The sequence below is a fragment of the Microcystis sp. M083S1 genome, from assembly GCF_020246405.1.
In the GTDB taxonomy this organism is placed as follows: Bacteria; Cyanobacteriota; Cyanobacteriia; order Cyanobacteriales; family Microcystaceae; genus Microcystis; species Microcystis aeruginosa_C.
Genome location: NZ_JADBTB010000224.1, coordinates 1 through 48,276, shown reverse-complemented (window position 1 = coordinate 48,276; position 48,276 = coordinate 1). Strand labels below are relative to the sequence as shown.

Here is a 48,276-nt window from a genome sequence, read left to right as displayed (position 1 = left end):
CGCTTCCAGAGCGAAAAACTGGCTTGTTCGGGGTTTCCTCCTTGGTAGAGTTCCTGTTTGGCTACAGGATTTTTCCCCACACCCTACCCCCTACACCCTACCCCCTGTCCACACTTCAAGCTGGTTGTCACCCCTTCAGGAATCTGGCATACTGCCCCAAGGGAAAGACCGGGGATTTTTGCCAGAGCTATAGAGAAATGGAATGCTAGAATAAATAGAATTTATCAATTAACTCCTACATGGTCGTTTCCTCGCAACTGCCGAGTTATCAAGATGTTTTAGTGGTGGGATCGGGAGCGGCGGGATTGTATGCCGCACTGTGTTTACCCCCTAACTTAAAGGTGGGTTTAATTACCAAAGAAGATTTAAAAACCGGGGCTAGTGATTGGGCGCAGGGAGGAATTGCGGCGGCCACGTCCCCGGCAGATTCCCCCGTTTTCCATTTAGAAGATACCCTGAAGGCCGGAGCGGGCTTATGTGATCGCTATGCCGTCCAGTTTTTAGTTGAGAAGGCCCCCCAAGCGATCGCTGATTTGCTGCGGTTAGGAGTTAGTTTTGATCGCTCTGGAGACGACTTAGCCCGCACTCTTGAGGCTGCCCATTCCAGGGCCAGGGTGCTACACGCAGCCGATCGCACTGGGAGAGCGATCATCAGTACCCTGATGGAAAAAGTGACCGAGCGCTCCAATATTACCATTATTCCCCAAGCGATTGCGCTGAAACTCTGGCTTGACCCGGAAAGGCAACGCTGTCAAGGTATTTGTTTACTCCATCAAGATCATCTCTGTTGGCTGCGAGCGCAAGCAGTCATTCTGGCTACGGGAGGCGGCGGTCAAGTCTACGCCCAAACTACCAATCCCGCCGTTAGCACCGGGGATGGAGTCGCCCTGGCTTGGCGTGCTGGGGCAGTGATTCGCGACCCAGAATTTTTTCAGTTTCACCCCACCGCCTTGACTGTGCCGGGGGCTCCGCGGTTTTTAATTAGTGAAGCGGTGCGCGGCGAAGGAGCGCATTTAATTGATGCCCAGGGGCGGCGTTTTGCCTTCGATTATCATCCGGCCGGAGAATTGGCCCCCCGGGATGTGGTGAGTCGGGCGATTTTTAGCCATTTGCAAAAAACCTCCGACGATCCCGCCCATGCCAAAGTATATCTAGATTTAAGACCGATCGAACCGGAGCGTCTGCGTTATCGTTTCCCCAATATTATCCGCATCTGTCAAAAATGGGGCATTAATGTGTTTGAAGATGTGATTCCCGTCGCCCCCGCCGCTCACTATTGGATGGGGGGGGTGGCCACCGATTTAAACGCCCGCACTTCTCTACCCGGTTTGTATGCGATCGGCGAAGCCGCTAGTACAGGTGTTCATGGAGCCAATCGTTTAGCCAGTAATTCTCTCTTGGAATGTATTGTCTTTGCGGCAAGTTTAGTTGAAATAGGTCTAGAGCCGGAAAACTTTCGTGGGGAAAGACCAGAAAAACCCTTAGAAATTGCGGAAAACTGGCAGGAAGAACAGGAAGACTGGCAAAAAGTACGGAAAGAATTACCGATTTTAATGTGGGAAAATGCGGGAATTTGCCGATTTCAAAATGAGTTAGAAATTGCTATCCTACGGGTGCAACAGTGGAAACAACAGTTACAATCCTTAAAGATGGGCCAATTTCTCCAGAATCTTCTCCCCGACAAAGGACAATTATTTTTGTGTCCTTCGGTGCAGTTAGAAATAAGAATAGCGATCGAGACATTAAATCTTCTAGATATCGCCGACTTAATTCTGGAAAGTGCCTTATTACGAGCAGAAAGCCGAGGCGGTCACTATCGGGGCGATTATCCAGAAACTGTAGCTAATTGGCAATTCCACACGACTATTCAGGGTCGAACATGGCGCAAAACTCCTGTGCAAGCTTAATTAAGCCAGTTTTTCACAGATAATCCCTGAGCGCTAAACAGCCCTACTATTCGCCCCACGCTCACCGGAGGGTTTTCCCCAATCACCAGCGTCCATGACTTATATCTGGAGTTGAGTGCTTTTGATTTATGGCTTTTAGGCTATCATACTTTTACCCTCCCCCCCCTAAACTATCACATCAACTCTATGATAAAACCCAATTTCCTATTGTTGTTAGCTATCAGTGTCAGCAGTTGGGGTCATGATTTTCAGGCTGTACCCAAGGCTAACGCTCAAACTCCACCTAGGTTAGAGCAACCCCAGACTGTCGCCACTTACGATCAGTTGATGAAAGCTGGTTACGAAGCCACAGCCCAAAAAAATTACCAACTCGCCCTGGAAAAATTTCAACAAGCTCTGGCACAACGTCCGAACGATACCTCTGCTCAAAATGCGATTGCTGATACGCAGAAGTATCTAGGTCAAACCGGCACGGTTGCCAACACTGCCGCCAAAAATGAGAATTTGTCAATACCATTAATTGCTGGCTCGGCCCTGTTATCCATCGCTTTATTGGCAGCTTTACTATCGCTTTTCTTTCAATACCGTCCCAAGAACAAAGCCTCAAAACGCCGCAAAAAAACCACTTACGTCAATCCTAAAAACCCACTCAACAAATTTTTTGAGGGCAATGGCAATTCCTTCGGTGCGGACACCAAAACCAGCAGTGAGATTAATGACAATTGGGAGGATGATTTCGCGTCTTCTTTGCCCGTACAAGCTACCTCCCGCATCCCGAACGCAGACTTAATCCTGAGTTTAATTGAAAGTCTCCGCGATGACGATCCCCGTACCCGTAGAAGGGCGGTTTGGAAACTGGCACAGATGTCCGATTCTAGGGCAATGCAGCCTTTAGTCGATAGCATGGTGGATGGGGATTCCTACGAACGCAGTTTAACCCTAGAAGCCCTCGCCCAAATCTGTACCCGCTCCCTGCGTCCGATGAACCAAGCTTTGGCTATCTCTCTCCAGGATAAAAATCCCCAGGTGCGGAAAAATGCTATTCGGGATTTAACCAGACTCTACGATGTCATGTCTCAGATCAGTCAATTAATTTGTCATGCCCTCGATGATCCCGATGAGGAAGTGCAAGAAACAGCACGCTGGGCAATTAGACAGTTAAATCTGCAATTAGCTCCCCGTTTAGATATTGCTCCCCTAGAAACTACTGGTGAACCAGAAGATGACGATGTACAGGATACTTCCTTCACCGACACCACACCGACCTTCACCGAAACTACACCCAACTGAGGTGCAAAATTGAGTCGAAAACTGTTATTTATCTCCACCCCCGTGGGATTTTTGGGATCGGGGGGCGGCGGTGGCGTAGAATTAACTATTTATAATCTCGCTCGCACTCTGACTAAGCAAGGCTATCTGGTGCGGGTAGTGGCTCCAGAGGCCTCGCAATTGCAGGATATACCCTTGATCACGATAGCGGGCAATGCCCAGATTTCCGCCCAAAGTCAGGGCCGGGAAGCCCCGATTTTAATGCCGGAAAATGCCGTTTTGGCCAATATGTGGCACTACGCTCAACAAGTACAAAGTCAGTACGATTTAATTGTCAATTTTGCCTACGATTGGCTCCCTTTTTATCTCACTCCTTTTTTTGCCACTCCCGTCGCCCATTTAGTCAGCATGGCTTCCGTTTCTTTGGCGATGGATCATATTATTGAAAAAACCTACAGCAATTTTCCCCATTTACTCGCTTTTCACACCGTCACCCAAGCAGCAACTTTCTCAATATCTCCCCCCTATCGCTGTTTGGCTAATGGTTTAGACGTATCTTTGTATCAGTTTCGGGCCGCTCCCTCCCCCTGTCTAGCCTGGGTGGGACGGATTGCCCCGGAAAAAGCTTTAGAAGATGCGATCGCCGCTTGTCAACGGTTGGGTGTGCCTTTACGCGTTTTCGGTCATATTTCCGATCCTCTCTACTGGCAAAATTTACAGGATACCTATAGTTTCGATTTAGTCGATTATCGCGGGTTTTTGCCCACTGGGAGCCTACAAAAAGAGCTAGGCGACTGTTTTGGCCTGTTGATGACCCCGCGCTGGGTTGAGGCTTTTGGTAACGTGGCTATTGAAGCTTTAGCCTGTGGTGTTCCCGTAGTTGCCTATCGTCGCGGTGGTCCGGTAGAAATTATTGAAGATGGAAAAACTGGTTTTTTAGTTGAACCCGATAGTATCGAGGGATTAGTTACAGGAATTAAAAATTTAGACCGGATCGATCGATATTCTTGTCGTGCAGTAGTCGAGCAAAAATATTCCCTAGAAGCTTTAGGAAATCGAGCTATTAATTGGTTTGAAGAAATTTTTGCTCGCAGTCAAAAATAAATAGGCTCTCTTGGTTTAGTCCGGTTAAATCTTTATCCCAGAAGGGTTCGGGATCAACCACAGAGCCACAAAGAACACAAAGATTGATCGATCCTATGATAAGTTATACCATTTCTCTAAATGAAAACTACACATCGAATTTAAGTCACCCTTTTTAAGGGGGATTTAGGGGGATTAAACTTCTGTAGTCAGACTTTGGAGAATTGGTATTAAACTTATCACACAGAACCTAGAAGAGCCAAAAACGCCTACCTCAAACTAATGGGTAGGCGTAGTTTATCGATTACTCTACCTAAACTTTCTGTAAAACTTTGGCATAGACAAAATCAGCCAACTGTGTACCCGACCAGAAACCGTGGTCACCGTCCCATTGAAAGTGAACCCCCAGATAAACACGGCTGCGTCCATTTTCCAAAGCCGCCGAACTAAAACTATTATAGGTGCGTTTAATCCCCTCGGCGTTAGGATCGTCCGTGTCGGCGGTAAAAGTGACGTTATCAGTACCAAAGAAATTACGCATAATCCCAGCGTGGGCCGCCCCAAAAGTGGCATGACCAGAAACATAGGCAGGGAAAGCGGGACTAAAACGCTGACCGGCGGTATTAATTGATAGGGGTTGCCAATTGGGATCAGCTTCGGTTAAAAAATTACCATCTTGATCGGCCAGACGGATCGCTGTTTCCGGTCGCCAGAGATTAATCGGCAGCCGGTACTTAGCATCCCACGCCACAATAGCGGCATCACCCATGACTAAACCCACTAGAGCAAATAAACGCGCTGTTTCCAGTAGAGATAAATTTCTTTGTTGGGCAACAATTTGGGTAATGCGGAACAGATGGCCGGGGGGTTTATAGGTTCCATCCACATCATTCGCCCAGAAAAAGGCAATTCTAGTCTGTGCAGCAGTACGCGCAGAGGAATTGGCCGCCCCTAACAGTTTGACTTCGTTAAACTGGGCCGCATATTCAGGACTACGGAGAAGGTCGATTTTATTAGCATAGTTACCCGGAAAGGGCGCCCGAAATTGACGACCAGAAGTCATGACAAAGGGAGTCACGTCCGGCCATTGGGGGGCAACCGCATCCCCAGATCCTGTCGGTCGCCAATCCCCCGGCTGATTACCCGGTTTATACAGGGGAGGTTGGTCAGAACCGTCATTCTGACGCAGGGTGAGAATGGAATCGGCCACGGCCTGCCCAAAGGTTTTACCTTTGGTATCGGCATCGGACATCTTAACCACGTTTAATCTTTGCAGGGATGTATCCAAAGCAGTATTAAAAGTCATGGTCAGATTGACATAAATTCGGCTAAGAATACGATGGGCCGCATAAACCGCCGCTATTTCAGGAGAAGTACCGGGATCAGGCTTTAACTTTAAATTGCTAGGATAGGGACTGTATAAATTCCCCGAAAGGGCATTAATGGCGTTAAACATCGCCACCTGTAACATCGCCCCCGCCCGGGCAATCGGTGTCGGACCGCCACCAATTTTCCGAATAGTTTCTAAAAAAACGTCATTCCACTCGATAATTACGTTCATATCGTTACCTCCTTTAATATCGCAACTTTGACTTAACAGCCCCAGTCTATTGGATAAGTTCAACAGTAACCATAGAAGTTTAGGCTGTTAACAAGAAGTTAAGTGACGTAAATCCCACTTTAAAGCACTGGCAATTTGTCAACTACTTTTTACAAAAATTAACTATTGCAGTTATTACTTATCAGATTTGACTGTTCAGTTCACTGATGACTGTTGACTGATAACCGAAAAACCTACCACTTGCCACTTTTCTAGAGCGATTTAGTCTGATTGACGATTCGATCGTAAAATAGCAACAGATCAAGAGAGTACAGGTCAAATATGCCGAAATTTGTTGTCTGGGGTAGTTATTGTGAAAACGTGCTGGAAAAACGCGCACCCTATCGTCAAGCGCATCTAGAGGGATTAAATCAACAGAAAGAACGGGGAATTCTCGTTACTATCGGACCAACGGCAGATTTAAGCCAAGTTTTCGCAATTTATCAGGCAGCCAGCGAGTCAGAAGTGCGAGAATTAATCGAAGCGGATACCTACTGGCAAAATGGCATCTGGACAGAGTACCAAGTCAAGGAATGGATTCAAGCCATTTAAGGGGACTATCAGCTATATTTTTCTATAAGGGTGTTGTCATAAAATTTTCCAACTACGCAACTAATCAAACTCATCTCCGGTCAAGTCTGAGGATATTGTCAAGGATAAACCGGAGTTATCCCTTATCGATTCAAGCTGACAGCTGATAGCTTGCCTACTTTTTGCTTATCGCCATGGTTTACATCAAAAAGGTCGAACTCTCACACTTCAAATCCTTCGGGGGAACGACTCCCATCCCCTTTTTACCGGGGTTTACGGTGGTTTCTGGTCCAAATGGTTCGGGAAAGTCGAATATCCTCGACGCATTGCTATTTTGCTTGGGATTAGCTACTTCCAAGGGAATGCGGGCCGAAAGATTACCGGATTTAGTCAATCATAGCTATAACAGTCAACGTCATAGCACCGAAGCGAGCGTTTCGGTGACTTTTGATGTTAGCGATATTCCCGACGCAACCGATAGGGATTGGACGGTTTCCCGACGCTTAAAAGTGGCTAAGGGTGGCAGCTATACTTCTACCTACTATATCAATGGGGAAACCTGTACGGTTAGCGAACTTCACGACCAATTAAACCGTTTACGCATCTATCCCGAAGGGTATAACGTGGTGTTACAGGGGGACGTAACCCGAATTATCAGCATGAATGCCAAGGAAAGACGGGAAATTATCGACGAATTGGCAGGAGTAGCCGAATTTGACCGCAAAATTGAGAAAACTAAGGAGAATATCGATTCGGTTAAAGAAAGGGAAGAACGCTGCCAAATTATTGCCACAGAATTGCAAAAATCTCTGGAGAAATTAGCACTCGATCGCATTAAAGCCGAAAAATACCAAAAACTCAAGGCCCAAGTCCAAGAAAAACAACAATGGGAAATTGTCCTGCATTGGCAAAATCTCCAGCAGCGCTGCCAGCAAGTACAAGGACAAATTCAAGCTGGGGAAAGGGAAAAACAGGTTTTAACCGAGAATATCGCCAATTTATCCGAACAAATCGCCCAAAATAGTCAAGAATTAGAGAAACTCAATCAACAGGTTAAAGCTTTTGGGGAAGATGAACACCTGTCCCTAACTTCCCGATTAGCGAGTCAACAGGCCAAACGACAACAACAGCAACAACGACAAAAAGAGTTAGAAAACCTTGAAAAAGAGTCTCAGGCACAGAAAACCAGACTTTTAGAGGAAATTAATCGCTATAATCTCGAATTAAATCAGATTACTGCCCAAAAAAGCCGTTTAGAAACTGAAATTTTACCCAATCTCCTACTGACAACCCAAACCGCAAGGGAAACCCTAGAAAACCATCGTCTGCAAGCAAGTAGTCTCGCAGAAGCGTCAGAAGCTTGGGTAAAAGAACAAAGTGACCTTTCCCGCAATATTACCCGTCTTCAGGAACAATTAAACCCCTACCGTAGCCAACGGGCCCAATTGACCGAAAGATGCGATCGATTGCAAACTAATATAGTAGAAGCTGGTCAACGTCTGCAAGAATTAGAGCAAGTCATTAGCACAAAAACAGAAGAAAGTCAAGAAATATTACAAAAAATTAATCAATCGGAACCCGATATCCAAAATTTAGCCCAAAAACTCACCATTGCCGAACAAAATCGCGTTATCAGTCAGGACACCCAAAAACGTCTGCTAAAAGAACAACGGGACAAACAGAGGGAATTAGATAAACTGGAAGCGACCAAGCAAGCGCAACAGGAGGCCCAGGGAACCTATGCCACTCAAATATTATTACAGTCAGATTTGCCCGGAATCTGCGGATTAGTGGCACAATTGGGGGAAGTAGAGGAACGTTATCAAATTGCTCTGGAAATCGCCGCCGGAGGTCGTTTAGGTCATGTAGTCGTCCAAGATGATAGCGTCGCGGCTGCCGGAATTGCCTTACTAAAACAGCGTCGCATCGGTAGGGCCACTTTTTTACCCCTGAATAAAATTCGTCCTCCCCGTCCCCAGGATATTTCCTCTCTGCGTCATGCGCGGGGTTATCTGGATTTAGCGGTGAATTTAGTTAAGTTTCAACCCCAGTATCGGGAGGTTTTTAACTATATTTTTGGCAGTACCGTGGTTTTCGAGGATATAGATTCTGCCCGTTATTATATCAATCAATATCGCATCGTTACTTTGGATGGCGAGTTATTAGAGATGACTGGCGCTATGACCGGAGGCAGCCAACCGACGCGATCGGGGCTGCGTTTTGGTAAAATTTCTGCCAAGGAGTCTAGTGAAGCGGAATCTCTACGGGAAAGATTAGCAGAAATCGATCGCATTCTTACCCGCAACGAAGAAAAAATTACTCAAGTTAATAATCTTATCAGTCAGTTAACCCAACAGTTAACCGAAACCCGTCAAAGTCATCGGGAAAATCAATTATCTCTACAACAATTAAGCAAGGATTTACAACGTTTAACCACAGAAAAAGAGGATTTAAACCGTCAATTATCGGGCCAGCAAGAGGAAATTACTATTTCTCGTCAACGGTTAGAAGTATTAACCAGAGAAATTCCTGATTTAGAGTTATCTTTACAGGAAGAACAGGAGAAATTAACTGCTTTAGAGGCCAATCATACCCATAGCGAATGGCAACAGGTACAGGGAATAATTCGCGCTCAAGAATTGGAGTTAAAAACCCAAGAAAATCACCTCGCTACAGTCCGCGAACAGTTGAAAGATTTACAAAGTCAACAGATCAGACTAGAGGAAAAAAGTCAAGAGTATGGGGATAGAATTATTGAGATTGAGAAAATAATCACCGATGCAGTTAATCAGAGAAATATCGGTAATCTGGAGATAGAAAAACTTGATCGCCATATTTTAGAAATCAATCAAGCTTTACAGCAATTATCGCAACAACTAGGGGAAACCAAGCAAAAAAGAGACCAGTTAGAGACAGTTTTGCGACAACAACAAAACCAACAACAACAGGCTATCTGGCAATCGGAAAAGTTAGTCAACAATCAAGAAGAAAGACAAGCATTACTAACCACTTTACAGACAGAAATTAGTCAACTAGAAAGCGACTTACCCAATCCCTTGCCCGCAATTCCCGAAAGTGAGCGGGATTTCGAGAAAATTCAAAGCGATATTCGGCAGCTACAAAAGAAATTAGAAGCTTTAGAACCTGTGAATATGTTAGCTTTAGAAGAATACCAAAAAACCAAAGAGAGATTAGATGAACTATCAGAAAAACTGCAAACTCTAGAAGGAGAAAGAACCGAACTACTTTTACGCATAGAAAACTTTACCACCCTCAGATTTAATGCTTTTCAGGAAGCATTTACTGCTGTTAACGAAAACTTTAAGAATATATTTGCTACCCTGTCCGATGGTGATGGTTACTTGCAATTAGAAGACGAAAATGACCCCTTTAATGGTGGCTTAAATCTGGTGGCACATCCCAAAGGAAAACCCGTACAGCGATTAAGTTCCATGTCTGGAGGTGAAAAATCTTTAACCGCTTTAAGCTTTATTTTTTCCCTACAAAGATATCGTCCTTCTCCCTTTTATGCGTTTGATGAAGTGGATATGTTTTTAGATGGGGCCAATGTGGAGAAATTGGCCAAAATGATTCAAAAACAAGCACAACAAGCGCAGTTTATTGTCGTTAGTTTGCGTCGTCCCATGATTGAAGCATCGGAAAGAACCATCGGTGTCACCCAAGCGCGGGGAACCCATACACAGGTACTAGGAATTAAAGTTTAACCTTAGACGCAAGTGGGGTGTGGGAATTATGAATTATGAATTATGAATTATGAATTGGGGTGTGGGGTGTGGGGTGTGGGGTGTGGGGTGTGGGGTGTAGGGTGTGGGGTGTGGGGTGTGGGGTGTGGGGTGTGGGGTGTGGGGTGTAGGGTGTGGGGTGTGGGGAGTTTTCTCAGTGAACTGATAACTGATAACTGATAACTGATAACTGCCAGAAAAGCCCAGCAAAGTTAAGTTATATTAAGATTACTCAGAATGCGTCCTCGTCCCATTCAGAAATCTCATGACTCAACCGCAAGCGCAACGCATCCTCTACGTTAGACTCCCCTGTAACCCCATTTTCCCCATCGGTGTGGTTTATCTTTCCGACCACGTCCATAAACTATTCCCCGACATCGAACAAAGGATTTTTGACCTTGGTGCAGTCCCCCCCTTAGACTTTAACCAGTCCCTCGATCGCTGTGTTGACGAATTTCGGCCCACCCTGCTAGTATTCTCCTGGCGGGATATTCAAATATATGCCCCCGTCGGTGGTCGCGGTGGTAATCCCCTGCAAAACGCCTTTGAATTTTACTACGCTAAAAACCCCCTAATCAAGCTGCGAGGTGCTTTAGGCGGTTTAAAGGTGACAACCGCCTACTACGGTGAATTATGGCGCAATCAGGGACTAATTCGCCGCGGGTTGCAGCGGGCCAAAAAATACCATCCCGAAGCGCGAGTTATCGTCGGGGGTGGTGCCGTCAGTGTTTTCTACGAACAACTAAAAACCAAACTGCCCACAGGAACAATTGTATCAGTGGGAGAAGGGGAAACCCTGCTAGAAAAATTCCTCTCCGGCCGGGACTTTAGCGATGAACGTTGTTATGTCGTCGGAGAAACCACACCCCGGCCGCGTTTAATCCACGAATCCCCCACCCCCTTAGAGAAATCCGCTTGTAACTACGACTACATCGCCAGTATTTGGCCGGAATTTTCCTACTATTTCCAAGAAAACGACTTTTATATCGGGGTACAAACCAAGCGCGGCTGTCCCCATAACTGCTGCTACTGCATCTATACCGTCGTCGAAGGGAAACAAGTACGCATTAATCCCGCCGATGAAGTAGTTAAGGAAATACGCCAATTATACGACCGCGGCATTCGCAATTTCTGGTTTACCGATGCCCAATTTATCCCCGCCAGAAAATTTATCGACGATGTAGAAGAACTATTAGAAAAAATCCTCGCCGATGGGATGAAAGATATCCATTGGGCTGCCTATATTCGTGCCGATAATCTCACCCCGAAACTGTGCGATTTAATGGTAAAAACAGGCATGAACTACTTTGAAATTGGCATCACCAGTGGTTCTCAGGAATTAGTCCGCAAAATGCGGATGGGCTATAATTTGCGGACAGTTCTACAAAATTGTCGAGACTTAAAAGCGGCGGGTTTTAATGATCTGGTTTCGGTAAATTATTCCTTTAATGTTATTGATGAAACCCTAGAAACTATTCGTCAAACTATCGCCTATCATCGGGAATTAGAAAACATTTTTGGAGTCGATAAAGTGGAACCAGCCATCTTTTTTATCGGACTACAACCCCACACCCATCTAGAAGAATACGCCTTGAAAAAAGAGATTCTTAAACCCGACTACGATCCCATGAGTTTAATGCCCTGGACAGCCAAAAAACTGCTCTGGAATCCTGAACCTTTGGGGTCATTCTTTGGCGAAGTTTGTCTGCAAGCATGGCGACAAAATCCCGATGATTTTGGACGGGAAGTGCTGAAAATTTTGGAAGCAAGACTAGGGAAAGCCGATTTAGAATCCGCTTTAACCGCACCGATAGAAACTAAGGAAAAAGTCTTAATTACCGCTTAAAAATTAATTTTAGTCAATCCGAAGGCGGCAATTAGCGTTACCATGAGTCTGAAATCAGGAGATCATCAAAATCCCTTTACCGGTAACTGCAAAATGACCGACCATCGCCCCCATGGGCTAGAATTAGCGGAATATATCGCCCTAGGATTAACCCTGCTTACCCTTATCGCCATGGGTGCGGGGTTTTTGCCTTTGTTCCTCCTAGTCGTGACTTTCGGGTTAAATATTCTCAATCGTCTCCGAGAGAGAAACAGGCAACGTCAACGCTTAACCGAGATGGCCGGTCATTTACAGGAGCAGTGGGAAGAAGAAAAAGAAGCTTTATCGGCACAAATACAGTCCCTCGATCCCGCAGCAGCCAAGGATAACGCCCTTGCGGTCGCAGAATTAGAGGAGAATATTCTCGCCCTCGAACAGTCCTACAATCAAATTATTCAATATATCAACCGTAACGCGCTGCTGGAACGCATCGAACATCTGGAAAAATCCTACGGTCGCTTACAAAGAGAGATTTTACCGATTAACGAAGAATCGGCGGATATTACCGCCACAAAAGCGGAAAATGAGCCACAAATCACCCTACCCACCCTTAATTTAACTCCCACTTCCCCCCCTGTCCCCCATTGGCACTATTATCGCCGTCTGAGCGCCCATCGGGAAATGATTACAGCGATCGCAATTACCGAGGATCAACGGTTTTTAATTAGCGTTAGTTGGGATCGTACCCTAAAAATCTGGGATTTTGCGAGGGGAACCCTGATTAATACGTTGGAAGCTCACGATCAGGGCATTTTAGCCCTAGCAGTTACCGGAAACGGCGATTATCATCTAGCGACGGGAGGATTCGATCAAACCGTTAAATTATGGACTTTAGCCAGCGATGGCAGTAATCTGGAATTAGATCAAATTTTCCTCGGTCATCTCGGTTCGATTCACGGCCTAGATTTTGCCTCTCGGTGGCATTTTTTGGTTAGTGGTAGTTACGATCAAACCCTAAAACAGTGGAATTTAGAGCAGGAAACCGAAGAATTTAGCTCCTATGACAGTCTGGGGGCAATTTATGCCCTAGCGGTGGCTCCTAATCAAGATTTTATCGCTGCAGCTGGAGGTGATGGCACTGTCTCCCTCTGGCAATTGGGATCGGGAGAAAAAATCGCCGTCCTATCCGGTAACGTTTCTTCGGTGCAGAGTCTGGCGATCGCTGCTGATAGTCAGATTATTGCCGCCGGTTGTGTGGATGGGACGGTGAAAATCTGGCAATACGACCCCGAGAAAAGCGGTTATTTTGCGCCAATTCGGGTGATAAATGCCCATAATGGTCAGGTGACAAGCTTGGTATTCGCAGAGGAGGGTCAATGGTTATTTACTGGGGGAACCGACGGAGAGATTAAAATCTGGTTAGCCAATTCTCAACAGGCGATCGCAACTCTCACCGCTGCCGATGGGCGATCATCGCCGATCTCCAGTTTAGTTCTCAGCCCCGATTATTGTCACCTAGCGGCGGCCGCGGCCGACGGCAGCATCACCATCTGGGAAAATATCACTTAATGGTCGATCGAACTAGAAAAATTGTATAATGTAATGTCCCGGACTCGGTCGGGCCAGTTTGACCCCAAGAAAAAGTGACTGAGTTAATTGTCGTTTCTGCCTAATAGTTGTCATCGGGGCATCGAGAACGCGAGAGCGATCGCTTATCCCAGAATCATTACCCATAGTAAAAAATTCAGAATGAAGACTCCAACAGATCAAAGATTTGATTACGTCAAAATCGGTTTAGCGTCCCCCGAGAGAATTCGGCAATGGGGAGAAAGAACTCTACCTAACGGTCAAGTCGTCGGAGAAGTAACCAAACCAGAAACGATCAACTATCGGACTCTCAAACCGGAAATGGATGGGTTATTCTGCGAGAAAATTTTTGGCCCCTCCAAAGACTGGGAATGTTGGTGCGGTAAATACAAACGCGTCCGTCACCGGGGGATTGTCTGTGAACGTTGCGGGGTAGAAGTCACCGAGTCCCGGGTACGTCGTCATCGCATGGGTTTTATCAAATTAGCTGCCCCTGTCACCCACGTTTGGTATCTCAAAGGTATTCCCAGTTATCTCAGTATCCTGCTCGATATGCCCCTGCGGGACGTGGAGCAGATCGTCTATTTTAATGCCTATGTGGTTCTCGATCCGGGTAATGCCGGCAATCTTAGTTATAAACAACTCCTCAGCGAAGATCAATGGTTAGAGATCGAAGAAGAAATCTACGCGGAGGATTCGGAATTAGTTGGCATTGAAGTGGGTATCGGGGCCGAGGCTATCCAAAGACTCTTACAGGAAATTAACCTGGAAGAAGAAGCGGAAAGACTGCGGACGGAAATTGTCGAAAGTAAAGGGCAAAAACGGGCAAAATTAATTAAACGTCTCCGGGTAATCGATAACTTTATCGCCACGGGTTCTCAGGCAGAATGGATGGTTTTAAGCGTAATTCCCGTGATTCCTCCCGATTTACGCCCGATGGTGCAGTTGGACGGCGGCCGTTTTGCCACCTCTGACCTGAACGATCTCTACCGTCGGGTGATTAACCGCAATAACCGTTTATCCCGTCTGCAAGAAATTCTCGCCCCGGAAATTATCGTCCGTAACGAAAAACGGATGTTACAGGAGGCCGTCGATGCTTTAATTGATAACGGTCGTCGCGGTCGCACGGTGGTGGGGGCCAATAATCGCGCCCTGAAGTCTTTATCGGATATTATCGAGGGTAAACAGGGGCGTTTCCGTCAAAATCTCCTCGGTAAACGGGTTGACTATTCGGGACGTTCGGTTATCGTTGTCGGTCCGAAGTTGAAGATCTATCAATGCGGTTTACCCCGGGAAATGGCGATCGAATTGTTCCAGCCCTTCGTTATCCATCGTTTAATTAAATTAGGCATCGTCAATAATATCAAGGCAGCCAAGAAAATGATCCAACGGGGGGATGCCAATGTTTGGCACGTCTTGGATGAAGTAATCACGGGACACCCGGTGATGTTAAACCGCGCCCCCACCCTGCACCGTTTGGGCATTCAAGCGTTTGAACCGATCCTGGTGGAGGGCCGGGCGATTCAGTTACATCCCCTCGTCTGTCCCGCTTTTAACGCTGACTTTGACGGGGACCAAATGGCCGTACATATTCCCCTCTCCCTGGAAGCACAATCGGAAGCGCGCTTGTTGATGTTGGCCTGTCATAATATTCTCTCACCGGCGACCGGTCGCCCGATTGTTGCCCCTTCTCAGGATATGGTTTTGGGTTGTTATTATCTCACGGCCGAAAATCCCAAGGCCCAAAAGGGTGGAGGTCGTTATTTCGCCAGCATGGATGACGCTATTCGCTCTTTCGATCAGGGATTGGTGGATCTGCACGCTTCTGTGTGGTTGCGTTTACCAGTCGGAGAAAAGGTGAAAACCAATAAACCCGATGAGGAAGTCCTGGAAACGGAAACTCTCCCCGATGGCAGCATCTGGAAATATTATCGGGAGCGCAAAACCCGGGAGAAGGATGGTGAGATAATTTCTCAGTATGTGCGTACTACTGTAGGGCGAATTATCTACAATAAGACGATTCTAGAAGCTTTGGTGGTCTAGAGAGAGATTAGGTTAGGGTGGGCAATGCCCACCTTAATTTTTAGGCTAAAGCGGCAATACATTCTATTTCCACTAGCACATCTTTGGGAAGACGGGCCACTTCCACACAGGCCCGGGCCGGGGCAGTTTCCGGGGGGAAATAACGGGCATAAACTTGATTCATCGCCCCGAAATTGGCTAAATCCGAGAGAAAGACGGTAGTTTTCACCACATTTGACCAATTAGCCCCAGCAGCGGTTAAAATGCCCTCTAGATTGGCCATAACTTGTTCGGTTTGGGCGCTAATTTCCCCGGAGACGATTTCACCCGTGACGGGATCTAGGGGAATTTGTCCCGCAACAAAGAGAAAAGGACCAGGAGCGGCGATCGCTTGATTATAGGGACCCACAGGGGCCGGAGCTTTATCAGTACGGATGACCTGATTATTCATGGGCAGGATAGTTAAAAAAGATGACATTGAATCAATTGAATATTTTCCCAGTTTTTCGATCGCTTGTAGTTAATTTTCGCCGGTTAGGGGATTTAATTTTGACTGATTGTCTTTGTCGAAGGTGCGCTAAAAGCGATTGTACGAGAAATAAGTCAACACTTATGACGCTGCAATTCTGCATCTAACTCTGTTAACAAAGCATATATTCTATCAAAATCATGTTTAGTTTTAGAAGGAGCGTCATAGGTTCTCAAAGTACCTTTAGTATGAGTATGAGCCGCTCGATTGCGACTTTTCTTTAGATTAACAAGATCACTTTTTAAAGCACTGATTTTACCAGTGTTTTCTAACTTTTCTTCGATTTTTTCTAATGTTGCTAAACCAATAACCATCATCAACATTTTTCTAAAAGGTTCATATTCAAAACTATGAGTACCACTAATAGTCTTATCGATGAATTTTTTGTTAGCTTCGGACTTTAAGCATCGTTTAGCACATCTTAAAACTATATCATCCATAGTTTCCTCGATCCAGCCACATAATTCTATAAGAGCTAGTTTAGAATAAAAAATCTTTTGATCATCACTTGTAGAGTCATTATAGAGTTTATCAAGCCTGTTTAGCGTCTTGAATAAATAACTTTTAGTAATCATTACCAGTAGATGAAAAAATTTTGATAGATGTATTAATTCTCTCTAAAGCCTTATCTTTTTGATAAATACCACTAGCTAAATTTTTAGTCAAAAATGGTTCAGATTTCATTAATCTAGAATACTTGTCTTGTAATTCATCATTGGAGAGATTGACTAAAGTATCTAAATTTTTGGCAACTCCTAACAGAATTCCCTCAGCAATAACTTTACTGGTTTTGAGAGGTTCCTCTTTGAAGATTCTATCATAAATCAAGTCAACAGTTTGCTTAAATAATTCATCTTTATCTTGAATAAAATCTTCATGAGCCAATCTATGTTTATACATATAATCATTTAAAAATCCGGTCAATTTCCCCTTGTAGTTCTGGTATCCATCATAAAAAGCAAAGAAACGAAGAACTAATTCTTCATCTTCAAATCGAGATGCTTTTTTCTGCTTTCGATCCATCAGCAAAAGCCAGTTTTCATATTGAGCGCATTCTTTTAAAAAAGTATTAAACTCGCCATTATAGATACAATTTCTGATCTCCTGATTATTAAGTTTTACTCCACCGGTATTTAAGCGATGGAAAATGTTAAAAATATAATTATTATGAGTTTTTTTGCTGGAGTCGTAGCGAATCATGGTGATGGGAATAGTCATATTTTCTACGCGTTCATATAATTCTTCATGCTGAGTTTTTATTTCCTCAACTGTTTTTCCAGAAATAGACGAATCTACATCAGCTAATTTTGATAGCTTCCAATTTTCAGTAGTTAAAAATTTGACGATGGTACTAATTCGTTGTAATCCATCGATGATATAGCGTTTATCTGTCTTATAGTCAAGACTAATACACATACTAGGAATCGGTAACTGTTTCATTAAACTATCAATAAAACGAGTTTGTTGTGCCTCACTCCATACCACATCTCTTTGAAAATCTGGATCGATAACCAATTGTTTTTTTTGATACATTCTAACTAGATCAGAGCAGGATCGCTGCTCATTGTAAGCAATAATATCTACAGGAGGAAAATCCACATCATCTTCTTCCTCTAGATACTTTTCTTCTTCGGCTGCTAGTAATTTCTCTTCTTGACTGAGATAATTAACCATAATTTTTATCCCTCCTAATATCTATAAAATTTTCACAGTTAAAAGGGTACTTTATTAGACAACAAAGCACCCTTTTAATTTAGCTTAGAACTCTCCTTTTAAAGCGGCATTACAGCGCTCGCAAATAGTGGGATCATCGGCAAATTTTCCCACTTGAGTGGAATAATTCCAACAGCGATCGCATTTTTCGCCGTCTGCTTTGACAATTCCCACCGAAACAAAGTCTGATTCTCCCTTATATTCTGCGGTTTGAATTGCGCTAATATCACTAACTAATTCCACTTGAGAAGAGAGAAATAGATAACGCAATTCATCGACTTTATTTCCCGTTAAACTATCACAATTGTTGAATAATTCTAACTCCTGTTGTAAGGTTTCATCGGGAACATAAAGTAAAACTTTTGCCTCTAAAGAAGCACCGATCGCCTTATCATTTCTGGCAGTTTCCATCACCTTATTAACTTCGGTGCGTAGCTGCCGGAATTTGGCCCATTTATCGGCCAATTCGCGATTATTCCAAGCAGGATCGATGTTTAGCCATCCTGACTCAAATACCGATAAATAAGGAGTTTTGTAGGGGAGAAATTGCCAGATATCTTCCGCTAGATGAGACAGGACAGGAGCGATCGCTTTAGCAAGATTTTCTAAAGCAATAGCATAGACTGTTTGACAACTGCGACGACGGAAAGAATTAGGATCAGAAATGTATAAACGATCCTTAGCGATGTCGATATAAAAGTTAGATAAATCGACAACACAAAAATTCTGTACCGTCTGGAAAAAGCGGAAGAATTGGAAACTTTCAAAAGCTGCCGTTACTTCCGTAAACACTTCCGAGATACGATGTAACATATAGCGATCAATCTCCGGTAGATCTTCATAAGCTACTGCATCTTTAACGGGATCAAAATCATTTAAACTCCCCAGTAAAAACCTGGCAGTATTACGGATTTTATTACGGATATCTACCAACTGTTTAAGAATATTTTGACCGATATTCACATCATTGGTATAGTCCACCGAGGACACCCATAACCGAATCACATCCACCCCATAAGCGGGTTCTTTTTTCTGGTCTTTACCCCCATTAATGATCACATTGGGATCGATGACATTACCCAGAGATTTACTCATTTTTCGTCCCTGTTCATCCAAAACAAAACCGTGAGTTAACACCGTTTTATAGGGAGCAATACCATTAGCAGCGACACTGGTTAATAAACTCGATTGAAACCATCCCCGATGCTGATCCGATCCTTCTAGATACATATCCGCAGGATAACTTAATTCTGGTCGAGCATTAGCCACCGCATTCCAACTAGAACCAGAATCAAACCACACATCCATAGTATCCATTCCCTTGCGATAACTGCGACCATTATCGCGATAACTAGGAGGCAATAATTCCTCTACGGATAACTCCCACCAAGCATTAGAACCCTTGACTGCGAAGATAGCTTGAACGTGATTAATCGTCTCCTCGGTTAACAGAGGTTCATTCGTTTCTTCGTCATAAAAAACAGGAATAGGAACCCCCCAACTGCGCTGACGAGAGATACACCAATCGCTTCTTTCACTAACCATAGAAGTGATGCGATTCTTACCCGTTGCAGGAATCCAACGCACCGAATCAATTGCTTCTAAAGCTAATTCCCGGAATCCTTCCACGGAAGCAAACCATTGTTCTGTTGCGCGGAAAATTGTCGGTTTTTTGGTTCTCCAATCGTAGGGATATTTATGCTGGTATGCTTCTTCTTTGAGTAAGGCACCCTTTTCTGTCAGTGCTAAAATAATTGCTTCATTAGCATCTTTCAAGACATTTAAACCCGCAAATTGTCCCGCTTCTGCGGTGAAATTTCCCTTATCATCCACGGGAGAAAGTATCGGTAAACCGTAACGTTGGCCGACGATATAATCCTCCTGACCATGGCCGGGGGCCGTGTGAACTAATCCGGTGCCGGAATCAGTGGTGACATAATCCCCACCGATGAGAATCGCACTTTCTCTGTCAAACAAAGGATGACGGTATTTAGTATGTTCTAATTCCAGACCTTTAACCGTTGCTTTAATCGTCAAAGTCCTGTTAAAAGTGTCGGCTAATTTTTCGACTAAATCCGTCGCTACAATTAGATAATTAGACTCGCTAGTTTCCACCACTGAATAGTTTAATTCTGGGTTTAATGCGACGGCCAAATTCCCGGGTAAAGTCCAGGGGGTAGTCGTCCAGATAGCCACGGATAAATTAGGCAAAAATGGCGTTAAAACTGGGGTTGAAACTGACGTAATTGGGAAAGCAACATAGACACTGCGGGAAGTGTGACCTTCGGGATATTCTAATTCTGCCTCAGCTAAAGCGGTTTGAGAACTAGGACTCCAGTGAACCGGTTTTAGTCCCCGATAAATATAACCTTTTAGGGCCATTTTTCCGAATACGGCAATTTGAGCGGCCTCGTATTCAGGTTGTAGGGTTAAATAGGGATTTTCCCAGTCTCCCCAGACTCCATACCTTTTGAAACCTTCACACTGTTCTTTTTGCGTTTGAAGGGCAAAATCGTGGGCTTTCTGACGTAATTTCAAAGGGGTTAGACCCTCTTTTTCCGAGCTTTTGAGACTTTGTAAAACCTTCAGTTCAATCGGCAACCCGTGACAATCCCAACCAGGCACATAGCGCACTTTGTAGCCTTGCAGCAGTTTATATTTATTGATAATGTCTTTGAGAATTTTATTTAAAGCATGACCGATATGCAGGGACCCGTTAGCGTAGGGGGGGCCATCGTGGAGAATAAATAATTCTTTGGGGTTATTTTGCGCTAATTTCTCGTATATTTGCTCATCTTGCCAGAATTTCTGGATTTCTGGCTCACGTTTACTGGCATTTGCTCGCATATCAAAGTCAGTTTGAGGCAAATTAACGGTATCTTTGTAACTTTTAGCGTTGGACATTCTAGCAAACCTATGGATATCAATCGTTTTCGGGATTCATTCCTAAATAACGTCCCTTTGAGAGTCGTTATCTCTAGTCTGTCACATAACTGTAATATAAATATTACAAGTGACAATCATTGATCTATAAGTCTAGCGAGATTGTGTCCAAGAGCGATGATTCCCAAAGGCTATAATTTAGTTATTCGAGAATAGGGAGCATGAGGACGATGGTGACGAATCCTAATTTTTTTTATGTCTCTCCAGAAGTGTATCTAGAAGGGGAAAGAGTCAGTCCGATCAAGCACGAGTACCGAAAAGGACGGATTTATGCGATGGTAGGCGCAAAAAAGCCGCATATCGTTTTATCGGCCAATTTAGCCAAGGTTTTAGGTAATCATCTCGATGATAGTCCCTGTCTTGTTCTCACTTCCGATATCAAAGTCCGGTTAGAGGAGGCAAATTGTTATTATTATCCCGATATTGCGGTGGTTTGTGACGAGAGAGAGATTAACAATACCGATGATTTTATTCTCTATCCCGTTCTGATTATTGAAGTATTATCGAAATCTACGGAATCCTTTGATAGGGGTGATAAATTCAGCGATTATCAAACCTGTCCCACCCTAAAAGAATATATTCTTATTCATCAAAACCAGATGAAAATTGAATGTCACCGTCGCGAGGATTCGGGAATCTGGAAAGAACAGATCTATGAAGCCGGGGATGAGGTAGAATTCACCAGTGTAGGATTCCGGGGATCGATCGCTTCTATCTATCGCAAAGTCCCCGGTTTGGCATGATTACAATTCTTTTTTGACATCGCACTTTTATGTCCCTAATTCTCTAAAGCTTCAAATTGACGTAAAGCAAGACTAGAACCTTGATTCCAGCCTAATTCAACATAATAGGGGAAAAGTTTCTTGATATTTATATCGGGAAAGAGACGACTATTTTCACTTTCTTGATAACCGTCTTCTCTGAACAGATATATTTTTAATTCTTCCCGACGATAAACCCACAATTCGGGGATTTTTAGCAATTGATAAGCCTCTACATCAGTCAGAGAAGTAAAATCCACTTCTATAGCTAAATCGGGAGGAGGATCGACAGTTAAATCAATTCTCTCTTTGCCTAAAATTGCCTGTCTATTATCAATATAAAAACAGGTATCTGGTTCTACTCCCGCTTCTCCCGGAATTTTCAAGGTAATTGGATCAAAACATTCCCAGTCTTTGCCTTGACGACGAAGGATAATTTTTACTAAATCACTTAAAAGATTGATACGTTTGCCATGACTTGGTAGGGGAGACATAAGCCGAATTTCTTGCGTTTTGCGATTAAAATAGAGTTTGGGATAGGTTTTTTGGAGACGTAAACTCAGCAATCTTTGGTAATCTTCCCAAGTCTGATGGGGAAAAATAACTTGACTGCCCGGAGATAAAGATAAAGTATTTTCGTTGAGAGTAATTAGGAGCATTTTGGTAATTATCCTTGATTTTTTGCTGTTATCTCTTATTTTTTTTCGGCTGAGGAGACTTCTAAAACTGCTTTCGGGTAGGCAATGCGTTGATGGTGGAATTGTTGCCAAACTTGCACAAAAATCTCGGCAATAATTGGTAATTCCTCCTGACGAATACCACTATCTACTAATTGTTGCTCGCGCCATCGGGCCTGAAAAATCTTTTTGATCATATCCATGGCTTGTTCTGGGGAGGCCTCCTTCAGCGATCGCAACGCGGCCTCGCTACTATCGGCTAACATAACGATCGCCGTTTCTCGCGATTGGGGAATCGGACCATCGTAGCGAAAGACCGCCTCATCGACGAATTCTTGACCATTTTGGGCGGATTTTTGCAAAGCTTGCTGATAAAAATAGGAAATTAAGAGATTACCTTGGTGTTCGGGAATAAAATCGCGGACGACTCGCGGTAAACCGTGTCTGCGGGCCATGACTAACCCTTCGCTAACGTGCTTTTTAATAATCTCGGCACTGACGTAGGGATCATTAATTTCATCGTGTTTATTCGGGCCACCCATTTGATTTTCAATAAAACCGAGAGGATCGTGCATTTTCCCGATATCGTGATAGAGGGTCCCCGTGCGAATTAATTCCACATTACAGTGCAGTTTTCGGGCGGCCGCTTCAGCTAAACAGGCGACAAAAAGGGTATGTTGAAAAGTACCCGGTGCTTCCGTGGCCAAACGTTTGAGCAAACTACAATTAGGATTGGACAACTCCACCAGACGAATGGGAGTGACCACATCGAAACAGCGTTCCAAATAGGGGGATAATCCTAGGGCGATTACCGTCCAAGCTATCCCCGATAGACCATAGACGAGGGCCGTGGGTAGTAGAGTATAGATGATCGTGCTGGCCGTGGCACTAACGATTAGGTAAGTGAGCAGATAAACACCGCCTTGGCTGACTCCGATTCCCATCCCTAGCAGCGATAATTCATCCCTAGAACGCAATTTTGCCGCTATCATAGCCGCTAATAGTCCCCCTATCGTCCCGGCGATTAAATCGGCGCTGATACCTTGGATGCTGAATAGGGAAAGACCGGCAGTTAAGAGGACCTGGGTGACGGCCAGAGTCGGGCCGTAGAAACTGCTGACTAATAAACCCACGGCTGCCAGATTGGTAAAGGGAATATTGGCGATCGCTAGGATCGGTGTGGTAAAACTTAGCAAACCCAAGAGAATAAAATCCCGGTGACGCAGAGGCCGATGGAGACGCTGAGCAACGAGACAAAAAGTCCCGATCGCGCTGGTGACAAGGATTGCCGTTGACCCTAAACCCATCCAGTTAATGCCCCGTTCGCTCAAACCAAAGCCATCAATGAGAACAAACTGAGCTTGAGTAATTTTTTCGCCTGCTTTAACGATAATTTGACCGGTTTGAGCGCTAGACATGACCATATCTACCGCTTCCACCGCTTTAGCGGCTTGTTCTTTGGTTGCCTCCCGATCTTCTATCAGGTTCGCTTCTCCCTCCAGGGCCGCTAGAAGGATATTTTCGGCTAAAGACTGCTGGCGACCGGTTAGGCGATCGCTGCTAATCTGCACGGCGATGGTATCCTGTAGATGACTGGTGGAAATCCCCGGGGGAATGCCTTGTATCAAAATCCGGCGCCCCGCTTGCAGGATGGCTTTTTCTAGGTTTTGCCACTCTCGATCGCCCATTTGGGCCACTGCGATCAGATCGGCGTATTTGAGTTTATTTAAGCTGGAATGCCGATAATTTTGGCTGGTTTGCTCCTTTATTTGCCGTAATTGCCCCAATCGATCAATAAATTGCTCAAAGTTCCCCTTGGCCAGGCGCTGACGATAGGCTTGGATTTCGTCTATAGCATATTCCTGCTCTTTTGTCAAGGGTTTCGTAAAAGATTCTTCATATTTGAGGCGGCTTTGTAGAGTTGACCATTGAGCGGCAGAAAAGGTGAGCAGCGTTTCCATTGTGGCGTTGGAAATATTTCTGCCCATTAAAATGGAATTTTTTCGCAGAATTGGGCTAATTTGACTTAATTGCCCTAAAGTGTCTCGCAGCGATCGCTCGATCTGGGCGGTGGTTTGGGGATCTCTTTTCAGCCGGGGAAGCAGTCCAGCCCGAATTTTTTGGCGTTTGAGGGCGGTGGTTTCTTGGTCTTGAAAACGGGCATCTTCGGGGGCGATAATCGTAACCGGGGAAATAGTCCCGACGGCCAATTTCGGCTGATTATAGAAACGATAACCGACCACGCTAGTCAGACAACCGACGGTAAACAGGAAGATTAAGGGTCGTCGCAGTTTACCCAGGGAGTAAGAGCGAGATTTTCGGGCAGAATCAGGAAAAACAGTGAAAGAATGCAGAAAATGATTCATAAATTCCAGCTAAATTCTATAAACTGCGCCACCATGCCCAGAGGAAAAATACCAGCAATTTGGTTTTGTGTTTCCCTTTCTATTTTAAGGACTCCCTGTACAAAAAAATTTTTTCTCGAAAGGTATCTAGGGGCTGCGGAAAAAGTTTGTTGGTGGGGTTAGGAGTCGGTCGCCGGTCGGGGAAGAGAGAGGCAAAAGGCAAGGGTTTGGAACTACACAAGGGAGGGTCTTTCTCCGTTTCCTGATGGGTTAAGCAAGAGGTAGAACCTCTAGAAATGCGTTGCAAGGGAGACCCTTTGCGTTCGCTATTGTATAAACTCTTTGAAGTCTTGGTTCAGCATTATATTTATATTGATGATATTCTTGACGAATTTCTTCTAAGGCCGATAGTCTCGTTTGGTACGATTGACTACGCCAATAGGCTGTCTCCGTTTTGGGAGCTTTTAAGTTAACTTTTTGATAAGTGATTTTCATAGAGAGATTAAGTAGGTAGGCGTTAAAAACTATCAGACACCCCCGTTATCAAGGGTAGGGTTGATTCATGAATCAACCCTACCTTATCAAGGGTAGATCCCCCCGCCTATCGGCACCCCCCTTATCAAGGGGGGCAGGGGGGATCGAACTTAAAATCCATTTTTAATTTAATTATAACCCAGCTACTTAAGTGTTATTTTTCGCCTTTATTGTTTAAAGAGGGATGGCAGTTTCTAGGGAAATTTTAAGATTCCTGTTCTCAGAAATCCTATAGTTAAGTTTTTCAAAACCAATAACTTCGCCTTTTTGATTTTTCATTAAAATAACTTCGTCGCCGGTTTCTTCGCAGAGATATTCTGAAGAGCGATCGCCAAACCACACGGTTAAGGTATTGCCCATCGGATCATAATAAACGTTTACTTCTGCCATAAAATTTCCCCTTCTTTAATTGCATCGGTGGGATAAGTGGTAATTAGGAAGCCATCACCATTGAGTTTTCGGATAATGGCACAGAGCCAACGTTTTGGTCGTTGAAGTTTATAAAAAAGATAAACATTAGGGTCACTGCGGCTACGTCGAATTTCATCAGGTTGGCTAAGGGTTTCTTGGACTAATTTTTCTTGTCCTTTCATTATAGGATGTTTTATCTGGGTGATAATTTCCCAATAGGTAACAGTGACGCAGATCGTACAATTAAGAGGGGTTAAAATCTCAAAAAATGGATCATTTTTGCTCATGTTTTGTCCTCATCGGCAAATTCTTAGTCAAGATGAAAACGGGCATCTTCGGGGGCGATAATCGTAACCGGGGAAATAGTCCCGACGGCCAATTTCGGCTGATTATAGAAACGATAACCGACCACGCTAGTCAGACAACCGACGGTAAACAGGAAGATTAAGGGTCTTCGCAGTTTACCCAGGGAGTAAGAGCGAGATTTTCGGGCAGAATCAGGAAAAACAGTGAAAGAATGCAGAAAATGATTCATAAATTCCAGCTAAATTCTATAAACTGCGCCACCATGCCCAGAGGAAAAATACCAGCAACTTGGTTTTGGGTTCCCTCTTCTATTTTAAGGACTCCCTGTACAAAAAAATTTTTTCTCGAAAGGTATCTAGATTAACTTGATGCGGGGGTTTTTCGCCTTCCGCTGCGTCCAAAACCCGTAGGGGCGCATCGCGTGCGCCCAAATAACCCAAATTCCCCCAAAACCCGTAGGGGCGCATCGCGTGCGCCCAAATAACCCAAATTCCCCCAAAAACCCGTAGGGGCGCATTGCGTGCGCCCAAATAACCCCAAAAAACCCCAAAACCCCGTAGGGGCGCATTGCGTGCGCCCAAATAACCCAAATTCCCCCAAAAACCCGTAGGGGCGCATCGCGTGCGCCCAAATAACCCCAAAAACCCGTAGGGGCGCATCGCGTGCGCCCAACCCCCCAAAAACCCGTAGGGGCGCATCGCGTGCGCCCAAATAACCCAAAAATCGCCCCAAATCCCCAAAAAACGGGTGGGCCGATAATTGCCGGTGGGACGATTATTGCCGGTGGGCGAACGCAGTTCGCCCCTACAAAATCGACCGGCCTTTGGACGGGAAAAAAAGAGAAAAAGGGTTACAGGGTCCTCCCAGCACCGCACACCACCCGAAAACCGTAGCCGAAGTAGTGGTAGTAGACGCGGCGGGCGTTGTTGTCGCGGGAAGCGGAACGGCAGTAATTCGGATCGTCGTACCAAGAACCGCCCCGCAACGGAGAACGATTATCAGCCCCATATATTATCCAGACACTGCCATCCGTTGGCGCACCCTCATAATTATCGTGCCAGGTATCGGCGCACCACTCCCAGACATTGCCGTGCATATCGTACAGTCCAAAAGCGTTTGGGGGAAACTGTCCCACGGGAGTCGTTTGTTGTCGATATTCTCCCTTCGCTTCCCCGGCGTAGGTATAGCCAGCATTGTAGTTAGCCAATTCCCCGGTAATGGTTTCCCCAAAGTAGAATGGGGTGGTGGTTCCAGCACGACAAGCATACTCCCATTCTGCCTCACTCGGTAGCCGATATTCCGGTTTTGTTTCCCTTGATAGTCGTTTACAGAATTCCCTTGCTTCATACCAGTTGACTCTTTCTACAGGTAGCTCATCCCCTATGAAGCGAGAAGGGTTTGTCTTCAGGTCGATGTCTATTTTAGCAGTTGCGGCAATCGCTCTCCACTGGCCCTGGGTAATCGGGGTTTGACTCATGTAGAAAGCGGGGACTTTGACTAGGTGTTGTGGTCTTTCCCTTTTATGTGCGTCCCAACCAAATTTTTTAACCAGTCTTTCGATTTCCTCATCTTCCGTTCCCATCCAGAATTCTCCTTGGGGAATATACATCATGCGGATATAGTTTTGAGCTTTTTTCCAGTTGCCAACTTCCGCAAGGTTTTCATCGTAAAAATAGGCTTTAACAGGTTTTCTCTCGATAACTTGGCCTGTTTTATTAACCAATACCGTTTCTGCGGTAAAAAGGTTTTCATCGCGGGTAACAATAGCGGCTACTTCGTCTATTAAACGTTTTTGTAGGGTTCCTTCGTCTTCTGGGGAAAGTTGAAGGACATTGCCAACGGGGTTTAAATCCCCTCTAGAATAGGCGGCAATCGTTTTATTAAGCAATAATAAGGGTTCATAATCGGCTAAAGCAGCCGATATATTTTCTAATAAAGCTGTCAATCTCACAAGACGCACTCGGTTATTATTTTTGATAGCTTCTGCTAGTACCTGTTTGATTTCATTGACTGCTTGACTGGGTTTTAGGTAGGCAAGAGCTAACCATTGTTGATTTTGCCAATAAACCGATTTTGAGCAATGATCACCGATTTGTTCCTGAATATAGGTTTGTAACTGATAGGCCAGAGATTTGAGTTCCTCTGGGGTTAATTTTTCTAATAGTAGTTTACGAACATCGGGAGACATTTCATAAAGTTCTCGATCTATTTTGCGGACTAAACTGGACAGTAAAATATCAGCGATCGCATACCAGGGAGCTTGATTATCTTTATCTTGATGTTGACGCAGATAATAAAGTAAATTAGGGGATAAACTAAGGGGAAATGCCGCTCTTTTCGCTAGTTCTCTGGTGTTTGGTTCGTTTTCTTCTTCAAATAATCTTAAACGGCTTTTTGCGCTAAAAAAATCTTCATCCTCATCCCAATTATCCCCTTGTTGAAACTGATTAGGATTAAATGGAAAATGACGGGGTGGGATAGCTTCTTCTTTTAGCCATGTTATCAAGTTTTCCCAGTCCTCTGTGGTTAGTTCAAACATGGAAAAATTGGGTATATCTTCAGCTAAATCAGCAATATCGATCGCAGTTGTCCCATACCATCGATGATAGGGTAAGGGGTTTAACCATGCGACTCGGCTAAATCTTCGGCTAAATCGTCGGATAAGGGTTTCTGTTGCGCTCAAGCGCTCTTCTACATAACGTTTTCTAGCGGCACCCGCATCACTAAGAATTAGACAACTGGTTACTTCCGGAGAATAGTTAGAGAGAACTTTGGTTAAAGATTGACTTTCCCAACCGTTTTCTTGTTGTAAAACCTCGTCTCTAATCAGATTATCAAAGTAAAAATGGGGAACATTTGCCCAAGTTTGCTTCATTATCCTACCAAATCCTGCAAAGGGAATCATCGAGTCAGAACAATCAATAAAAATAATAATTTCTCGGCGATAAAGTTGTTTCTTTTGGTAAATTATTTGATCAAAAAAACCTCGTTTAGCCGTTGCCATCACCGTGGCTTTTAGATCCCAAGTTTGTCGAGGACTTTCTAGGGGTAATGGACGCAGTTGCTGCCAACTTTCTTGTAACTTAGCGATGCCAATAGGATAATAATCAGGATTATCTAGGGATGTGATTTTTTTTCGCTTTTCAATAGCTGTGGCAATTTGTGGAAATGAATTCTCTGGTGCTATTTGTGTATCCCCAGAAGGGGTAATTTCTAATGAGGGAGATTCCCTATCATCCATCGGGTTTATGATTTTGCTAATCGATTCTTCTGGATGGCGAATAGGTGTTTTTTTGGCTATTTCTATATTTATTTCTGGTTGTAATTGTAGCATCTCTGTCCAGGCCTGATCAAACTTTTGTTTTTCTTTCGGGGATTTAACCCATAAAGCTTGACAAAGAAGTTTAATTTTAGGATTCTCTAAGTTGGGATTTTCTTGAATAGCAATATCAGAATCATTGGCGAGTTTTTGAATTAGGTAATTTTCCACCCGATAATATTGTTCAATAGACAGCAGAAATCCTTCTTCGTCTCTGAGTTGATAAAATAGGTCAAGTAGGGGGGATGTCATTGGCTTTTTTAACCTCTTGTTCCATAATCTTGTACATCGGTACGGCTTTTTAGTAAAACACTAGCGTGGGGTAATTTGTCCTCTTTTAATTTGGCGATAATTTCTTCAGGTTTGTACTTGAGCAACGATTTAAACCAGGCTATTAATTCACTGGTGCTAACTTTTTTTTCTCCTTCAGATTTAGTCTCGTCTTGTGATGTTCTCACTTCCAGAAAACGGTCCACTGCTTTGATGATAACCTCTTGTTCAGCGTCGGTAAACCGTTCGGTTAATATTTTTCTTAATCTTTCTTGGTTGGGTAGCTCAATATAGTGATAAATGCAACGTCTCAGAAAAGCATTGGGTAAGTTTTTTTCTTGATTACTGGTAATTATAATCAGAGGAAAAGCTTGATCATTTGCTTGAATTAATTCTCCTGTTTCTTTAATGAAAAAACGACGAGATTCAATGGCTAAAAGTAAATCATTAGGAAAATCTCGATCCGCTTTATCTATTTCATCAATTAATACTACCGATTGTTCTTGCTTATCTTTACTTTGTTCAAATGCTTTACCCAAGGCTTGTAAATCAACCCAATCTTTTGAAGTAGCTGGATTTTTTTGCTTTGAAGTAGCTGGATTTTTTTGCTCAGAAGAAGATTCTTCTATTTCTTTTTGGCTTAAAATTCCTCTAATTTGAGCAGCTTGTAAACGGCCAATATAATCATATTGATAGAGACTATCTTCCGCTTTACTTGTAGATTGAACTATCCACTCATAATATTTTATAGGATTATTTTCACGGTGATAATTAAATTCATAAACTAAGGCATGAGCTAGACGACTTTTGCCACATCCCGGTTCACCTTCTAGTAACAAAGGCATTCCCAATTCAATAGCCAAGTTAACAACTTCTATTAACTCATCACCTGCGTCATAGGGATAAATTTTCTGTTGAATCGGTTCATAATAAAGATCCGATTTGGGTTGAATTTTTCCCCTGTAGGTTAAGGATAGTTTAGCCATCTATTTTCCCTCGATAATTGTCCTTGAAATTGTTGATAAAAAGCTTTCAGTGTGTCTTCTATGTTGCCGTGCTTGCTATTTTCCCATAATTGCTGCAAGGTAGATTTAAATAAGTCTGTGGTTTCATCCTGTAAGTCACAACCTAACTGAAGTTGTTGAGCAAAAGTAGGAATAATTTCCTGAAAAGACCGTTGTTCAAAGCAAGAGTCAATCTGTAAGCGGTGAATAGAACTTAATTTTGATAATTTGTCCTCATCTCTCCAATCATTACTTTTTCCATAATCTAACCAAATCATTAATAAAAAGCCCGGAATGGGACTATTTTGTATTTTACTAGCTTTTTTGGTTAAATTTTGCCAAAACGAATCAATGTCTTTTAAACGGGAGAAGTCTGCACAATCAATTCCTTCAAAAATCAAACAAAAATTATTAGCTTTTAAATTTTTAATTCCTCCAGAATTATTGAAAAAATGTTCATGAAGACCATAGCTATCCCATTCCTCTTGACCATCTCCTTGAAAATTAAAAACAATGGTTTTAACGGGCAAATTATTAGTGATAAAGAGTTGTTTGTGTAAACGATGTAAACACCAAAAACGATATGTATGAGGACAAGGGGGAATATAAATACTGCCTTCTCGTAAAGGTTTAGCAGCTATTGAACTGGTAAATTTTACTAGATTAGTGTAATTAAATTTTGTCAAAACACGATAAATCTTTTCATTATTTGTTCGTTGATCTTTTGGGTTTTGATGATGAATTTGACAACATTCTAAGCTTTCAAAATCTAGGCCTAATACTTCGCAATAAGCTTGAACAATATAAGACTGTTTAGAGGTTCTTTGCCCTTTTTTTCCTAGTCCATATTTTTTTTCAGTACAAAACCGCAAACTATCTCCAGATATGCCAATTACCTTTAAAATAGACGAATCTAATAAACCATTAATATCTTCTAAGGTTAAATGAATTGAATTATCATTAATATCTTCAATTCTGTACTCGCTTTTCTTCTCATTTTCAAATCCTTTAAAATCAGATTTATTTTGTAAGTACAATTTCTTACCCTTTGGTTCTAAAACCTCTTTAGTTGCTCTAGATTGTGGCTGAGATTCTGTCATCCAAGCTTTCAAGACATTTAATGGAATGGTATAACTGGAAGTTTTTGTTTGACTACGGTATTCTTCGAGAAATGCCTCAAGTAACCATCGACTTGCTTCTATTAATATTTGCTCCGAAGCACAAGAATAGTTTCCCTTATAAGCATCTTTAGCCTTACGAAGGGTTTCTACATCTTCATCCGATAATCTGATTTCGCCAGACCTTAACATAAATCTCGTCAAACGTCAACCTACGATCTGATCCACTTTTTGATCCCCTTTTGCCAGCATTTGCTTAAAGCATTTTAATCAACTTGTCCTCAAAAAACAAGCTATAGGGGGACAGGAGTAAATATGAAAAAGGAAAATTTTTGGAACAAACATAAAGCGGACATTGACGTGATTTGCCGCATCATCACCACTTTAACTGCCTTGGCTAGTTTGGGTGTTCAGGTGGGGGAGTTAAAGATTCCCGAAAGCGAGATTCTTCCCCCTATGACTGAGGTTCAATTGGAAGCGGGGAAAAAGACTCACACCCACTAAGGAAGATAAATACTAGGGATTGAAGCACATTAGCTGAAATAAAGGCCGATGTGCTTTTTTCATAAGACTAGGCCAAAACGAGGGTGAGTTAATAAGATAACCCACCCTGAAAGAGATTTAGCGATCAACTGACCCCATAATAATATCAATACTGCCTAAAATCGCCATAATATCGGCAACTTTTACCCCTTTGAGGATATGGGGCAGAATTTGAAGATTATTAAAATCGGCGGCCCGAATTTTCCAACGCCAAGGGAAAACATCATCATTACCGACGATAAAGATACCTAATTCCCCTTTACCGCTTTCCAAGCGCACATAATGTTCACCTTTAGGAATCTTAAAAGTGGGGGCGACTTTTTTGGCGATATATTGATAGTCAAAATCATTCCAAGCTGATTTTTTCCCTTCTGCCATCCGTTTTGCTTCCAGATTTTCGTAGGGACCACCGGGTAAACCTTTCAGTGCTTGCCGGATAATTTTCACCGATTCGCGCATTTCCCGAATCCGCACCAGATAACGAGCAAAACAATCGCCGGCGGTTTCCCAATGCACTTCCCAGTCAAAATCGTCGTAACACTCGTAATGGTCAACTTTTCTTAAATCCCATTTCACCCCGGAAGCGCGCAACATCGGACCGGATAAACCCCAGTTAATCGCTTCGTCTCTGGTAATGCAGCCTATCCCTTCAATACGACGGCGGAAAATCGGGTTATTAGTGATTAATTTCTCGTATTCGTCCACTTTGGGGTCAAAATAGTCACAGAAATCCTCGCACTTATCCACCCATCCGTAGGGTAAATCCACCGCCACACCACCAATACGGAAATAATTATTATTAATTAACCGCATTCCCGTGGCAGCTTCCCAGAGGTCATAAATCATCTCCCGTTCCCGGAAAATGTAGAAAAAGGGAGTTTGTGCGCCTACATCCGCCATAAAGGGGCCTAACCAGAGTAAATGGTTAGCGATGCGGTTGAGTTCCAACATAATCACCCGGATATATTGCGCTCGTTTGGGAACGGCGATATCGGCTAATTTTTCGGGAGCATTGACTGTAATCGCCTCGTTAAACATCCCTGCGGCGTAATCCCAACGACTAACGTAGGGAACGTACATGACATTGGTGCGATTTTCGGCAATTTTTTCCATGCCCCGATGAAGATAACCGATTACGGGTTCACAGTCAATCACGTCTTCCCCGTCAAGGGTGACGATTAAGCGCAAAACTCCGTGCATCGAAGGGTGATGGGGTCCCATGTTTAAAACCATGGGTTCTGTTCTCGTTTCAATTTTTGCCATAGGGCTACCGATGATCCCGAAAATCTTTTTAAAGTTATTATAGGTAAACGCTTCGACAATACACAAGGACTATCGGGTATCAGTAATCAGTAATCAGTAATCAGTAGTCAGTAGTCAGGAGATTATTTTTATTTATTCTCCCCACTTCCCCACACCCCACACCCCACACCCTACACCCCACACCCCACACCCCACACCCCACACCCTCTTTGAAGTCAGGAGATTATTTTTATTTATTCTCCCCATTTCCTAATTCATAATTCATAATTCATAATTCATAATTCCCACTCGATCGAGTACAATAGAGTGTTCAGCAAAAGCGATCAGCTATTAGCTTTGATTAGTCCTTCGGTAAGAATATAAACCAGAGAAAAGAGCCATTAAGAGCGGCAATCAGCTGAAAAAGCTCAAAAACTGAATTTTAGGCTGAAGGCTGACGGTAGCTTGCTGAAAGCTGAATCCCGTTGATAATTTTTTTACTTGAATCGCCGTGGTTATCCAAATCGAATCAACTCAAAACTACGAAACCAAAACCCAAGAGATCGCTAGACAACTTTTAGCCGAAACTCGCGAAAAAAAAGGTCTTTGGTCTGCTTTACAGGATCAAATGCGTTGGGATGATAAATTACTCGATTGGGCAATGTCTAACCCCAATTTACGAGTACAATTATTCCGTTTTATTGACTGTTTACCCGCTTTACGCAGTAATGCCGAGATCGCTAATCATCTCCAACAATACCTCGGTGATGCTTCCGTAGAACTGCCCAGTGCGCTGAAAAGTATCCTCAACTTTAGTGATCCTAACTCCCTACCGGCTCAAACGGCCGCCAGTCTGATCAGTAAATCCGTAGAAACCTTAGCTCGTAAGTATATCGCCGGGGAAGACCTAGAGCAAATTACTCGCACTGTCACCCGTCTGCGCAAGGAAAAAATGGCTTTTACCATAGATCTCCTCGGTGAAGCGGTAATTACTGAAGCGGAAACCCAAGTTTATCTACAAAGTTATCTGGATTTAATGACCCATTTGGCTCAAGAAGCGACCAAATGGAATAAAGTTAGCCAAATTGATGAAGCAGATGGCGAGTTACTACCACAAGTGCAGGTTTCTGTCAAGCTAACTGCCTTTTATTCTCAGTTTGATCCCATGGATCCCATTGGCAGTAAGGAGAAAGTTTGCGATCGCATTCGCCTACTATTGCGACGCGCTCAGGAGTTAGGGGTGGCAGTCCATTTTGATATGGAACAGTACGTTTATAAAAACCTCACCCTGGCTATCCTGAAAGAATTACTCCTAGAAGAAGAATTTCGCAGTCGTACCGATATTGGCATCACCCTACAGGCATATTTAAGAGATTCTGCCCAAGATTTACAAGATTTAATTAATTGGGCCAAAAAGCGCGGTTATCCCCTGACTATCCGGCTAGTCAAAGGCGCTTACTGGGATCAGGAAACGATTAAATCTAGGCAAAATCATTGGCCACAGCCGGTATATAACGAAAAATCGGCCACCGATGCCAATTATGAGCGGATGACGCGGTTATTATTGGAAAATCATCAATATTTATACGCCGCCATCGGTAGTCATAACGTGCGATCGCAAGCTTTGGCCTGTGCGATCGCAGAAAGTTTAGAAATTCCCCGTCGTCGCTTTGAAATGCAGGTATTGTACGGCATGGGCGACCAATTAGCCAAAGCGTTAGTGAAGCGGGGTCATCGGGTGCGGGTTTATTCCCCCTACGGACAACTCTTACCCGGTATGGCCTACCTAATCCGCCGTTTATTAGAAAATACCGCTAATAGTTCCTTCCTAAGGCAAAATTTGGAGGATCGTCCCGTGGAAGATTTAATCGCAGCCCCCCGGGTTTTAGGCAAGGATAACCCGATTATCGCCGGTTTTCCTAATGCCCCCGATACAGATTATGCTAACGAGCAATTACGAAATAAAGCGAGTCAAGCCCTTACTTTTGTCAAAAATTCCCTCGGTAAAACCTATTTACCCCTAATTAACGGCGAATACGTCGCCACCAATGTTCAAATTAATTCCGTTAATCCCTGTAACCCACAGGAAATAGTGGGGAAAGTAGGCTTAATTGAGGTGGAACAGGCAGAAAAAGCGATCATAGCGGCGAAACAGGCTTTTCCCGCTTGGAAACGCACTCCAGTGGCAAAAAGAGCCGAAATACTGCGAAAAGCGGCGGATTTGATGGAAGCGCGACGACACGAGTTATCGGCCTGGATTTGTTTGGAAGTGGGCAAAGTTATCCAACAGGCGGATCCGGAAGTGTCAGAAGCGATCGATTTTTGCCGTTATTACGCCTCCGAGATGGAAAGACTGGATTTAGGGCATAATTTCGACGTAGCAGGTGAGAATAATCGTTATTCCTACCAACCCCGGGGTATTGCTTTAGTGATTTCTCCCTGGAATTTCCCCCTAGCCATTGCGGTGGGGATGACAGTAGCGGCTTTAGTAGCAGGTAACTGTACGCTATTGAAACCCGCCGAGACTTCCTCGGTGATTACGGCGAAATTTGCCGAGATTCTCCTAGAAGCGGGTATTCCTGCCGGAGTCTTCCAATATATCCCGGGTAAAGGTTCCCAGGTGGGGGCGCATCTAGTCAGCCATCCCGATGTTCACCTAATCGCCTTCACCGGTTCACGAGAAGTGGGCTGTCGCATCTATACAGATGCCTCTATCGTGCAAAAGGGTCAAAAACACCTAAAACGAGTTATCGCCGAAATGGGCGGCAAAAATGCCCTAATTGTCGATGAGAGTGCCGATTTAGATCAGGCCGTTGTCGGTGCGGTTAAGTCCGCTTTTGGCTACACCGGCCAGAAATGTTCGGCCTGTTCGCGGATAATCGTTCTGGAAAGCGTCTATGATAGCTTTGTTGATCGCTTTGTCGAGGCTACCAAGTCCCTCAATATCGGGCCGACGGATTTACCGAGTACGGAAGTAGGACCGGTTATCGACGAGAAAGCTCAAGCAAGAATTCGGGAATATATCGAAACTGGTAAAAAAGAGGCAGAATTGGCTCTAGAAATGCCGATTCCAGAAGTGGGTTACTTCGTCAGTCCCACCGTCTTTAAGAATGTTCCCCCCGATGCGGTAATAGCGATGGAGGAAATTTTTGGTCCGGTGGTGGCGATTATCAAAGTGAGCAATTTTGAGCAAGCTTTAGCCGTAGCTAACGGAACCGACTATGCTCTAACCGGTGGCTTATATTCTCGCACTCCTGCCCATATTAACCGAGCTACGCAGGAATTTGAAGTGGGAAACCTCTATATTAACCGGGGAATCACCGGTGCGATTGTCTCCCGTCAACCCTTCGGGGGTTTCAAGATGTCGGGGGTAGGTTCCAAAGCAGGGGGGCCCGATTATCTGCTGCAATTCCTCGAACCTCGTCACATCAGCGAGAATATTCAACGTCAGGGATTTGCACCGATTGAAGGGGCCGATTAAGCGATATAGCTAAAATTGGTTATTATTGGGGGTTTATACCCCCAAACCTGGTTAATTTATCGGCTAAGACCCATCTTAACCCCCTATCCTTAGATTAGCTCTCTTATTCTTTGTGTGATCTCGCGTAGCGAGCGCGTTGCGACCAGTTTAAATTATATAGGAGCGATCGATCTCTGTGTCCTTTGTGTCTGGAGTGGTTCCTTCCACTCACTCACCAAACCCAATAGAACCGTTGTCTTTCTTACCCGATTTCTTGGCTGTCAACCTACTGCTATATACTTAAGTTTACAATTGCGTCAGCCCATCGAGAAAAGACTATGACGATTGAAACCGTTGCCACAAAACCCTTTAGTGACCAGAAACCGGGGACTTCTGGATTGCGAAAATCCGTTCCCGTTTTTCAACAACCCCATTATCTGGAAAATTTTATTCAAGCTATCTTCAATACTTTAGACGGTATCGAGGGTCAAACCCTAGTCGTCGGTGGAGATGGTCGTTATTATAACCGTCAAGCTATTCAAACTATCCTGAAAATCGCCGCCGCTAACGGTATCGGTAGAATCCTCGTGGGAACCGATGGTATTGTCTCCACTCCCGCTATTTCTGGGTTAATTCGCGAAAATAACGCTTTTGGCGGTATTGTTCTCTCCGCTAGTCATAACCCCGGCGGTCCAGAGGGGGATTTTGGCATTAAGTACAATATTACTAACGGCGGACCGGCACCGGAAAATATCACCGATGCAATTTATGCTGAGACGAAGGTGATTAGCAGTTATAAAATCCTCTTAGGGGCCGATATTAATCTTGATCGCCCCGGTTCCTTTAAACTGGGAACTATGGATGTGGAAGTGATCGATGCGGTTACTCCCTACGTCAAAATGATGGAAAAGATTTTTGATTTCGATCGCATTCAGGCCCTACTCACTTCTGGTAAGTTTAAAATGTGCATGGATTCTCTCCATGCGGTAACCGGTCCCTACGCTTATGCTCTATTTGAACAGCGTTTAGGTGCACCCAAGGGTACAGTGTTAAATGGTATTCCCCTAGAGGATTTTGGTGGTGGTCATCCCGATCCTAACCTAGTCTATGCCCATGATCTGGTAGAAATTCTCTTCGGTCAAGAGGCCCCGGATTTTGGGGCTGCTTCCGATGGAGATGGCGATCGCAATATGATCCTCGGTCAGAATTTTTTTGTCACCCCCAGTGATAGTTTAGCTGTACTAACTGCCAATGCTCATCTAGTACCGGGCTATCAAAATGGTATCACGGGAGTGGCGCGATCGATGCCCACCAGTGCGGCGGCCGATCGCGTAGCGGCTAAACTGGGAATTGACTGTTATGAAACTCCCACCGGTTGGAAATTCTTCGGTAATTTGTTAGATGCGGGGAAAGCAACCCTTTGCGGTGAGGAAAGTTTCGGCACGGGTTCCAATCATATTCGCGAAAAAGATGGTTTATGGGCGGTTCTTTTCTGGTTAAATATTTTGGCAGTTAAAGGGGAATCTGTAGAGGAAATTGTCCGCAGTCATTGGCAAGAATTTGGCCGCAATTTCTATTCTCGTCATGATTATGAAGAAGTCGCCTTAGAACCGGCAAAAGAGATGATGGCACGTCTCCAGAAGCTGGTTTTAGACCTTAAGGGTAAACAATTTGGTAACTATGAAGTGGAATATGCCGATGATTTTAGCTATACGGATCCGGTGGATGGTAGTATCAGTAAAAATCAAGGCATTCGCATTGGTTTTACCGATGGTTCTCGGATTATTTATCGTCTATCGGGTACGGGAACTAAAGGAGCAACTCTCCGGGTTTATCTAGAAAGTTATGAACCGGACGCAAGTAAACACGATATCGACACCCAAAAGGCCCTACAACCCTTAATTGATTTAGCCGAAAAAATCGGTCAAATTCGTCAATCTACTGGACGGGAACAACCCACAGTTATTACCTAAAATCTAGGGATCAGCTATCAGTTTTTATCGGGGAATTTTTTGACCTGCTCATCACTGATAGCCCCTCCTTAATTAGGGTTTGCTGAATAAATCTAAAAACCTTGTGTATAAGACTTTTAGACTTTTTGGTTTCCAAAAAGTACCAGATATGGGAGTGATCGGGGGGAAAATTCAGGTACTTTTTCCCTGAAAATTGGGTAATTGAACCCCTCAAAATCAGTAAAACCCTACACCCTACACCCTACACCCTACACCCTGCCCCCAGGAAAAACTTTTTCAGCAGACCCTAATTACTTTCAGTAATTGCCCTGTGGTACAATTTCTGAATTCCCGTCACTAATTTATCTAAAATAGATCGATGGCTATCGTGAGTCGGATCAAGACTCTGCACTTTGGTTAATAATTTCGCTTCCTGTATATCCACGTCGTCATCGCTATAGATTAAAGTGCTAATCGATGTTATTAGATCTTGATAGGTTTCCGGACTAGGATTATCGCCTAAATAAGACTCTAACCATCGATAACATTCACTGGTTTTAATCGGTTTTAGTTCCGATAATAGTGGTTTAATCTCCGGATCATCATCAAGTTTTTCCCTCACAGCTACCTGTCGTAAATAATTTCTTTCTGATGGTTGAATGACACCATCAATCCAGGCAACACCGATGAGAATTTTCAGTAATTGTTTATTTTTCATCTCACACTTCCTTGACTAACTTAGCCATAAAAAAACCGTCTTGATTATGCCGATGGGGTAACACTTCGATCGCTCCCGTTTCTGTATAGTATTCTGAGAAAGATGAATTAGAGTCAGGAGGGGCCATTTTCCAATCGGGATGAGCGGCTAAAAACTGCTCGATCACTCTTTCATTTTCTAACGGATTTAAGGTACAGGTGGCATAAACTAAGATTCCCTTCGGTTTTACCCAAGTGGCAGCCGAGGCTAAAAGTTCCCCCTGTCGTTTGGCTAGTACAGGTAAATTTTCGGGTGTTTGTCGCCAACGTATATCAGGACGCTTGTGCAGGGTTCCCAATCCTGAACAGGGAGCATCGATTAGTACACGATCGGCGATGCCGCACCACTGGGGACGATCGCGACTATCTCCTAGATGTATTTCGATCGCTTTTAAGTCTAATCTTTTAATATTGGCTTCTAACTGTCGTAAACGGGATGCCGTTTGATCACAGGCCAATATTCTACCCCGATCGCCCATTAATTCGGCAATATGAGTGGTTTTTCCCCCCGGTGCCGCGCAAGCGTCGATAATTGTCTCTCCGGGCTGGGGATCGAGGAGATAAGTGACTAATTGGGCGCTAATATCCTGTAGAGTGTAATTTCCAGCTCGAAATCCCTCTAAACGCTCAATATTGCCTAAACCAGAGGTTAAACGGCAAGCTAGAGGTAATTTAAGATGATTAAAAGTTATATTGGCTGATTCTAACTCATTTTCTAGGGCTTCTCGGCTAGTTTTCAGGGGATTAATCCGAATATCGAGGTCAGGAGATCGATTAAACCATTGACAAAGTTGTTCCGTTTCCGTAACACTAAAGCGATCTAACCACAATTGCACCAACCAATCGGGGAAACTGTGGAGAATACCCAATCTAGAAGCGGTATTTTCTGGCAAAATTAAAGGATCATCGCCATTAGCAGTTAAACGGAGATATTGCCGCAGCATTCCGTTAACCACCGCCGCTAATTTGCCTAAATGACTGATTTTAGTTAATTCTACCGCCGTATTCACCGCCGCTGATGGGGGAATCTGGGAGAGATAACGCAGTTGATAAAGACCAATATGGAGAATTCGCCGTAAATCCGGGGGTTGCTGGGCCGCAGTTTTTTTCCCCAAGCGATCGAGCAGCGCATCCAAAGTTCTTTGGCGGCGTATTATACCATAAACAATCTCCGTTGTCAAGGCTTTGTCAAGACAATTTAAGGAACTAGCGGACAAATGGCGATCAAGAGCGCGATCGGGATAGGCGGAAGAGCGATCGATATCGCGTAAAATCAGCAAAGCCAGCTGACGAGCATTATTCATGCAGTTTCCAGACGATTGCGGAGGAATTGGCGTAAAATAGTCAGCGCCGGAATCGGGATTTCGTGACCCATATTTAACTCGTGATATTCGACGTTAACCCCCAAACCAAGCAGTAAATCTCTGGCCTGACGAGCAGCAGCGATAGGAACGACGGGATCCTGCTTACCATGAACAATTAAGACATTTTGTGGACCTTGGGGATGGGGTTCACCGTGCAGATAACCACTCAGGGAACCCAATCCCGCCAAGGGTAAGGATAAACCCACATCCAGCGTCATCGCTCCCCCTTGGGAAAAACCGGTCAAAAAAGTCCGCTCTAGGGGAATACCGGTAGTTGCTTCTAGGGAAATAATCCAATCCTGCAACTGTTGACGACTAGCGGCTAAACCTTGATAATCGGAGGTTTCTAACGCATACCAGGCACGTCCCCCCGGCACTTGGGGATGATCAAAGGGAGCATTAGGAAACAAAAATTGACAATCAGCCAGATCCAGCATCGATGCTAGGGGGGCCAGATCCATGGCATCCGCACCCCAACCGTGCAGCATGATCACTAGATAGCGAGCGGGATTTTCTGGGGAAGGGGGAATGACAATCGGGTTAAAAGACAGGGTTTTTTCCTCGCAATTCTCTTTTTTATCTATTCTATAGCGGTTTTCCCCGGGGTGAGATGGCTGTGGGGGAGTCTTTTCAGTGATCAGCTTCAAATAATATCTGTAGGGGCGAATTGCATTCGCCCTCTTGGAATAACTTCTGCTTCTGGGAGAAGGTTTGGGGGTGAGGACATTGTGGGCGCACGCAGTGCGCCCCTACCATTGGCGCAATGATATTATTGTAGGGGCGAATCACCGTCAAGCTAAAACTAGACAGAATGATCTGGCTATTATCACCCAACCCAGCCTTGAGCCGGTGAAAATTGGGGCTAATTGGCAATTTTCGGCAAAAAAGTTATCTACACCTGTTAACAGGCAATTTATCCCCCGAATGAGCTACAATTATCGGTCAAACGTGGTTAATAGTGAGCAGATGCGTCGCATTGAAGGGGCGATTTTTGCCTCTGGTATGCCTGTGGCCGCTTTGATGGAAAAGGCAGCCCTGTTAACGGCACAACAGCTTAAAAAGTCCTATTCTTTGGCTAATTTCCCCAAAATTGGCGTTATCGTCGGCCCCGGCCACAATGGCGGCGACGCTCTCGTGATTGCTAGAGAATTACATCTCGCCGGTTATCAAGTATCTCTTTTTTGTCCGATCGCCAAACTCAAGGATTTAACAGCACAACAGGCTAATTATGTCAAGCATTTAGGCTTAATTTTTCAGAAAACTTTAGAATGTTTGCGGGATTGTCAGTTAATTATCGATGGTCTTTTCGGTTTTGGTTTAGAAAGGACTTTATCGGGAGAGATTGCCGAATTAGTCGATAAAATTAATAGTTGGCAAAAACCGGTAATTAGTATCGATATTGCTTCGGGAATTCACACCGACACCGGAGAGGTTTTAGGCACGGCAATTAAAGCCACTCATACCTTTTGTTTGGGACTCTGGAAGCGAGCTTTTTTCCAAGATTTGGCCTTACCCTATCTGGGTAAAGTGGAGTTAATTGATATCGGAATTAGTCCCCTTGACCTAGAAACAATTTTACAAGATTCACCGCCAATTCTGAGAGTTAATCCCGCTCTAATTCGCCCTTATTTACCCTTACCCCGTCCTCTCCTTACCCATAAATATCAGCAGGGACATTTATTAATTATCTGTGGTTCTCGTCGTTATGCAGGGGGGGCAATTCTTGCCGGATTAGGAGCGCGAGGTAGTGGTGTAGGAATGCTTTCTATTGCTGTTCCTGCTGCCCTCAAATCTTTATTAATTAGTCATTTACCAGAAGCATTAATTATCGATTGTCCCGAAACTGCCACGGGAGCTATTGCCGAACTTCCCCTCGAATTAAATAATTATCATGTCCTCGCCTGTGGTCCTGGATTAACCACAGAAAATCCTGCTATTATCGAACAGGTTTTAGACAGTGATAAGGCGATTATACTCGATGCCGATGCTTTAAATATTTTGGCTCAATTGGGTATAGAAAAATTATCATCTCGCCAGAATAAGACAATTTTAACGCCTCATTGGGGAGAATTTAAACGCTTATTTCCTAACTTATCAGGTTCTCAAGATAGGATTAATATCACTCAAGAAGCATCTCAACAAAGTGGTGCAATTGTCTTATTAAAAGGAGCCAGAACTATAATCGCCTCCCCGGAAGGTAAAATGTATATAATCCCCGAAAGTACCTCCGCTTTAGCGCGAGGTGGTAGTGGTGATGTTTTAACGGGATTAATCGGCGGATTCTTAACCCAAATGCCCGATAATGCCCCAGAAGCAACCGCATTAGCGGCTTATTTACACGCTCAAGCTGGCATTTTAGCAGCCAAAGAAAGGACAGAATTAGGAGTAGATGGAGTAACTTTAGCTAATTATTTATTTGCCGCCCTTAAAGATTTGATCCCCCCTGCCCCCCTTGATAAGGGGGGTGCCGATAGGCGGGGGGATCAGAATTGATAATTTTTACTGTATCTAAATAGCTGGTTATAATTAAATTAAAAATGGATTTTAGATTCGATCCCCCCTGCCCCCCTTGATAAGGGGGGTGCCGATAGGCGGGGGGATCAGAATTGATAATTATTACTGTATCTAACATTCAAATATCTTTCATAATACCCACCTAAGAAACGCAGAAATAAGTAGCGTTCTATCTTTGTGTCCTCTGTGTCTTTGTGGTTCGTTCCATTCACTCGCCAGCAGGACTATATCTTAGAATACATAATACCCACCAAACCTAAGAGAGCCAAAATATTATTAATAGCATAAATGTACTGTATTTAAACTGCCTATTGACATTTTAGTACAAATGCTCGGACTGCCTCCTTAAAGATTAATTCAGATAGTCGGCATTTGATAAAACATAAGGAATGTTAACCAAAACCACTTATCGTTAGGAATTTTGATAAGTTGGAGATTGAACAAAGATAGAAAGTCTCTAGCGCTGACAACTATGGCTGTAATTGTCCAAAAATACGGTGGTACATCGGTAGGTTCCGTGGAACGCATTCAATCGGTAGCTCAACGGGTCAAAAATACGGTAATAGCAGGAAACACCGTGGTGGTGGTCGTTTCTGCCATGGGTAAAACCACCGATGGATTGGTCAATTTAGCCAAACAGATCGCCGCTGAACCCTCGCGCCGGGAGATGGATATGTTATTATCCACGGGGGAACAGGTAACAATCGCCTTGATGAGTATGGCCCTAGAGGAAATCGGACAACCGGCCATCTCCCTAACCGGCGCTCAAGTGGGAATTGTCACGGAATCCGAACATAGTCGGGCCCGTATTTTAGAAATTAAAACCGATCGCCTTTCCCGACATCTATCGGAGGGTAAAGTAGTTGTTGTCGCCGGTTTTCAAGGTGTCAGCGATAGTGATCAACTAGAGATTACCACCCTAGGACGCGGTGGGTCCGATACCTCGGCCGTGGCCCTAGCAGCCGCCTTAAAAGCCGATTTTTGCGAAATTTACACCGATGTACCCGGTATTCTCACCACTGACCCCCGTTTAGTCCCCGAAGCGCGTCTTTTAGACCAAATCACCTGCGATGAGATGCTCGAATTAGCCAGTTTAGGGGCGAAAGTTCTCCACCCGCGAGCGGTGGAAATCGCTAAAAATTTCGGGGTTCCCCTGGTTGTCCGCTCCAGTTGGACAGAGGATCCGGGTACTTGGGTGACATCCCCGGCACCGAAACCGCGCACCCTGCAAGGATTGGAATTGACAAAAGCAGTGGATGCGGTGGAATTTGACGGTAATCAGGCGAAAATCTCCCTTTTACGGGTTCCTGACCGTCCCGGTATCGCTGCCCGTTTATTCGGGGAAATCGCTCATCAACAGGTGGACGTGGATTTAATTATTCAATCGATTCACGAGGGGGACAGCAACGATATCGCCTTTACGGTGATGGGAAATGCCTTAAAAAAAGCCCAATCCGTGGCCGAAGCGATCGCGCCGGTTTTACGTTCCCATCCCACTAATACAGAGGAAGCGGAAGTGATCATCGAATCTGGGGCCGCTAAAATCGCCATTACCGGCGCTGGTATGATCGGCCGGCCTGGAATTGCTGCCCAAATATTTAGCACTTTGGCCGCAGCGGCAATTAATATCGAAATGATCTCCACTTCTGAAGTAAAAGTCAGTTGTGTCATCGATGAAGCGGACGGAGAAAAAGCAATTAAAGTCCTTTGTGATGCTTTTCAAGTGGAGTATTCTGCTAAAGTTGCTAATCGCGAAATCCCTAAAAATTTAGTCCCAGTCAGGGGAGTGGCCCTAGATAATAATCAGGCACAAATGGCCATTCGTAACGTCCCCGATCGCCCCGGGATGGCGGCGAGAATTTTCTCGGTTTTAGCGGCAAAAAATGTCAGTGTTGATATGATTATTCAATCCCAACGCTGCCGCATTGTCGATGGTATTCCCCGACGGGATATCGCTTTTACTTTACCCCAAGCTGATGCTAATTTAGCCCAAAAAATCCTCTTAGAACTATCGGAAAGTTTGGGTTTACAGGAAGTGGTGGTTAATAATGATGTAGCCAAAGTGAGCATTGTTGGTTCGGGAATGGAAGGACAACCGGGGGTAGCAGCACGCTTTTTTGAAGCTTTAGCAAAGGAGAAAATTAATATTTTGATGATTGCTACTTCTGATATAAAAATCAGTTGTGTGGTGAATCAGGAAGATGGAGTCAGGGCCCTACAAGTGGTTCATGCCGCTTTTGGATTAGCCGGACAGGGTAAAATTGAAGTACCCGCCTAAATGAAATTACAAGTTCTATGATGGGGGTAAGAGTTGTTTATATTGCTGGCAACTTATACCCCCAAAAACCAGATAAATAAGTTAACCCTCATCACCCCGATTTTATCTATGGAACCGATAACAGTGGCGACAATTGTTGCTTTGGTATTTCAGACTACTGTAGAAAAATTTACCGAAGCTGCTCTAGAAAAAATTAATACTTTGCGGCAAATCATCTGGAATAAACTTAAAGCTAATCCTAATGCTGAAAAAGCTTTACAAGCTGCTGAAAAAGGGTCAAAAACTGATCTAGAAAAAGTAGCAGATTATTTAAAGGTTGCCATGAATGATGAAGCAGATTTTGCCGAAAAAGTCAAGGGTTTAGCAACAGAAATTCAATCCTTGAAAATTCAGGATAGTAGTAGTATGAACCAGGCTAATTCTGGAGGTCAAAATTTACAGAATCAGGGTCAGGTTAGTGAAGTTTATCAAGCAGCAACTATAAACATTAATAAAACCTGACTGCAGCCGCCTGTTCAGGAACAGGTTAAACAACATCCTCACAATTTATCTAATAGTAATATCCCTAAGTTTGTTGGTAGGGATCAGGAATTAATTGACTTAAAAACTCAATTACAACAATCCCAAAAGCTTGCTATATCTACCTTAACGGGAATGGGAGGCATAGGTAAAACCGAACTAGCCAGACAGTTTGGCTGGCAACAATGGCGGGAAAAAACCTATCCGGGGGGGATATGTTGGTTAAATGTGGCAGAGAGTGACGGCGGTTTTATCGGTACTTCTATTTTAGATTTTGCGCGGGTACATCTCAAATTAACTTTACCGGATGAGGGAGAATTAGACGTAAAAATTCGTTATTGTTGGCAAAACTGGTTAGCGGGAAATGTCCTAATTATTTTTGATGATGTACGGGATTATCAGCAAATTAGGGATTATTTACCACCGCAAGAAGACAAACGCTTTCAGGTTTTAATTACCACTCGCAAGGAATATTTATCAGCGACAATTGCGACTTTTCGAGTAGAAGTATTAAAAGAAAAAGATGCACTTGATTTATTGCGTTCCTACCTTGAAGACAACAGAATTGACACACAAATCGAGGCAGCTAAATTATTATGTCAGGATTTAGGTTATTTACCCTTGGCGTTAGAATTGGTGGCAAGGTTACTGGTACGACGACAGGATTGGAAAATCAGCAAAATACGGCAGAAATTAGCCGAAAACGGCTTAGATGAGCCAATTTTAGCCAAAAATCCCAAGTTTCATGGGGAAATGACTGCGGAAAGAGGGTTAAAAGCTGCCTTTAATCTCAGTTGGGAGGAGTTGCATAGCGAACCAGAAGCGCAAATTTTGGCACTTTACCTCAGTTTATTCGCTCTTGCGCCCTTTCCCAAGGGGATGATTCTGGATTTATTTCCCGATGAAGATGGGGATACAGTGGAGGAATGGTTAACCGATAGTTTAGTTCACCTGAGTTTAGTTCAGGATAATCGTGATGGTTGGTATGAAATTCATCCCCTGTTGCGTCGCTACTTTCGGGATAAGTTAGAAGCATCACCCCACGCAGAACCAGCAAAACGCCGTTATTGTGGGATTATGGCCAAAAAATCGGCAGAAATGCCAGAGAATCTCACTGTAGAAATCGTTGAAGAATTTAAACCTTTCCTTCTCCATCTACAAGCATCTGTCGGGGAATATCCCCAATATATCGCTGATGAGGATTTATTTTGGTCCTATACGGGTTTAGCTCGGTATTATGAAGGACAAGGATTGTATGCTATTGCTGAACCTTACTGTCAAGCTTGTTTAACCGCAACTCGAACCCACTTAGGAGACAATCATCCCGATGTGGCAGCTTCCCTCAACAATTTAGCAGCATTGTACCGTTCCCAAGGCAGGTACACAGAAGCGGAACCTCTCTATCTAGAAGCATTAGATTTGTATAAACGACTCTTAGGAGACAATCATCCCGATGTGGCAACTTCCCTCAACAATTTAGCACTATTGTACGATTCCCAAGGCAGGTACACAGAAGCGGAACCTCTCTATCTAGAAGCTTTAGATTTGACAAAACGACTCTTAGGAGACAATCATCCCCATGTGGCAAGTTCCCTCAACAATTTAGCACTATTGTACCAATCCCAAGGCAGGTACACAGAAGCAGAACCTCTCTATCTAGAAGCATTAGATTTGTATAAACGACTCTTAGGAGACAATCATCCCCTTGTGGCAACTTCCCTCAACAATTTAGCAGCATTGTACGATTCCCAAGGCAGGTACAAAGAAGCGGAACCTCTCCTTCTAGAAGCTTTAGATTTGAGAAAACGACTCTTAGGAGACAATCATCCCGATGTGGCACTTTCCCTCAACAATTTAGCATACTTGTACGATTCCCAAGGCAGGTACACAGAAGCGGAACCTCTCTATCTAGAAGCATTAGATTTGAGAAAACAACTCTTAGGAGACAATCATCCCGATGTGGCAACTTCCCTCAACAATTTAGCAGGATTGTACTATTCCCAAGGCAGGTACACAGAAGCAGAACCTCTTTATTCTGAAGCATTACAAATTTGTGAACAATCATTAGGAATAGCGCATCCAACAACAATGACGGTTCGAGGAAATTATGCTATCTGCCTTCGTCGTGGGAGATAGCGTCTTAACTGTGAT

At 44.0% G+C, this 48,276-nt stretch carries 34 protein-coding genes and 1 pseudogene; 16 read left to right on the top strand and 19 right to left on the bottom strand.

All coding sequences use genetic code 11. The features are described from left to right. Positions 1-239: 239 nt before the first annotated feature. The 3 genes from nadB (at position 240) to IM450_RS20540 (ending at position 4,280) form a co-directional block, all read left to right on the top strand. Complete coding sequence (gene nadB, locus IM450_RS20550; protein ID WP_002800175.1) at positions 240-1,907, top strand: L-aspartate oxidase; 1,668 nt, start codon at positions 240-242, stop codon at positions 1,905-1,907. 186 nt (positions 1,908-2,093) lie between these two features. Beyond that, complete coding sequence (locus IM450_RS20545) at positions 2,094-3,197, top strand: HEAT repeat domain-containing protein (protein WP_002800173.1); 1,104 nt, start codon at positions 2,094-2,096, stop codon at positions 3,195-3,197. A 9-nt stretch (positions 3,198-3,206) separates the two neighbouring features. Continuing rightward, complete coding sequence (locus tag IM450_RS20540) at positions 3,207-4,280, top strand: glycosyltransferase family 4 protein (protein WP_287666079.1); 1,074 nt, start codon at positions 3,207-3,209, stop codon at positions 4,278-4,280. A gap of 292 nt (positions 4,281-4,572) precedes the next feature. On the opposite strand, the gene IM450_RS20535 is transcribed toward IM450_RS20540, so the two are convergent. Continuing rightward, positions 4,573-5,820, bottom strand: coding sequence for a vanadium-dependent haloperoxidase (locus IM450_RS20535; protein WP_287666076.1), 1,248 nt, complete (start codon positions 5,818-5,820; stop codon positions 4,573-4,575). Between the two features lie 321 nt (positions 5,821-6,141). On the opposite strand from IM450_RS20535, the gene IM450_RS20530 reads away from it, so the two are divergent. The 5 genes from IM450_RS20530 to IM450_RS20510 all read left to right on the top strand — a co-directional run bounded on the left by IM450_RS20530 (position 6,142) and on the right by IM450_RS20510 (position 15,588). Next, on the top strand, positions 6,142-6,411 hold the full coding sequence (locus tag IM450_RS20530; protein WP_045358444.1) for a YciI family protein: 270 nt from the start codon (positions 6,142-6,144) through the stop codon (positions 6,409-6,411). 173 nt (positions 6,412-6,584) lie between these two features. Beyond that, positions 6,585-10,115: a chromosome segregation protein SMC gene (gene smc, locus IM450_RS20525; protein ID WP_287666071.1), complete on the top strand. Its 3,531-nt coding sequence runs from the start codon at positions 6,585-6,587 to the stop codon at positions 10,113-10,115. Positions 10,116-10,398: 283 nt separating this feature from the next. After that, entirely contained in the window at positions 10,399-11,979 is a 1,581-nt protein-coding gene (locus tag IM450_RS20520) for a photosystem II high light acclimation radical SAM protein (RefSeq protein ID WP_287666069.1), read from the top strand. Positions 11,980-12,021: 42 nt separating this feature from the next. Continuing rightward, on the top strand, positions 12,022-13,527 hold the full coding sequence (locus tag IM450_RS20515; RefSeq protein WP_287666066.1) for a WD40 repeat domain-containing protein: 1,506 nt from the start codon (positions 12,022-12,024) through the stop codon (positions 13,525-13,527). Between the two features lie 180 nt (positions 13,528-13,707). Beyond that, positions 13,708-15,588, top strand: coding sequence for a DNA-directed RNA polymerase subunit gamma (locus IM450_RS20510; RefSeq protein ID WP_002737004.1), 1,881 nt, complete (start codon positions 13,708-13,710; stop codon positions 15,586-15,588). A gap of 40 nt (positions 15,589-15,628) precedes the next feature. On the opposite strand, the gene IM450_RS20505 is transcribed toward IM450_RS20510, so the two are convergent. The 4 genes from IM450_RS20505 to ileS form a co-directional block, all read right to left on the bottom strand. After that, on the bottom strand, positions 15,629-16,045 hold the full coding sequence (locus IM450_RS20505) for a RidA family protein (protein ID WP_002762767.1): 417 nt from the start codon (positions 16,043-16,045) through the stop codon (positions 15,629-15,631). Positions 16,046-16,170: 125 nt separating this feature from the next. Next, positions 16,171-16,536: an endoribonuclease gene (locus tag IM450_RS20500; protein ID WP_353845366.1), complete on the bottom strand. Its 366-nt coding sequence runs from the start codon at positions 16,534-16,536 to the stop codon at positions 16,171-16,173. Positions 16,537-16,660: 124 nt separating this feature from the next. Then, on the bottom strand, positions 16,661-17,770 hold the full coding sequence (locus tag IM450_RS20495; RefSeq protein ID WP_287666060.1) for a DUF262 domain-containing protein: 1,110 nt from the start codon (positions 17,768-17,770) through the stop codon (positions 16,661-16,663). Between the two features lie 84 nt (positions 17,771-17,854). Continuing rightward, on the bottom strand, positions 17,855-20,713 hold the full coding sequence (ileS, locus tag IM450_RS20490; protein ID WP_008202857.1) for an isoleucine--tRNA ligase: 2,859 nt from the start codon (positions 20,711-20,713) through the stop codon (positions 17,855-17,857). Between the two features lie 209 nt (positions 20,714-20,922). Between ileS and IM450_RS20485 the strand changes: the two genes are divergently transcribed. Beyond that, positions 20,923-21,495, top strand: a complete 573-nt coding sequence (locus IM450_RS20485; RefSeq protein ID WP_287666056.1) for a Uma2 family endonuclease — start codon at positions 20,923-20,925, stop codon at positions 21,493-21,495. A 35-nt stretch (positions 21,496-21,530) separates the two neighbouring features. Here the strand turns inward: IM450_RS20485 and IM450_RS20480 are convergent, their stop codons facing one another. The 10 genes and pseudogenes from IM450_RS20480 to IM450_RS20435 form a co-directional block, all read right to left on the bottom strand. After that, complete coding sequence (locus IM450_RS20480; protein WP_287666053.1) at positions 21,531-22,172, bottom strand: Uma2 family endonuclease; 642 nt, start codon at positions 22,170-22,172, stop codon at positions 21,531-21,533. Between the two features lie 35 nt (positions 22,173-22,207). Continuing rightward, positions 22,208-24,556, bottom strand: coding sequence for an HD family phosphohydrolase (locus IM450_RS20475; RefSeq protein ID WP_287666050.1), 2,349 nt, complete (start codon positions 24,554-24,556; stop codon positions 22,208-22,210). A gap of 249 nt (positions 24,557-24,805) precedes the next feature. Continuing rightward, positions 24,806-25,030, bottom strand: a complete 225-nt coding sequence (locus IM450_RS20470; RefSeq protein WP_287666047.1) for a hypothetical protein — start codon at positions 25,028-25,030, stop codon at positions 24,806-24,808. Positions 25,031-25,243: 213 nt separating this feature from the next. Beyond that, complete coding sequence (locus IM450_RS20465) at positions 25,244-25,459, bottom strand: DUF2283 domain-containing protein (protein ID WP_002800147.1); 216 nt, start codon at positions 25,457-25,459, stop codon at positions 25,244-25,246. Beyond that, a complete protein-coding gene (locus tag IM450_RS20460) occupies positions 25,447-25,767 on the bottom strand; it encodes a hypothetical protein (protein WP_052276006.1) in 321 nt (106 codons plus the stop codon). Before IM450_RS20460 ends, IM450_RS20465 begins: the two co-directional genes overlap by 13 nt. Positions 25,768-25,802: 35 nt before the next feature. After that, positions 25,803-26,015: pseudogene (locus tag IM450_RS20455) on the bottom strand (hypothetical protein); the annotation flags it as partial. A gap of 79 nt (positions 26,016-26,094) precedes the next feature. Beyond that, positions 26,095-26,661, bottom strand: coding sequence for a hypothetical protein (locus tag IM450_RS20450; protein ID WP_287666042.1), 567 nt, complete (start codon positions 26,659-26,661; stop codon positions 26,095-26,097). Beyond that, positions 26,637-29,357 (bottom strand): SUMF1/EgtB/PvdO family nonheme iron enzyme, encoded by a 2,721-nt coding sequence (locus IM450_RS20445; protein ID WP_287666039.1) that lies wholly within the window; start codon positions 29,355-29,357, stop codon positions 26,637-26,639. Before IM450_RS20445 ends, IM450_RS20450 begins: the two co-directional genes overlap by 25 nt. 8 nt (positions 29,358-29,365) lie before the next feature. Beyond that, positions 29,366-30,361 carry an AAA family ATPase gene (locus IM450_RS20440; protein WP_287666036.1) on the bottom strand — a complete coding sequence of 332 codons (996 nt, stop codon included), beginning with the start codon at positions 30,359-30,361 and terminating at the stop codon, positions 29,366-29,368. Then, entirely contained in the window at positions 30,343-31,689 is a 1,347-nt protein-coding gene (locus IM450_RS20435; protein WP_287666033.1) for a hypothetical protein, read from the bottom strand. Before IM450_RS20435 ends, IM450_RS20440 begins: the two co-directional genes overlap by 19 nt. A 123-nt stretch (positions 31,690-31,812) precedes the next feature. On the opposite strand from IM450_RS20435, the gene IM450_RS20430 reads away from it, so the two are divergent. Next, on the top strand, positions 31,813-32,001 hold the full coding sequence (locus IM450_RS20430; RefSeq protein ID WP_287666030.1) for a hypothetical protein: 189 nt from the start codon (positions 31,813-31,815) through the stop codon (positions 31,999-32,001). Positions 32,002-32,118: 117 nt separating this feature from the next. Here IM450_RS20430 and IM450_RS20425 read toward each other — a convergent pair whose 3' ends face one another. Further along, entirely contained in the window at positions 32,119-33,303 is a 1,185-nt protein-coding gene (locus IM450_RS20425) for an NAD(P)H-quinone oxidoreductase subunit H (protein ID WP_002754423.1), read from the bottom strand. Positions 33,304-33,793: 490 nt separating this feature from the next. Between IM450_RS20425 and pruA the strand changes: the two genes are divergently transcribed. Together pruA and IM450_RS20415 are read left to right on the top strand one after the other, a co-directional pair. After that, positions 33,794-36,763: an L-glutamate gamma-semialdehyde dehydrogenase gene (pruA, locus tag IM450_RS20420; RefSeq protein ID WP_287666026.1), complete on the top strand. Its 2,970-nt coding sequence runs from the start codon at positions 33,794-33,796 to the stop codon at positions 36,761-36,763. A gap of 317 nt (positions 36,764-37,080) precedes the next feature. Next, positions 37,081-38,715 carry an alpha-D-glucose phosphate-specific phosphoglucomutase gene (locus IM450_RS20415; protein ID WP_002800133.1) on the top strand — a complete coding sequence of 545 codons (1,635 nt, stop codon included), beginning with the start codon at positions 37,081-37,083 and terminating at the stop codon, positions 38,713-38,715. Between the two features lie 286 nt (positions 38,716-39,001). Here the strand turns inward: IM450_RS20415 and IM450_RS20410 are convergent, their stop codons facing one another. From IM450_RS20410 to IM450_RS20400, 3 genes are read right to left on the bottom strand one after another with little or no spacing between them, the layout of a single operon-like run. Next, positions 39,002-39,412, bottom strand: a complete 411-nt coding sequence (locus IM450_RS20410; RefSeq protein WP_287666022.1) for a TerB family tellurite resistance protein — start codon at positions 39,410-39,412, stop codon at positions 39,002-39,004. Between the two features lies 1 nt (position 39,413). Beyond that, positions 39,414-40,754, bottom strand: coding sequence for a 16S rRNA (cytosine(967)-C(5))-methyltransferase (locus IM450_RS20405; protein WP_149989776.1), 1,341 nt, complete (start codon positions 40,752-40,754; stop codon positions 39,414-39,416). After that, the gene (locus IM450_RS20400) at positions 40,751-41,344 is read right to left on the bottom strand and encodes an alpha/beta hydrolase (RefSeq protein WP_353736974.1); all 594 of its coding nucleotides are present in this window, start codon (positions 41,342-41,344) and stop codon (positions 40,751-40,753) included. Before IM450_RS20400 ends, IM450_RS20405 begins: the two co-directional genes overlap by 4 nt. Before the next feature lie 394 nt (positions 41,345-41,738). On the opposite strand from IM450_RS20400, the gene IM450_RS20395 reads away from it, so the two are divergent. The 4 genes from IM450_RS20395 to IM450_RS20380 all read left to right on the top strand — a co-directional run bounded on the left by IM450_RS20395 (position 41,739) and on the right by IM450_RS20380 (position 48,261). Beyond that, positions 41,739-43,307, top strand: a complete 1,569-nt coding sequence (locus IM450_RS20395; RefSeq protein WP_287666083.1) for an NAD(P)H-hydrate dehydratase — start codon at positions 41,739-41,741, stop codon at positions 43,305-43,307. A 493-nt stretch (positions 43,308-43,800) separates the two neighbouring features. After that, complete coding sequence (locus IM450_RS20390) at positions 43,801-45,606, top strand: aspartate kinase (protein ID WP_046663368.1); 1,806 nt, start codon at positions 43,801-43,803, stop codon at positions 45,604-45,606. Between the two features lie 108 nt (positions 45,607-45,714). Next, on the top strand, positions 45,715-46,107 hold the full coding sequence (locus tag IM450_RS20385; RefSeq protein WP_043999701.1) for a hypothetical protein: 393 nt from the start codon (positions 45,715-45,717) through the stop codon (positions 46,105-46,107). Positions 46,108-46,242: 135 nt separating this feature from the next. Then, complete coding sequence (locus tag IM450_RS20380) at positions 46,243-48,261, top strand: tetratricopeptide repeat protein (protein WP_353736973.1); 2,019 nt, start codon at positions 46,243-46,245, stop codon at positions 48,259-48,261. The last annotated feature ends 15 nt before the right edge of the window (positions 48,262-48,276 follow it).

What these genes read in the sequence shown, in the direction of transcription:
- nadB (WP_002800175.1), top strand. Translation starts at nt 240, where the DNA reads ATGGTCGTTTCCTCGCAACTGCCGAGTTATCAAGATGTTTTAGTGGTG.
- IM450_RS20545 (WP_002800173.1), top strand. Translation starts at nt 2,094, where the DNA reads ATGATAAAACCCAATTTCCTATTGTTGTTAGCTATCAGTGTCAGCAGT.
- IM450_RS20535 (WP_287666076.1), bottom strand. Translation starts at nt 5,820, where the DNA reads ATGAACGTAATTATCGAGTGGAATGACGTTTTTTTAGAAACTATTCGG.
- IM450_RS20530 (WP_045358444.1), top strand. Translation starts at nt 6,142, where the DNA reads ATGCCGAAATTTGTTGTCTGGGGTAGTTATTGTGAAAACGTGCTGGAA.
- smc (WP_287666071.1), top strand. Translation starts at nt 6,585, where the DNA reads ATGGTTTACATCAAAAAGGTCGAACTCTCACACTTCAAATCCTTCGGG.
- IM450_RS20520 (WP_287666069.1), top strand. Translation starts at nt 10,399, where the DNA reads ATGACTCAACCGCAAGCGCAACGCATCCTCTACGTTAGACTCCCCTGT.
- IM450_RS20515 (WP_287666066.1), top strand. Translation starts at nt 12,022, where the DNA reads ATGAGTCTGAAATCAGGAGATCATCAAAATCCCTTTACCGGTAACTGC.
- IM450_RS20510 (WP_002737004.1), top strand. Translation starts at nt 13,708, where the DNA reads ATGAAGACTCCAACAGATCAAAGATTTGATTACGTCAAAATCGGTTTA.
- IM450_RS20505 (WP_002762767.1), bottom strand. Translation starts at nt 16,045, where the DNA reads ATGTCATCTTTTTTAACTATCCTGCCCATGAATAATCAGGTCATCCGT.
- IM450_RS20500 (WP_353845366.1), bottom strand. Translation starts at nt 16,536, where the DNA reads ATGGATGATATAGTTTTAAGATGTGCTAAACGATGCTTAAAGTCCGAA.
- IM450_RS20495 (WP_287666060.1), bottom strand. Translation starts at nt 17,770, where the DNA reads ATGGTTAATTATCTCAGTCAAGAAGAGAAATTACTAGCAGCCGAAGAA.
- ileS (WP_008202857.1), bottom strand. Translation starts at nt 20,713, where the DNA reads ATGTCCAACGCTAAAAGTTACAAAGATACCGTTAATTTGCCTCAAACT.
- IM450_RS20485 (WP_287666056.1), top strand. Translation starts at nt 20,923, where the DNA reads ATGGTGACGAATCCTAATTTTTTTTATGTCTCTCCAGAAGTGTATCTA.
- IM450_RS20480 (WP_287666053.1), bottom strand. Translation starts at nt 22,172, where the DNA reads ATGCTCCTAATTACTCTCAACGAAAATACTTTATCTTTATCTCCGGGC.
- IM450_RS20475 (WP_287666050.1), bottom strand. Translation starts at nt 24,556, where the DNA reads ATGAATCATTTTCTGCATTCTTTCACTGTTTTTCCTGATTCTGCCCGA.
- IM450_RS20470 (WP_287666047.1), bottom strand. Translation starts at nt 25,030, where the DNA reads ATGAAAATCACTTATCAAAAAGTTAACTTAAAAGCTCCCAAAACGGAG.
- IM450_RS20465 (WP_002800147.1), bottom strand. Translation starts at nt 25,459, where the DNA reads ATGGCAGAAGTAAACGTTTATTATGATCCGATGGGCAATACCTTAACC.
- IM450_RS20460 (WP_052276006.1), bottom strand. Translation starts at nt 25,767, where the DNA reads ATGAGCAAAAATGATCCATTTTTTGAGATTTTAACCCCTCTTAATTGT.
- IM450_RS20445 (WP_287666039.1), bottom strand. Translation starts at nt 29,357, where the DNA reads ATGACATCCCCCCTACTTGACCTATTTTATCAACTCAGAGACGAAGAA.
- IM450_RS20440 (WP_287666036.1), bottom strand. Translation starts at nt 30,361, where the DNA reads ATGGCTAAACTATCCTTAACCTACAGGGGAAAAATTCAACCCAAATCG.
- IM450_RS20435 (WP_287666033.1), bottom strand. Translation starts at nt 31,689, where the DNA reads ATGTTAAGGTCTGGCGAAATCAGATTATCGGATGAAGATGTAGAAACC.
- IM450_RS20430 (WP_287666030.1), top strand. Translation starts at nt 31,813, where the DNA reads ATGAAAAAGGAAAATTTTTGGAACAAACATAAAGCGGACATTGACGTG.
- IM450_RS20425 (WP_002754423.1), bottom strand. Translation starts at nt 33,303, where the DNA reads ATGGCAAAAATTGAAACGAGAACAGAACCCATGGTTTTAAACATGGGA.
- IM450_RS20415 (WP_002800133.1), top strand. Translation starts at nt 37,081, where the DNA reads ATGACGATTGAAACCGTTGCCACAAAACCCTTTAGTGACCAGAAACCG.
- IM450_RS20410 (WP_287666022.1), bottom strand. Translation starts at nt 39,412, where the DNA reads ATGAAAAATAAACAATTACTGAAAATTCTCATCGGTGTTGCCTGGATT.
- IM450_RS20405 (WP_149989776.1), bottom strand. Translation starts at nt 40,754, where the DNA reads ATGAATAATGCTCGTCAGCTGGCTTTGCTGATTTTACGCGATATCGAT.
- IM450_RS20395 (WP_287666083.1), top strand. Translation starts at nt 41,739, where the DNA reads ATGAGCTACAATTATCGGTCAAACGTGGTTAATAGTGAGCAGATGCGT.
- IM450_RS20390 (WP_046663368.1), top strand. Translation starts at nt 43,801, where the DNA reads ATGGCTGTAATTGTCCAAAAATACGGTGGTACATCGGTAGGTTCCGTG.
- IM450_RS20385 (WP_043999701.1), top strand. Translation starts at nt 45,715, where the DNA reads ATGGAACCGATAACAGTGGCGACAATTGTTGCTTTGGTATTTCAGACT.